The following is a 57,671-nucleotide window of genomic DNA, read 5'->3' as shown; positions in this document are numbered from 1 at the left end:
CTTATCTACAGACTTTAATGCTTTAATATTATCTATAGTTGTGTTTTCGGGGTTACCTCCAACAGTATTTTGAAAAACTGTGAAGTGAATGTTTTTTGATTCATTAAGATTTGATGATATCTTGAGTGACATATCCATCAAAGATTTAAAAGCAACAAATAACACCACACTTATTACTATAGAAAAAATAGTTAATCTATATCTTTTTCTATTTCGCTTAATATTTTTAGCTGCTAATGCTCCCTCAAACCCAAATATTTTTTGAATAACTTTATTCTTTCTTCTTTTTATTTTCTCCTTTGTTATAGATGTTCTACCACTTATAGCATTCAGTGGTGAAATTCTTCCTGCGAAGAATGCTGGCACTAGTGATGATAGGTATATTGCTATAAGACCTACTGCTGCGCTTATGCATAAAACCATAGGTGATATAGAAATTTTCATAAGTATAACTGAATCTGCTCCAATTAATTTAAATGCAATATTTATTCCATATATAATTATAATGCTGCATAGTAATCCTAATGGAATAGCTATTGCCGCGAGGATTGTTGCCTCTCTTAGGACAATTTTTCTAATTTGAATTGGAGTAGTTCCCACTGCTCTTAAAAGTCCAAACTGTTTAATCCTTTCCACAACACTTATTTGAAATGAATTATATATTACGGCTACAGTGGCTATTAAAACTATTCCAATTGTTATTGCTAAGGATACATATAATCCTTTAAGACCTGAACCAGAATCTCCTGCTCCCTGCATTTTTAGCAAATAACTGTTTTCCTCAACGGTATCTTTCTCACCTAACTTCTTTAATTCGCCTACGGCAGTTTTTAAGTTTGTTTTTGAGCTTATTTCTACAAGTAACTGTGCATTTTGTTTATCAATATTATTATTTTTAGATAAAATTACTCCATTCCCATTTATTTGATTTATTACACTATCCTTAAGTATTCCTACAAGAGTATACTCCTTATTACTAACTTTAATTTTATTCCCTACTTTAGCGTTTTTATCAATAGATGGTAATATCCACTTTTCCATTGCTACTTCATTTTCTTTTTCCGGCAATCTCCCTATCTTTGCTTTATATGGCAAAAGTTCTAAAGCCTTGTCTGTTGCTGTTATAATTTTACCAGCCAATTTATCCCCTAGCTTTGTTTTTTCGCTTTCATTATACAATCCACTTCTAGATACTTTAGGATTATTAATTATTTTAGATATTAACTTTTCATTGGTTTTTGTAAAAATTAAATGAGAAGAACCATACATATTTTTAGCATCCTGTATCTTCGTATCCTGAATTCCTTTAAGGAAAAGTCCTATTGTTGCTATAAGTGCAACTGCTAACATTATTCCAATAATCGTAAGTGTGGTTCTTTTTTTATTTTTCTTTAAATATTTCCCTGTGAGCTGTTTATAACTAGTTATCATCTCTTTCCCTCCTAGTTTACTTTTAAGTTTTTGTTCGAAGTTATTTCACCATCGTAAATGGTGATAACTCTATCTGCCATGTTTGCTATATTAACGTCATGGGTAATAAGTATTAATGTTTGGTTATATTTTTTAGTCGTAAATTTTAATAATTCCATAACATCTTTTGAATTCTTAGTATCAAGATTTCCTGTTGGTTCATCTGCAAGTATTATTGACGGCTTATTAAATACCGCTCTACCAATTGATATCCTTTGCTGTTGCCCCCCTGATAATTCTGATGGAAGATGATTTTTCCGCTTGCTAAGTCCTAATACTTTAATAAGCTCTTCTAAATAGATTTTATCCACCTTCTCATTATCAAGAAGTGCTGGAAGTGCTATATTTTCCTGTACATCTAAAATAGGTAGTAAGTTATAAAACTGAAATACAAAACCTATTTTTCTTCTTCTAAACACTGCAAGTTTTTCTTCCTTGTAATCGTAAATGCTTTCTCCATCAATAACTACATTGCCAGATGTTGGTCTATCTAGTCCTCCGAGCAAATGAAGAAGTGTACTTTTTCCAGAACCTGATGCTCCCACAATTGCTACAAACTCACCCTTATCAACTGATAAATTTATATTTTTAAGTGCATCCACCTTGTTTTCGCCTTTACCATAAGTTTTATTTAAATTTTCAACCTTTAAAATTTCCATTTATATCTCTCCTTTTCTCTTTTTCTCATCACGTTATACATATTATACCGCCATAACCATATTATACCGTGCTAACCGCTCATACTCCATATCTCTACACTTACAAATAAAAAAGGTTATCTTACAATTTTGTAAGATAACCTAATAAAGTAGCACTAAAAATGTGTTATAATTTTACCATGTATTTAAATCATAGGAAAACAATATGTATACAACTGAAAGTACAATTATCAGAGGAGATGATGAATTATAGATACGAATATACTAATAGCAATACTACTCTTAGTTCCAGCAGGTCTGTTTATATACTTTGATAAAAAGCTATTAATTAGCAGTAAAATACAAATAAAGTTTAAGATAAATAACTTTTTAGGACTATATCTTTTTATATTAATAACCTTGGTACTTAGCACATTTATAGTTGCAACCTTAGCAATGCTTTTTCATATATCTAGCACTTTTACATATGCGATTCAATCTATGCTAATTGGAGTTCTTTTAGGGTTATTCTCAAATATAAATAAAATATTTAGAAGAAAAAAAAGAATTTAGAAAAGTATTTTAAAACCACCTGGATAAATTTCATATTTATCCAGGTGGTTTTAATTATTTCCCCTATGATAGATCCAATTTTTTATCTATTAGATAGGTAGAGGTTATGAATAATCCTACAAAAGTAATTACCTGAAATATGGCACTCGCAATATTAATATTAAATGCTCCACTTGAAACCGTGAAATCAGAATTCAATATATTATTAGTCGTATTTATTGAAAAATTGCTCAAGTTAATTGTTTGAGGGAATTGCGTTGTAATTTTAGTTGACAGCCAGCCTATTGCTACTGATAGTATTATAAAATTTATAAAAGAGCCTATTTTACCTAGTTTTTTGCCTTTTAATGCTACTTTGCCAATAACCATACAGAAGTATATAACTGTTAGGGAATAAACAATGCGCCATATATATTGACTTATAGAAAATAATATTAGACCACTCTTAATATCTTTTAAAAAATTTAAATCCATTTCTTCAGGTATTGTCAAATAGAACATTAAAATGGATACAAAAGCAACAATGGATATTTGTATTAAAGCGGTTATCAGCCTGGATGCCATTATCGATACTCCAGATTGTGGAAGTGTAAATAATAGGTAGCCTGAGTCTCCGTGTAAGTATTTACTCATAATCTTTAACGAAGATATAAATATTACTATTATGGCGCCAATAATTAAGCATATAGATAACCCCATTACTGTATTACCGTCCCAGGTATCTTTCTTTGTCATAAGAAATAGGTTAGCAATTATAACAGATATACAAATTCCAATTATGGTTATAAAAGTTGATCTTAATTCATATTTTATAAGCTTAAACATTATTGAAATACCTCCCTATACAATTCATCGATTGACTTTTTCTTACTAGTTCGTAATTCTTCTGCATTACCTTGAAGCACTATCTCTCCATCAGATATAAATGCTACATCATCAAAAATCCGTTCTATATCATTTACAAGGTGTGTAGTAATTATCATAGAACTATTTTCACTAAAGTTATTAACTATAGCATTTAATATCTTTTCTCTAGTAGTAGGATCTACTCCCCCAAGTGGTTCGTCAAGTATATAAAGCTTTGCAGCTCTCGAAAGTACCAATGTAAGCTTTAACTTTTCTTTCATTCCTTTTGACAGGCTTTTCACAGCGCTATTTTCATCAAGGTTCATAAATACGAGCATTTCCTTTGCTTTTTTTTCATCAAAATCAGAATAAAAGTCCTTAAAATATTTCACTGTATCCTTTACCTTCATCCACTTTAGAAGATACTCATTGTCAGGCAAATATGAAACTATAGACTTTGTATAAACACCAGGCTTTTGACCATTTATGCGTATTTCTCCTTTCGATGGATGAAGTATTCCTGCTGCTATTTTTAAGAATGTAGTTTTACCACTACCATTAGGACCAAGAAGTCCTACAATTTTCCCTGGCATTATATCTAGGTCTACACCTCGCAAGGCTTTTTTAGTTAAATACGACTTGCATATTTTTTTTGATTTTAATATATTATTCATCTTGCATTACCTCCATAGTTTCCTTTGAAACAGATTTAATTATTTCATTAGTAGTAAATCCTAAGCTTTTCATTCTAAGTATAAAAGAATCTATAACTTCCTTTGCCATTTCATTTTTTAAATTATCCACCATATTTTCATTCTCCTCCACAAATGTTCCAGTTCCTCTTTGTGTATAAACAATTCCAAGTCTTTCGAGCTCTTGATAGGATCTTTGAAGCGTATTTGGATTCACATTTAAATTCATTGCCATTTCTCGTACTGAGGGCAGCTTATCCTTTGATTTTAGCTTTCCTGTAACAATATCCATTTTTATAAGGTCCATGATTTGTAGATATATAGGCATTTTATCATTAAATTCTAAATTCATTATTCCATCTCCTTTCAGAAAATACATCGATTTCCTAGTGACATATGTTAATAGTACACTGCAACATTAATCGTGTCAATATGAAAATATAGACCACCTAGATAAATTTTATATTTATCCAGGTGGTCTATATTTTATTTATAATATTATGCTACTATATCTCTTTTTATAAAAGCTGCGTATGCAATAACATTGAAAATTATAAAATAAGCTATCAGTACAGTAATTGAAAAGTTCATTGTCATTCCTTTAACCAATGGCTGTCCATCAATATATTGATTCAAATTCGTATTTGCAAATAGAATATATTTTGACCAATTAAATCTAGTGAGTAGCATTGTTACGGTATTCCCTACAGTTAAAAGAAAAACTCCAATACCTATGGCCATTGCACTATTACGGAAAACTGTAGAAATCATAAATGCTAAAGTAACCATCATAACTAAGCTTATACACTGAAGTCCATAAACCTCCACAATATGTGCTATCATATTAACTTCAGTAATTTTGCCAGCAACATTTGTAAGGAATGGTGTACCTGACCCTTTAAAGCTAAACAATGTTCCTCCAATAAGAAATGAAACTACTAAAAGCACTAAAAGCATGAAAAGAGTGTATCCTAAAACAGAAATATATTTTGAAAGTAGAATTTTCCACCGTTTTGAAGGTCTAATTAGTAATAGTTTAATTGTGCCTCCTGAAAACTCATTGGCTACTATTCCACCACCCATTATAATAGCAAAAAGAGAAATTAAAAATATTAGGCTACTTGCTCCTTCTACAAATCCCCATAACGATTTATCCTGTATAGGTTGTATGTCATTTTTAAGACGATATTCATTAGTTTGTAACTGCTTTGTAATTCCGTCCTTTTCCATTTTAGATATCCCTGGCCTAGCTAATGATTTTTTAATTTCCTGGTTTTGAATTGTTATGTCTGATTTCCAATCACTTTTAGGCGCTTGGGTACCTGTAAATCTAAATAAGAGCCCAACTGCTACTATAATAAGAACTAATATACCCATCATTATCCATGTGCTAACGCTATGAGCAAGTTTCATATTTTCATTACGAACTAGATTTATTATTTTACGCAATTCCATTACCCCCTGTCATTTCTAAGAATTTTTTCTCTAAGCTTTGTTGCACCTTACGAACACCGTAAATTTTAATTCCCTGCTGCACAAGCTTTTCAACTAACCCAGGAACATTTTCTATATTTTCCTTAATTTCAATTTCTTTTTCATTTATTTCTGGTTTATATTTACTACTAAGACTTTCTAAATATGCTTTTGCACTTTCAATCGGCGAAACATCTAGAGCTATAACTGAATCCGACTCATCCTCAAGCATTTCTTTCATATCCTGAATTCTAACCAATTTTCCATTTTGCAGAATTCCTACCCTATCGCACATAAGCTCCATTTCTGAAAGCAAGTGGCTTGATACTATTACTGCAACATTTTCTTCTCTTGCAAGTGTCCGTAAATGATTACGCAATTCATGAATACCAGCAGGATCTAATCCATTAGTAGGTTCATCTAATACCAATAACTTTGGAGAGTTAAGGAGCGCTTGTGCAACCCCTAGTCTTTGACGCATACCTAGTGAATATGTCTTTATTTTGTCATTTATTCTTTTTTCAAGACCCACAATTTTTATAACCTCATCAATACGTTCCTTCTTTAAGTCTGGATACATCCTCCAAAAATGAACAAGATTTTGATACCCAGTTAAATATTTATATAAATCTGGATTTTCAATAATTCCACCGACTTTAACAATGGCTTTTTCAAAATCCTTCTCAACATTTAATCCATCAATATACATTTCACCTTTAGTAATAGACATCAGTCCTAAAAGCATTTTAATAGTAGTAGTTTTACCTGCGCCATTTGGTCCGAGGAATCCAAACACCTCCCCTGAACGCACGTCAAAAGTAAGATCATCTATTATTACCTTTTTACCGATTTTTTTTGTAACATTCTTGATTTGTACTATAGTTTCCATGTTGAACCTCCTTATATGAGTTTTAAATTATTAAATCTTATGATAAATCTAATTTTTTATCTATTAGATAGGTAGTGCTAATGAATAATCCTACAAAAGTAATTATCTGAAATATGGTATCTGCAATATTAAGATTAAGTTCTCCACCTGAACCCATTAAATCAGAATTTAATATACTATTAGTCGTATTTATTGAAGATTTATTCAAGTTCAAGTTTTGAGGTAATAGCGTTGTAATTTTAGTTGACAGCCAGCCAATTGCTATTGATAATATTATAAAAATTATAAAAGAACCTATTTTACCTAGTTTTTTACCTCTTAAGGCTACTTTGCCAATAACCATACAAAAGTATATAAATGTTAATAAATAAACAATGCCCCATATATATTGAATTATAAAAAATAATACTATACTGAGCTTGAAATATTTAAAAAAACTTAAATCTATTTTGTCTATTGAAGTCAAATAGAGCATCAAAATGGATACAAACGCAACAATGGATATTTGAATTAAGGCACTTATCAGCCTTGAAGTCATTATCGCGCTCCCAGATTGCGGAAGTGTAAACAACAGGTAGCCTGAATCTCCATATAAGTATTTGCTCATAATTTTTAATGAAGATATAAATATTACTATCATGGCGCCAATAATTAAGCATGTAGATAATGCAGTTACTGTATTACCACCCCAGGTATCTTTCTTTGTCATAAGAAATAAGTTAGCAATTATAAGCGATATACATATTCCAATTATGGTTAAAAAAGTTGATCTTAATTCATATTTTATAAGCTTAAACATTACTTAAATACCTCCCTATACAATTCATCGATTGACTTTTTCTTACTAATTCGTAATTCTTCTGCGTTACCCTTAAGTACTATCTCTCCATCAGATATAAATACTACATCATCAAAAATTCGTTCTATATCATTTACAAGATGTGTAGTAATTATCATGGAACTATTTTCACTAAAGTTATTAACTATAGCATTTAATATCTGTTCTCTAGTAGTAGGGTCTACGCCACCAAGTGGTTCGTCAAGTATATAAAGCTTTGCGGATCTTGAGAGTACCAATGTAAGCTTTAACTTTTCCTTCATTCCCTTTGATAGGCTTTTCACAGTGCTATTTTCATCAAGTTTCATAAACTGGAGCATTTCCTTTGACTTTTTTTCATCAAAATCTGAATAAAAGTCCTTGAAATACTTCACCGCATCCTTTATTTTCATCCAATTTAGAAGATACTCATTATCAGGCAAATATGAAACTATGGACTTTGTATAAACACCAGGCTTTTGACCATCTATTAGTATTTTTCCTTTCGATGGATGCAGTATTCCAGCTGCTATTTTTAAAAATGTAGTTTTACCGCTACCATTAGGACCAAGAAGTCCTACAATTTTTCCTGGCATTATATCTAGGTCTACTCCCCGTAGGGCCTTTTTATTTAAATATGACTTACATATTTTTTCTGATTTTAATATACTATTCATCTTTTTTCACCTCCATAGTTTCCTTTGAAACAGATTTAATTATCTCCTTAGCAGTAAATCCTAAGCTTTTCATTCTAAGTATAAATAAATCTATAACTTCCTTTGCCATTTCCTTTTTTAAATCATCTACCATATTTTTTCCCTCCCCCACAAATGTTCCAGTGCCTCTTTGTGTATACACAATTCCAAGTCTTTCAAGCTCTTGATAAGATCTTTGAAGCGTATTTGGATTCACCTTCAAATTTGTTGCCATTTCTCGTACTGATGGTAATTTATCCTTTGATCTTAGCTTTCCTGTAACGATGTCCATTTTTATAAGATCCATAATTTGTAAATATATAGGCATTTTGTCATTAAATTTCAAATCCATGATTTCATCTCCTTTCTGAAAGTACATTAACGTCCTAGTGACATATGCTAATAGTACACTAGAACTTTAACGTTGTCAACATAGAATATGTATTTTAAATGTATAATGATACAATTTTACAAAAAAAAACCATCCGTATATGGATGGGTGTTGATTACTCAACTTTTTTTATTGTAGTGTACATGTAATAGTTCATGAACCTTGCCTTTTAACAATCCTGAATATAACGAATTCATCACTGGGTTGTCATCTGTACGACTTATACTATTCATTTTATCTGCTTTATATAATCCAGTACCACGCTTAGATTTCCCTTCTGCTTTTACGAATGGTTGTCCTGCGCCACTAACGCATCCACCGGGGCATGCCATAACTTCTACAAAATCATAATGAGCTTCACCGGATTTTATCTTCTTTATAACGTAATCTGCATTTTTGAGTCCACTTACTATGGCGAATTTTATTACGCGCTCATTTACATTAATACTGGCTTCTTTAACGCCTTCCATACCTCTAACACCATCAAAAGCAAGTGCACGTAATATTGCAATCGGTTGATCCCCTAAAACTTTACGTATAACAGCTTCACTAACACCACCCGTTACTCCAAATATAACCCCAGCTCCACTACTAATTTCAAATGGCATATCTAGTGCCTCAGGTTCTAATTCTGAGAACGCAATTCCTGATTCTTTTATCATATTAATAAGTTCTTGCGTCGTTACTACATAATCTACATTAGGAACACCATTCTTTTTAAATTCATCCCTATTTGCTTCGAATTTTTTTGATGAACAAGGCATAATTGCTACGCTCACAAGTTTTTTATCATCATCTTTGTAATGTTCCTTCAATACAGAAGCAAACATTTGCATAGGAGATTTACAAGTGGAAACATTTTTCATTAAATCTGGATAAGTATTTTGAACATAATTTACCCAGGCAGGGCAGCAAGATGAGAATAGAGGTAAGCTCTCATTATTTTTAAGTTTTGAAATAAATTCATTTGTTTCCTCTATAATTGTAAGGTCTGCCCCTACTGAGGTATCAAATACCTTATCAAATCCCATTTTTCTAAGGACAGTTACTATTTTTCCCATTGCATTTTTGCCATCTTCTTGTCCTAATTCCTTGCTCATAGATACCCTTACAGCAGGAGCAATTTGAACTACCACCTGTGTATTCTTATCACTAAGTTCCTTCCAAAGTTTATCTGTAGTACTCCTTACTACAATTGCACCAGTAGGACATACTGCTGCACACTGCCCGCAACCAACACAATTAGAGTCTCCTATAGGTTCATTAAATGCCGTTGAAACAGTCATTTTAGATCCTCTGCCAACAAAATCAATTGCTCCAACGTTTTGTACTTCTGCACACACTCTTACACAATCACCACATAAGATACACTTGCTTGGATTTCTTACTATGCATACAGATGAATTGTCTGGTTCAGGTTCTTTAGCAGTATTTTCAAATCTTACTTTCTTTATTCCGAAACGTTTTGCTAACTCCTGTAGCTTACATGAAGTATTTTTTTCACAGGTTGTACAATCTCTGCAGTGATTTGCAAGCAGTAACTCAAGAATATTCTTTCTATACTTTCTAAGTCTTGGCGTATTTGTATATATATCCATGCCAGCTTTAGGAGGAGTAGAGCATGCGGCCTCAATGCCTCCATGTTTGTTTTCAACCATACACATACGACAAGCTCCATAAACTGAAAGCTCTGAATAGAAGCATAATGTAGGTAATTCGATACCAGCTTTTCTAACTAGTTCAAGAATATTTTTTTCGCCCTTTATTTCTACAGGTACATTATCTATAGTCATAAACTGTCCATTCATTCTATTACTCCTCCTTTATAGCTTTAAATGCACAAGTATCAACACAACTACCACATCTTATGCACTTGTCTTTATCAATTGTAAATGTTCCTTTAATCTTACCTGAGATTGCTCCAACTGGACAAATTTTTGAACACTTTGAACATCCCTTGCAAATTTTTGAATCAATAAATATTGTCTTAAACTTCTGACATGTTTTAGATTGACATTTTTTATAAGTAATATGAGCTTCATACTCATCACGAAAATTCTTAATAGTACTGACAACTGGTAATGGCGCTGTCTTTCCAAGTCCACATAGTGATGTTGAAGATATGGTATCTGCAAGTTCTAAGAGCATATCTATATCTTCAAGCTTTCCTTTACCTGCAACTATTCCTTCAAGAATTTCAAGCATTCTTTTAGTACCTTCGCGGCAAGGAACACATTTGCCACAGGATTCATTTTTTGTAAAGTTCATAAAGAATCTTGCAATCTCAACCATACAAGTATCTTCATCCATAACTACAAGTCCACCCGACCCTATCATTGCCCCTGCTTTTTTAAGTGAGTCGAAATCTAGTGGCAAATCAAGATCATCTATTGTAAGACATCCACCAGATGGCCCGCCTATTTGTACAGCCTTAAACTTTTTGCCGTTTTTTATTCCTCCACCAATATCAAATATTATTTCTCTTAGAGTTGTGCCCATTGGCACCTCAATAAGTCCTGTGTTTTCAATATTTCCTGTTAAAGCAAACGCTTTTGTACCAGGACTATTTTTAGTTCCAATTGATTTATACCATTCTACGCCTTTATTAATTATTACAGGCACATTAGCAAAAGTTTCAACATTATTAAGAACTGTTGGCTTGCCAAAAAGTCCATTCTCAACAGTTCTTGGAGGTTTTACCCTTGGCATACCTCTTTTCCCTTCAATGGAAGCTGTTAGTGCACTTCCCTCACCACATACAAAAGCACCTGCACCTCTATTAATCTGGATATCAAAACTAAAATTTGTCCCAAGAATGTTTTCCCCAATAATTCCATATTCTTTTGCTTGTTTAATAGCACTCGAAAGTCTATCTACAGCAATAGGATATTCTGCACGAACATATAAAAAACCTTTTTGTGCACCACAAGCAACAGCGGCGATTATCATTCCTTCAATAACCCTATGAGGGTCTCCCTCCATTAGACTCCTATCCATGAATGCCCCTGGGTCACCCTCGTCACCGTTACATACAATATATTTTATCTTTTCCTTTTGGCGCTGTACCTGCCCCCATTTACTACCAGTAGGGAATCCACCGCCTCCACGGCCTCTTAAATTTGATTCATTTATTTGGTTAATAACCTCATCTGAATTCATATCAAATAGTACTTTTTCAAATGCAGAATATCCGCCTATAGCGATATATTCTGCTATTGAAGTTGCATCAATGTGTCCACAATGTTCAAGTGCAACTCTAGTTTGTTTTTTATAAAAAGAAATTTCATTCTGCTTCCTAAATATATGTCCATTTTTGGTATATACAAGTCTTTCAACACATTCATCTTTAACTATAGTTTTATCCACGATTTCTGCGCAATCTTCCATATTTACTTTTAAATATAAATATCCAAATGGTTCTATTCTTATAAGAGGACCCATTTCACAAAATCCATGACATCCGCTTTTTTTCACTCCAATAGTTTCCTCATGTGGCTCTTTCTCAAGGCTTACTTCACAATTTATGCCCTTTTCCTTTATAATCCTTATTAATTCATCATAAATATCTAGGGATCCACCTGCAACGCAGCCAGTACCAGCACATACAAGAATTTTCTTTTTTTCTTTTGTAAAACTATTTATATAAATATTTCTTGCATTAATTAGATCATTTCTATTATGAAGCATATTATTTTTCCTCCTTAAGAGTATTTAAAAGCTCCATTGCTTTTTCTGGGGTCATAGAACCATGTACTTTATCATTAATACTCATAGCTGGTGCAAGTCCACAAACACCTAGACAAGAAACTGTTTCTAAAGTAAATGTTAAATCATCTGTTGTAGTTTTAGTTTCCGAAAGTTTTAAATGTTCTCTTAGCTTTTCTAATATAGGAGCAGATTTTCTAACGTGACAAGCAGTACCATCACATATTTTTATTATAAACTTACCTTTAGGTTGTAAAGAAAAATTTTCATAAAAAGTTGCCACACTATATATTTTTGCTCTGCTCATACCAAGCTTTTCTGAAAGATACGAGAATACCTCCCTGGGTAAATACCTATAGCATTCTTGGGTGTCCTGCAATATTGCAATAATATTACTAGATTTAAATTTATGATTTTCTAATATAGTATCTAGCTTACTATAATCAAATATTGTATTCATTTTTCTCCCCCTTGTAAATTCAAAAATACAAATGTATTTTATAATATATCACCTTGGTAACTTTTGCTATAAAACTTCTAGCTATATATTTTAATATAAGAACATCAAACTTCGCATTTACCACTGGCTTTAAAACTAGCCAACTTTTCCAAATATAATAATATTTCATTTGCAACTATTGCAAGTCCTGCAGACATTATAGTTCCCCATAATATTTTAGGAAGGTAATTCATCCTAAGTCCATCAAACAAAATAACTCCTAACCCACCAGCGTTTATTACCGAGGCGATAGTCGCTATGGAAATGGTAGTTACAGTAGCAATTCTTATTCCCCCAATTATTATTGGAAGAGCTAACGGCATTTGTACTTTCAAAAATAACTGAAAAGGGTTAAAACCCATCCCTTTCCCGGCTTCTATAATGGATGAATCTATGGACTTAAATGCTGCGAATATATTTCTAACTAAAATATACTGATTATAAATTACTAAAACGAAAATCGCTGTTCCTTTTCCAAGGCCTAATAGAGGTATTAATAAAGCAAATAATGCTAGACTAGGCACAGAATAAATAACCCCTAAAGAGGATAAAACTACTACAGATAAAACTTTTGACCTTAAAATCAAAAGTGATAGAGGGATTGCAATCACGAGTGATATTGAAATACTTAGTGATACAATTTGAAGATGCTGTAGCAGCAAAGTTAACATATTATCATGATACTTATATAAATACTCTATCATGCACTATCCCCCCTGTTCACTGACTTATTTTTAATTGCTCAAGTGTTATTTTGCCAACAGCTTCATGATTATCCTTCTCAACAATCAAATGATCGATATTTTTTTTAAGAAAATATGCTAACAAATGTTGCAAATCCTCATTTTCATTAACTCTTGTGTCATCTTCCATTGTTTTTGAATCCAAAGGAATCATTACAGAACTCGCACGTACAAACTTAAGTTTTTGAATAACATTCTCTGAAGAGACCAAACGGGTAACAAATTCATTTTCTGGATGAAATAATATATTGTACGGTGTATCGAACTGTTGAATTTTTCCTTTATCCATGATTATTACTTTATCCCCCAATTTGAAAGCTTCATTAACATCATGAGTTACAAAGAGAATTGTCTTATTAAGCTTTTTTTGAATTCTTAGGAGTTCCTCTTGAAGATTTAGTCTAGTTATAGCATCTATCGCTCCAAAAGGCTCATCCATAAGCATTATTTCAGGATCAGCAGCCATAGCTCTTGCTATTCCAACCCTTTGCTGCTGGCCTCCTGATAATTGCCTTGGATATCTTTTTTTGAAATCCTTAGAAGGAATACTCACTAAATCCAACAATATATCAACTCTTTGCGCTATGTCTTTCTTTTTCCACCTTAAAATATTCGGAACTGTAGCAATATTTTCCTCCACAGTCATATGAGGAAATAGCCCAATTTGTTGAATGACATATCCAATTTTCTGCCTATGTTTTTCAGCGGGAATATTTTTAATGTTTTCTTTGAAAAATAATATTTCCCCTGAGGTTGATTCATATATTCTATTTATCATTTTCAAAAATGTAGTTTTACCTGAGCCCGAAGTTCCCAGTATTGTTATAAAACTACCTTCTTCAATACTGGCACTTACATCTGTTACAGCATATTGCTCTGAACCCTTAAATTTTTTGCTTACTTTTACAAATTCAATCGCTACCCTTTTCAAAAGATTTACCTCCTTCCGTGTATATCCATTTTCTATTTTGCTAATTCCTTTTCAAAAAAATTCTTAGCTACCTCTGAGTATTCTTTTTTATCTATGTCTACTTCTGAATTTAATTTTATTATTGACACGTTGTCAATTTTGCTTGTAACCTTATTTAAAATATCTTTTATTTGAGGATTCTTTTCAAGAAGGTCTTGCCTTATAACTGGGGCTATGTTGTACGGTGGCCATGCATTCTTATCATCTTCGAGAATCGCAAACTCAGTTTTACTTAATTGTCCTTCTGTTGTATATGCTACAGCAACATCTGCTTTATCATTATGAAGCACATCATATTTAATTCCATTATCATAGATCTTTTCATCTTTAAATTTAAAATCCCCATAAGCCATTGTCAAAGCTTGCAGTCCATCTAATCTTTCATCAAATTGACCTTGCGATGCAAACCTTATACTTCCTGCTCTTTTTTGAAGATCGGTTATAGTGTGTATATTATATTTATCAGAGGCCCTTTTGGAAATCACTAATCCCTGCCCATCATTTGCAGAAGATGGATCAAGCCAAATCAATTTAAATTTCTCCTTGTATTTCGTTGAAACCTCATTATAAACTTCCTTTGAATCAAACTTTGGCTGCTGCTTTAAAACAGATAATAATCCTGTACCAGTATACTCAGGGTAAACATCAATATCTCCATTTACAAGTGAAGTATGAACCACAGCACTACCAAGATTAAATTTTCTGTAAACTTTATAACCTTCTTTTTCTAAAGCAACTGCATATAATTCAGATAAAATTAAAGATTCTGTAAAATCTTTAGATCCAACTTTTATTGTAGGTTTACTTTTAGTTTGGGATGTATTTATATCCCCAGATGAAACACTCTTTTTAGAACAGCCAGTTAAAACTGAAACTGTAACCAAGGCTGTTAATACAGAAACTACGACTAAGCTTTTTAATCTCTTATTCATAACTACTCACTCTCCTACATAGTATTCTTTAGTCTCTTTGATACTTTGTTATACTTTGTTCTAACATAAATAACAATATTTCTGCGATTACCGAAAGCAGTGCAACTGTTGCTCCCCCTATTATTAATATTCTAAAATCATTCATACCAAGACCCGTGAAAATGAAATCTCCTAGTCCTCCAGCTCCTATATAAGATGCTAAAGTCGCACTAGCAATTACTTCAACCGCAGATGTTCTAACTCCCGTAATTATTAATGGAAGTGCTAATGGAATTTCAATTTTATAAAGCATTTTCTTGTAATCCATTCCCATACCTTCAGCACTTTCTAGAACAGATGCATCAATATTTTTTATCCCTAAATATGTATTTATAAGTATTGGTGGTATAGCTAAAATCACAAGTGCCAATAGTGCTGGCAAGTATCCAGTCCCAAGTATTGGCATAACTAGCACTAAGATTGCAAGGCTTGGAATAATCCTAAAAAGATTAAATATATTCATTATAGGCTGTGTTGCTTTTGTGAATTTAGCACATATAATTCCCAAAGGTACCGCTATTATTATACTTATTAAAACTGCTGTAACACTAATATTAATATGAATCCTCACTGCTTCATAGTATTTATCAATGTGGCTTAGTAAATAGTCCATAACCTCATTTAACATTTTCATCTACCCTTTCTAAAAAGTAATTTCTACTTATAACTTTATTTATTGAGAATGTCTTAAAAGTATACTAATACATATAATTGTATGAGCTAATGTACTAAAATAATTACACTTATCACAAAAAATTATAGCAGCCAATTTATATATAAAAAACTATAAACTGGCTGCTGATCAAATTATAATACATTTTCTATTTTTGTAATTCTGGTACAATATTAGGTGGTATTTCTCCTTGCAGTGCTTTAACAAGATTTTGCGCAGCCATCATAGCCATATCAAAACGGGTCTTTTGCGTTGCTGATCCTATGTGTGGAACCGTAACTACATTTGACATTTTAAGCAGTATATTTTCAGGATTAACTGGCTCTTTTTCATACACATCCATACCTGCGCCATAAATCTTTTTACTTTGAAGTGCTTCAATTAAGGCCTGTTCATTTACTGTTTGACCCCTAGAGGCATTGATAAATATAGCAGTATTCTTCATTATATTGAATTCCTCAAAATCTATAAGGTGGCGCGTTTCATCATTAAGTGGAGTCATTAATACAATGAAATCAGATTTAGCTAGAAGTGATTTAAAATCGCAATATTTAATGCCTAGTCTTTCTTCTACATCTTTTTTTCTGTTTCTGTTGTAGTAGCAAACTTCCATATCAAATCCAAGCTTTGCCCTTTTAGCTACTGCTTCTCCTATTCTACCCATACCAATTATGCCTACTGTTGAGTGGTGTACATCTGTTCCATAGAGTGTTTCGTTATCATCTCTAGTCCATTTACCTTCCTTTACATATCTGTCTAATTTTGCAATTCTCCTTGCACAAGATAACATCAGTCCAAATATTAAATCTGCAACAGTATAATCTAAAACACCTGGAGTATTCGTACCTATAATGTTCCTCTCTTTCATTACTTGTAAATCAAAGTTATTATATCCAACTGTAACATTGCTAATAGCTCTTAATTTAGGAGCCCTATTTAATAGTTCTTGGTTAATACAAAAATCGGATAATAATACACCGTCTTTATCAGAGAGTTTATCTAATAGTTCACTTCTTGAAATTTCTTTTTCTCCCTCCCATTTTTCATAATCACAAAATCGTGCAATATAATTTTCTACTTCTCTAGGTATACGCTGAGCAATGTATATTTTAGGTTTATTCATGATCTTCCTCCTTTAAATTATTATTAATAATAATTTTCACTATTCCTTTTTTTCTTTATTATACATAAAATTACCCTTCAATGTAGATTTTTTTTTATTTATCTACTCTATAATGTATCTTTAAAGAGGTAATATATTTTTATCTTTTTATTAGAGTGGTATAATGTTTCTAAAACATATTGCAAGAAATGCTATGAATGACAATAAATAAACGATACAAAATAATCTAGTATACCCAAGCAAAAATACTAGAATAAGAGTATAGAATGGTGGTAATAATATGAAGGATCCTTTTAATATTATATTTGATGAGGTCTCGGAAGGCCTCATAGTAGTCGACCCAAATGGAGTAATTAAATGTTATAACAGAATGGCTAAAGAGATCTTTGGAATTATATATAACCAGGGCATAGGGCATTCTGCTGGCAGTATCGTAGAAAATGATATTGTAATAATCGCTGATACAATGCTTGGTGAGGATGATGGGGGGCTAACTCTTGAAGACTTAAAAAATATAGGGGTATCCTCTCAAAAATTGAAACAAGGAGATGCCTTTGTTTCAATAGGTATTATGGGAGATAAATCATACAATGGTGTAATAGAATGCACTTCTTCTAGAGAAAGTACTTTGTATCTTGAAAACATATATTCTAAAAATAAACTAACTGCAGCTATTGATTTTTGTAACAGGGTGGCGATTATATCTATAAATGATATTAAATATACACTTAATTATACGAAGTCCATAGGACATATGGTAGTTTTATGCGGCAATACAGGTAAGGTAAAATTTTATCAGGCTAGAGGCTACACCAGTAGGCGAGATGATATAAAAAAGCTCCTTAATGGAACCATATTTGCTTCAAAGGGAGATTATAACTATACAATTGATGTGGTTGGACACAGTATTTTTGATGTTCACCCTAAAGAAACGAATATAAATATTGTAGATTTTGTAGAAGCCGCAAACGGTAAATATATTTCTTATACTAATCAGGTTAAGGACATAAATGGCCGGTCTACAAGATGCTCTTTAGTTCAGCTAAAAGATGATAACAAAATTATAGGTGCCTTATTAAAGGTTCAAGACATAACTGAGCTTGAAAATATAATTAAAGAAAGAGACTATGCCATAGCATCTCTTAATGATGCTGAAAATAAACTTAAAGATTATGACGAATTCAGAAGGATTATTGGACAAAGTGACAGCATAAAGGCTGTAAGAAAGCTTGCCAGAAAGGCATCAGAAATAGATTCTACAGTACTTCTGTTAGGCGATAGTGGTACAGGAAAGGGACTCGTAGCAGAGTGCATACATAAAGGTAGTAGAAGAACTAATAAGCCATTCATATATGTAAATTGCGCTTCTATACCCAAGGAATTAATAGAAAGTGAGCTCTTTGGATATGAAGGTGGCGCGTTCACCGGTTCAAAAAAAGAAGGTAAAAAGGGTCTATTTGAGGTTGCTCATGAGGGGACTATTTTTCTCGATGAAATAGGGGATATACCTTTATATATGCAAGCAAAGCTACTACACGTCTTGCAAAGCAAACGATTTAATAGAGTCGGTGGTACACACTACATAGAAGTTGACGTAAAAATTATAGCTGCAACTAATAAGGATTTAGATATAGCTGTCAATCAGGGAGAATTCAGAAGAGATTTATATTATAGGATTAACGTTTTCCCTATTTTTATACCGCCGTTAAGATTAAGAAAAGAAGATATTTATACGTTGATTATGTACTTAACTCCTAAGATTTGCAAAAGAGCGGGCTGCGAAGAGAAAAGAATATCGGCGGGTGTTATAAAAAAAATGCTTATGTACGATTGGCCAGGAAACGTCAGAGAGGTTGAAAATGTTCTTGAAAGAGCAATAAACGTATCTGATGAGCATACAATTTTTACGAAGGATATAAGCATCATAACCTCAGCGAAAGGCTCAGAAAGCTGTAGCTTTGGATATTCTCTCAAGGGTGCAATCGAAATTGCAGAGCGAAAAGCTATTGAAAATGCACTAAAAATCACAGCTGGAGATAAAACCGAAGCTATGAGGATACTTAACATAAGCAAATCAGGTTTTTACGAAAAACTTAAGAGGTATAATCTTCAAAATAAAATCAATGATTGATATGGATCATTGATTTTATTTTGAACAACATACTTATAAACAAATCAAGTCCAAAACTGTGGAATCAGTCCAAAATATTGGACTCATTCTGAAAATAACACTTTTCGGAGTTCACAAAAATTTAGAACAGATTTTTTTCCAATATTTTGGACGCATTAACAAACTAAATCTTTGATTTATATAACTTTCCTGTATTGGCATGATAATTGCTAATTTATAAATACAATAACACTTTAAATCGATAATAAAGTAATTTCACAAAATCAACCAGGAGGTGTTTTCATGAAAAGAAATTATATAAATGTAAATGAAAAAGGACATCTAGAGTTTTTTGGATGCGATACGGTAAAATTAGCAGGAGAATTCAAGACGCCTCTTTATGTTATGAGTGAAGACGGAATAAGACAGAGTTGTAAACAGGTGCGCGAGCATTTTATGGATAAATACCCCAATACGCTTGCTTTATATGCCAGCAAAGCTTTCAGCAACATTGCCATGTGCAAAATAATAAAAGAAGAAGGTCTTGGCATAGATGTTGTATCAGGCGGCGAATTATATACCGCATGTAAATCTGGCTTTCCAATGGAAAAAGTATATTTTCATGGCAACAATAAATCGCAAGAAGAGATTGAACTTGGTATAGATAATAATGTTGGCTGCTTTGTTATCGATAGCTTTCACGAAGTGAAACTTTTACAAAAAATAGCCCAAAAGAAAGGTGTTGTAGTAAGGGCTATTTTAAGAATATCCCCTGGCATTTCAGGTCACACACATGAATACATTTCTACTGGACAGTTAGATTCAAAGTTTGGCTTCCCTATACAGGGTAATGTTGCTTTTGAGGCTATAGAAATGGTAAGCAAATGTGAAAACATAAAATATAGCGGTATACATTGTCATATAGGTTCACAAATGTTTAACAAGGATGTTTATAAAGAAGCTGTTCATATAATGACAAAATTTATGCTTGATTTAAAGAACAACTTAGGCCTTAAAACAGAAGAGCTAAATATGGGCGGTGGCTTTGGAATCTACTATTCTAATGGCGATAAACCTCTTGAAATGAGTGAGTTTATAGAAGTAATAATGGGTAATATATATGGAGATTGCAAGAAATATTCATTAGAAACTCCTAGAGTTCTCATTGAACCAGGAAGATGGTTAGTCGGAGAAAACGGTATAACCCTTTATACAATAGGAGCTATAAAAGAAATTGAGGGAATAAGAAAATATGTTAGTGTAGATGGTGGTATGGCAGATAATCCAAGACCTGCCCTATATCAAGCTGAAAACGAAGCTATTGTTGCGAATAAGGCTGATAAAGAAAATGAAGACCTTGTAACTATTGCAGGAAGATGCTGTGAATCGGGTGATATGCTGATCCACGATATAAAGCTTCCTAAAATGGAAACAGGTGATATACTTGCAATGCTTACTACAGGAGCCTATAACTACTCGATGTCCAGTAATTACAATAGATTACCGAGACCAGCAGTGATAATGCTAAAGGCTGGTAATTCAAGGTTAGTTGTTAAAAGGGAAACCTATGAGGATATCGTAAGGAATGATTTAGACTAAAAAAGAAAAAAATATTTGTTATTTATTTTAGTAATATATCATTTCCAAAAATCAGTAATCCAAGCTTAATCCCCCCATAATAAAAATAAAAGGCATATCCCGTAGGACTGCCTTTTATTTCCTTTGTAATAATGATTACAAAGACTCTGCGTTAAATCATCTCCTGAAATGTCGTTAAACAGAAATTTTACCCATAGCTGCTGCTATTATCATAACAATCGCCACTATAACCATAACTATCATGGACAACTTTTCTTTCTGAGTAATAGCTTCTTTTTTTTCTTTTTTTGCTTTCAAATAAAAACCTAACCCTAATGCATAAATTACAACTGCTAAACCTAAATATCCAATTCCCACTGCATATATAACATAAATTGAATATATACCTGCAATTACTGCTATAATTTTTTCCTTAAGATGTCCACTTTCTTTATTATATACCTTAAATGCATACATAGAAGATAATAAGTATGGTATTAATATATTAGTAGTACACATATGTGTCACAACAAAATAAGCTTTTTGCAAGCCTGGTGAGAGCATAGCTAGCAACCCTATTTGTGTTGCTACCATTCCAAATAAAAGAGCATTTATAGGCACATTTTTATCATTGTTCTTTTTAAACCATTTAGGCATTAACCCATCCTGTTCTGCTGGAACATATAAAATTTCTGTGGTTATCAAAAGCCAGCAAAGTAAAGCACCCATAACAGAAATTAAAATTCCCACTTTAACTATAATAGCCCCTGCACTTCCCAATGCAGTCTGTGCTAAAACAGCTGCTAATGGAGTTTGTGCTGCAACTAAAGCCTTAGCTGGCAAAATACCCATTGACAATATAGATATTGATACATAAAGTATCGCTGTTATAACAAGTGAGATTATTGTTGCTTTTCCAACCACTATATGAGATTCTGCCCTTTGAGACAAAACTACTAAGCCTTCAACACCTACGAAGCACCATAAAATTGTTCCCATTGCGCCACTTATCTGTTTCCCTATACTAACGGTGTCTCCACTGACTGCTAAAACTGTCTTCCAATTTTCAACATTAAATGTACCTAGTTTAAAAGCTGAAAGGCCAAATACAATTACTAGAATTAGTGGTATAACTTTGCCAATTGTAACTACCAAATTGAGTATACCAGCTTGTCTAATTCCTCTTTTTATTACAAAATAGTATGACCACAAAACAATAGATGCAAGTAAAAATGCTAAAACACGAGGCATTGTGTATCCTTCTCCAATTAAGCTATTTATAGTCTTGAAAATTAAAACAATAAATGCAACATTGCCAAGGAATGAACTTGTAAAGTAACCCCAAGCTGAATTAAAACCTATAAAATCACCATATCCATCTTTAGCATAGGAATAAATTCCCCCGTGTAATTCAGGTTTTTTATTTGAAAGCAAGTAAAATACTAATCCTAGCATTACTACCCCAAAAACTCCAATACCCCATGAAATTAGGACTACCATTGGATTTGTTGTTGTTATTAAATCTGTAGGGCTATTAAAAATACCTGATGCAATCATAGTACCTATGCCTAAAGCAACAAGTAACCCTAGTCCTAATTTTTTATTATTTTCTTCCAATATAAAAAACCTCCTCTAATATCTTTTTACTTTAGTAAATTTCTAACGTCTGATAGTATTGCTCTTGGAACTGGTAAATCGAGCATTGTTTTGAGTCCTGGTTCTGCATTCATTACTAGTGGAATCATATTAACACATATAGCTATTGTAGCGATTCCTCCTGGTATTTCTGGTTTTATTTGAAGGTTCAAGTTTGGAACTCCGTTAATTGTAATATAATCTCCAGTATCAACATTCTCAAGTTCTGGTCTTATCTGCTGAGGATGTTCCATTGTAGCAAATACTTTATCTCCTAAATTTGCATATCCCAATTGGCTACATCCAGCAACCTCTCCAGCATTTACTGAGATAATATCTGTTTTACGTGGCACAGTTGTAACAATTGGTGATTTTTCTTGTCTAATATTATTGAACTTAATATTAAATGCTTCTTCAAACATACCAAATGATTGTAAAAATCCTACGTGCCCATCTACTGTATTGTCTTTAACACCCTGTATAAATGCTTCTGGTTTTAAGCCAATACCTTGCTCAACCATAACTGCCCTGCCAAAGCAAGCTAAGTCATTAACTCTAGTAGCCTTTATGCTATCAACTGTGTCAGAAACTCCTGTAAGCATTATTGCAACTAAATCCATTATAAATCCAGGATTTACTCCAGTTCCTAATATTGAAACCTTATTTTCTTTAGCAATTCTATCCATTTCATCTGATAATTCTGGGTCTAAAGCTCTTGGATAGGACATTTCCTCAGCTGTTGTTACAATATCCATGCCAGCAACTGCTGCCATTTTTATTAATGGAAATACAACTTTTGTAAATGAAGCTGTAGCCATAAGGCAAACCTCTGCAAAACCCTTCTTTATAACATCTCCAGCATTTTTTGTAACTATACATGAATTATCTTCATTTGCTGGAACACCTAACACTTCATAAAGTTTTTTGCCAACCTTACTCGGATCCATGTCAATAGCCCCTACGATAGTAAATCCTTTTTTGCTTAATACCATTCTAGCAATACCGCTTCCCATTGAACCTAATCCCCAAACTACAACTTTTATTTTATTTCTCATAATATTTTCCCCCTCATAATTTTATATTTTACTCTATATGTTAAACTGCGTCTTAATTAATTATTGTAATACTTCTCCACATATGGAGAGGTCATTGCTGCAAGCAAACATCCATAATCTATTTTAAAATCTACTATATCGCCAACTGTTAGTTCTTTTTTACTATCAGTTACATCTAAAATTAAATGGTCGCTACTTGCACCAAAAATGCTTATATCTGTGTCCAAAGGAATTAACCCTTCAACTCTTATATCTTGTCTTCCAATTGCTATAATAGCCCTTTTTCTTATTCCTTTATCTTCAAAGTGAGGTTTATTACCAAAAGCATCCATTCCTATAGTGCCTGTTGGTACTGTTGGTTTACTCTTTATTTCAACTACCTCCCCACTGAGTATAAAGGCATCTTCATAGCAATTAGGTACTGCGAGTCCAAAAGAAGTCTCCCTACCAAGAACTATTGCTTCTCCAATTCTAAGCTGATTTATTTCTTCTGGCATAGTATCATTAATAACCATATATAAACTACTAGAATTCCCCCCTGAAATTATAGGTAACCTTAAACTAAAGTTTTTTTCTATATCTAATTTTAACTTTATAAGCTTACCTAAGTTTTCTGTGTCAGGAATTACCCCACCATAACAAGTAACATTGGTTCCAAGTCCAATTAAATTAATATTATCTAATTTTACTATTTTACTCACAATGGAAGCTACGTCGTCAATCAATACTCCTTCTCTTAAATCCCCTAAATCTACCATTAGTATAACGTTGTGCATCTTATTTAAATCTTTTGCAGCTGCTCCTAGCTTCCTAATTGTGTCGATCTCTGAATTTAAGCTGCAATCGCTATACTTCACAACTTCATAGACTTCGCTTATCATTGGAATTCTAAGCATCATCTTTTTACAATTTAAATCCTTTAGTTTTTTTAGATTTAAGATTCTAGAATCAGCAACCTCAGTCACCCCAGCTCGTAGTATAGCTTCTACAATAGGCTTTTGTGCACAAAATACTTTAGTTACGGATGTAACATCTATATGCTTTTTATTACACATTGCTAGGATTGTTTTTACATTGTGTGTTAATTTTTTCAAGTTCACTTCCACACAAGGATAATTTTTTTTCATATAGATACTCCCCTTTTCAAATGTCGTTAATTCCCATATCCTTTGTTATACCTAAACTTTGAGTTAATAACGCTATTGCCACTTCTTTATTTTCTCTACTTAAAACCCCTGCACAAGCCATAATATAGTTTTTATCTAGAAGCACTTTAGCACCTTTTTTAGGTAGCATTGTAACTTCGTCTTTTAAGTGTCTTATTTCTAGTAGCAAAGCTTCTCCACTCGGAAGCCTTGTAAGCGCCCCTCCGGTACCTATTATATATTTAACCTCAGATAAATCCTTACCATAAGCCACAAAACCACTTTCACCATCATATTTTCTTTTTATAAATCCTACATGCCTATCTATTGCAACGGATATAGCTTTCTTCGCTAGCAGGCTGCTTGCATTTATATCATCCATATCTTCCGGTATAGGTTTTATGTGCAACTTTATATATTCCTTAGTATATTCACCTAAATCCCTAACGTCAAGTAAATCTATTACATTTTTGCTGTTAATAAAAACTCCAAGGTCTCCTTCTACAGTTCTTTTAGCCTTTGGTTCAGGATTTATTAGCATATCTAAAACTATTCTACTTCCTTCTGTAACAGAGTGCACATCCGTGGTAGCCCCTCCTACATCAAAAACTACTAAGTCCCCTATCATATCATATAAAAGTTTTGAGCTCTCCATAACTGCTCCTGGAGTTGGCATTATGCTTCCATTCACCATTTCTTTTATTTTATTCATTCCAGGTGCTTTTACAATATTCTTCTCAAAGGCTTCTTGTATTATTTTCCTTGCAGGCTCCACATTTAACTCATCTATACTTGGATAAACGTTGTCAATTAAATAAAGTTCTTGCCCTTCAAATATCTCTTTTATTTCTTCCCTATTTTCAATATTTCCACAATATACAATGGGTTTGTTATATTTTTCTTGGCTTATAATTTCTGCATTATAAAGAGAGGTTTCCCTTTCACCATAGTCAGTGCCTCCAGCAATCATTATCATATTAGGATTTATATCATGTATTCTCTTTAGATCACTTTTTCGCATCTTCCCAGCAGTAACCATTTTTATGATACCACCAGCACCAAGAGCTGCTTCTCTAGCAGCCTTAACAGTCATTTGCTGCATAAGTCCGTGAACAGTTATTCTAAGTCCCCCTGCAGCACTAGACGTCGCTAACATCTTTTTCCATGTAATTGATTCTCCAATTTGATTTTCAATATCTTTAACAGCATTTTTTAATCCTATAGTTACATCACCATCTATTACTGTTGTACAGCTATTACCTTGAAAAGGTATATCTACAATAACCTGTCCCTTATCATCATAGTATACATTAAAAGCAGTAACCAGGGTAGTGGTGCTACCTATTTCAGCAACAAGATAATTTACCTTCACAAGCAATCGCTCCTTTTATTCTTCTTCTTCATTATCAGGCAAACCCATTAACCTTTTGATTATGAAGGATGCAACAGCTGTACCATTTGATCCACGTCCAAATCCAACATCCATACCGTTTGCTTTAGCTATTTCATCAGTTACTTGTGTACCACCGGAAACAAGTATAATCTTATCTCTTACTCCTTTTTCGATGCAAAGATCACTAAGTTTTTTCATGTTCTTTGTATGAACATCGTTATGGCTAATTATTGTACTACACAATATAGCTTGAGCTTTTGACTCTATAGCTGCATCTACTAGTTTTTCTATTGGACATGAAGTTCCAAGGAAAATTGCTTCTATACCAAATCTTTCAACTCCGCCATGTTTAATATCAATAACTTCGCGAACTCCAACAGAGTGTTCATCTTCACCTACTGTGGCTGCAACAACCTTAAGTGGATGTCCTTTTACATAATCTTTCATTTGTTGATCTGTTAGTGACTTTCTTCTCTTTGGAAGAACTAACTCATCACGTTTTACAGGTGTAAAATCACATACGCCTTTTATTTCCACAAGAGTTCCCTCAGCTTTTTGTAACACTTGTTTATGAATAATTTCTACATTTTTCAAATTCATTCGCGTGCCCATTTCAAGTGCTGCTGCTTCACTAATTTGTTCATTTTCCGGGATACATAAAGTGATTTTTACATACCCGTCTTTAGCCCATTGGACTTCTGGAATTACAGTACCATCTTCTTTAACTTCTTCCATTCTCTTAAATACATTGTCATTATCATCCAATTCATCGATATATTGAATTTTGGAATGGTTACATAATGTACATTCATCTATTGCATCGCAAGGTCTTTTATATTCTTTTGGAACATTATTGTATCCAAAATGGCCACAAACTGGTGCAAAATAATCTGATTCTCTTTTTACAATTGTTCCGACAGCATCTCCGCCCGCAATCTTTCTTGCAATACCATCATCATTTCTTTCTGGATATTGACCAGAATCAATAAAGAATCCTGAATCAACAGCTTTAAAGTATCCACCAACTTCAAGTATTTCCTCAAAGAACAAAATAGCTCTTTCTTGAATTTCTCTTGCCTTTTCTGGTAAATATCCTGTTTTCTTAAGCTCTATCATGTCCATTAATCCATCCATACCTATAAATGCCTGTTTAGCTGTGTTTATAGCATGAATATTATTATAATGCCAAGGAACATTACGTCCTTCATCTGGAGTTATTGTACTTTGAATGTCTGCTGATGTTAGTTCTGATATTAAAAGATTCAAAGTATGTCCAACTGTAGCTTCTCTTTCACAAGACTCTATATACTTAGTATTCATTTGAGCTCTCATTTTGTATCTTTTGAAAAACTCACGAAGTGCTACTGCATAAGGCAGATCATATCTCATACAAGGAGCTGGCGCAGATGTTGGGGGTACAGTTGATAAAGAAATGTTTTCTGGTTTCATTCCAACGAGTTCTGAAAAACAAGAATTTATAGCATGTTGTACCATAAGTTCTGGCATTACCTTATATCCCTTCATAGCTGTTGCGTTTGCATTATGTGCACCATCTATTTGAAGCATTCCTGCATGAGCCATTATACCCTTTGCAACTGCAGCATCAACGAAAGATCTAACCATATTAATATTTCTATAAAGTACATTGTATTGTGGATCTTGATGAGCTCCATTAACGCCTTCTTCTGCGAACATAACCGCTACATCAGGACCGGCAACGCCCGATACATAGGAATGGAAATTAATTTTTCTTCCTACTTCTTCTTCTATTAAATCTATAGCTTTTCTTGTTGCTCTAATTTCTTTTCTAGTTATTGGTACCCCCCCAAACCCTTCTGGGCTTCCTTCTAATAATCCATCAAAGTGACTTTGACCCATTGTCCTTATAACCATTAAATGATCCGCACCATGCCATGCTGCCATTCTCATTCTTCTTATATCATCTTCAAATCTTCCTGAAGCAATTTCTGTCGTAATAACTGCTCTTGGTTGCGGATCTATATTTTCAAAGCTTCTTGCTGCTGGAAGAGGTTGACTCTTCTTTAAAGGTGCTGATATTTCATGATATGTGAATTCTCCAACCTTTCCAGTTTCATTTTCTTCTCTCCAGTGCCATCCTCTCCATTTTGGTTCATACTTATCTAAGTCTTTTAATATTTCTTCTACATTAAGCTTTTCATTTTCTTGTAATTTTTCTTGCATTAGTTCTCACTTCCCTTCATTTTTTCAGATACAATATCCCACCCTATTCCTTTAGAGAGTTCTGCTCCTGCTTTAAGATAGTCCATATTTTTAAGCTTTGCATAAGTTAAAATTACATTTCCTATACCTTTTCCAATCAAATTCCATTTTGCTGCATAAGAAATTATAGGCTGAGCTTGCATACTAGAAAATCCCATTCTAAGTACTACAGAACGTTCAATAGCTGGTGATGTATGCGTATACGCTAAATCCACCATTGGTTTTACAACTTGATTAGTAAGGCTCCAAAATCTTTCATATAACTGATCATTAGTCAAACCTTTCAAATGTTCTCTTCTTTTTTCAAAATCATCTTCTCTTTTCATAAATTAAACTCCCCCTAACATATTTCAAGATTATGTTTTGCAAGATTATGACATTTCTACATTATGCTGTTTTAATATTTCTACTATTTCTTCTTTAGACATTTTTGTTTCTAAAGACAAAAACTCAATATCAACCTGCTGCACTCTATTCTCAATCAATTTCTTAATAACATTTTTCATGTAGGAATTCTTCAACCCTTCCATGTCTATATCTGTGACTGTTACTATTGATGGATGAGACGGAATTACTATATTCTCGCCAGGTACTTGCTGGCTAGGATTACCCACATAAACTTTAATCCCATTTTCTTTAGCAAAATTAAGCTGAGGCAATAAATGTTTTCCAGCTCCCGTATATTCAGTTTCTTGGACAACGATTACGGCATCATCATCGTATTCCTGAGCAATTGCAAAAGCTGCTACTAGGGATACATTTCCTGCTGGACCTCTTTCTAAGCCTTCAAGCTGAGCTAATATTTCAGTCATCCAAAATACTTCACCTTGAGTAGTTGTTACATATCTATCTAAATACCTTAATGGTCTAGCCGCGCTCCTAGGTACATCTGATCTATCTGGATAAGTCATAAATGGAATTCCAAATCCTGTATGGCCTGTGGTAAACGATTTCTTGTTAAAGTCTATATCAGATGCCATATGCAATCCAGAAAGGTCAACCGATGCCCCTATTATCTTTGTTTCCACTGCACCTGCCCTAATAAGTCCTCTTGCAGTACCAGTAACATTTCCACCACCTGCATGAGTTATAATAACTGCATCAGGATCTTTTCCTAATTTTTCTCTACACTGCTCAGCTATTTCATATCCTAAAGTTTCAATTCCTGCTACACCGTACGAGGAATATAATGAAGCATTGTAATAACCTGTATCTTCAAGTATCTTTAGATAAGTATAAAATAATTCAGGACCTACGGAAAGTCTAACAACTTCTGATCCAAACCCCTCACACTTTCTTCCTTTTTCTAATATTTCTGGTTGTCCTATTTTTCTTGAATCATAACATTCATTTGCTATTATACATTTAAGGCCTCTAATATTTGCTTGAGATGCAACCGCTGCTCCATAATTACCTGACGTAGCTGCCCCTACGCCTTTGTACCCTCTCTTCATTGCATCAAATACAGATATGCATGCTCTTCTATCTTTAAAACTTCCGGATGGGTTGCAGCTTTCATCCTTTACAAATATTCTAGCCGCACGTCCAGTCTTAGAAACCTTTCTTGCTAATTTTGTTATATTTCTTAGTTCAAGAAGTGGAGTATTTCCTACCCCTACATCATTTTGAATTTCTTTAACTTCTGCAAATGAGTATTCAACATCTCTCATCAAAGCTTCATAATCAAATGAAAGCTTACCAGTTTCGTATTTACTATAATCTATTCCTATAGATTTAAGAATTATTTCATTCTTTCGGGCCATAAGCTCATCATATTTATTCATACTTTATAACCTCCTCTTAAATTATCACCTACTGTGCTATTATTTCCCTAGCTTGTCTTCCTATATTACTTATTTCTTCAACATACTTACCATAGGTGTGGTAATATCCTGGCTCTATTTCAACAACTTTACCTTTAGCAATTCTGCCTACATTAGTTTCAACTTGCACTTCATCTCCTAATTCACAATCACTAAGGCACTTCCCTCTTATCCAACATTTAAGAGGAGTTTTCTTTGTCTCATCTGGTATATTTAAAGCTCTGTCTTCTGGCATTAAAACGATTTCTTCTACTTCAACCCAGATGCCTTTTTTTATCATAATTTATACCTCCCAAATTTAATATTTATTAAAGCACTTTATTGATATACTCACTTTAATATACAGCAATTACCATGCCAAGTAAAAAACACATGCTTTTAAGCCATCGCTCAAATACATGTGTTTTGAATTCGCAAAATATTCTGCATCTTTTTTTATAATTGAGAATTAAGACTAGTAATTTTAGGTAACCTCAGTGTTTCTTGGGATTAGCTATATGTGCAAATTATTTTGCATGCATAGCAAAAAATTTTGCTATTTTAATATTTTTCTGTTATTTTATGTATCTTTATTTTATATTGAAGATTTTGTCTTGAAATATTAAGGTCTCTAGCAGTCTTACTAACATTATAATTATTTTTTTTCAACATTTTTTTTATTAAGTTTTTTTCAATATTACTCATATAACTTTCTAAATCAAAGCTCTCATATGTATTTGATGTAATGTCATGAACATTTCCACATTTTTCATATGTTATTATAGAATCAAAATAGTTTTCTGTTAAAGTCGAATTATTGTCCGCCATATTCATTGCAGCTTCAATAACATTTGTTAATTCACGAATATTTCCCGGCCAATTATATTCTTGGAGTTTTCTCATCATATCTTCATCGATACCCCTTATATTCTTACATAGAATTTTATTATATTTTTCGATTATTTTGTCTACGAATATAGTAATATCCTCTTTTCTTTCTCTTAATGGGGGTATATTTATTCTCATTACACCTACCCTATAATAAAAATCTTTCCTCAATTTACCACTCTCAATAAGTTTCTCTGGTTCCTCATTTAACGTAGCTATTATTCTAACGTCAATATATATGCTTTTGGTACTTCCCACAGGCCTTATATAACCATCTTGAAGTACTCTTAAAAGTTTAGATTGAAGATACGGTTCTAAAGAATTAACCTCATCTAATAAAAGAGTTCCATGATTTGCCTCTTCAAATAATCCCTTTTTATTCTCTGCCCCTGTAAACCCTCCTTTTTCTGTACCAAAAAGCATTCCCTCTAGTAATAGGGCAGGAATAGCTGCACAATTTATAGGTATAAAAGGCTTATCTTTTCTTAATCCATCATAATGAATACTTTGAGAAAAAACTTCTTTTCCTGATCCAGTTTCTCCATATAATAGTACAGATGAACTTGACATGCTAGCTTTTTTAGCTTTTTCTATAACACTTTTCATAGCAGGATTGTCACCATATATATCACTAAAAGTAAAATGTCTATGAATTTTTTTATTTAAATTTTGCAGTTTACAAACGTTTTCAGTTAGTTCTTTTAGCTGAGTCATGTCTTTAGCTATTTCAATCACTGCTACAACTTTATTATTTAATGTTACTGGCACAGTAGTATTTATAGTAGTGACTTTTTTCTTATATCCATTACCATAATGTTGTATTAAATCCACAATTTTTTTACCGGTTTTTAATACGCTCATAAGTGTAGATTCATCATCTTTTACATCCACTAGATACTCATTAACCTTTTTCCCTATTACTTCTTTACTATCTACACCTTCTACTTTTCCCATGGCACTATTATAATATATAGTTTTACCCTCACAATTTATTACTTGAATTCCTTCCTCCAAATTTTCTAATAGACATTCTAATACCTTGTCTGCGTTTAGAAATTTACTATCCATACTTTATCTTTAGTGAGATCTTGTATAAAAGGTACACAAACCCACTAAATACTCACTTCCTTTCTATATCTGATGTATAGCATGTTAATAGTAGACAATTAAAGTTCATCTACTTTCTAATTATGAAAAAAGTTTACACCCATGGATAAATCAAGTATTTAATTTTATAATATTTTTTATAGTTACCATATTTTTTACATTAAATCTATTAATTATTATTTATATTATATCATACAAAAATTGTATTGAGAATTTTACATTTAAAATTAGCTAAAGCCATGATTGATCTTTTCAGATTATATTGGAGTTTTAACAAAGTTAACAAAAGCATTCGCAGTGACTGATTCAGAATTATTATCTGAATTTGGTTGGAATATATGGGATAACGACAGATATTTAGGAAAGGGACTGTTAGAAGTAGGTAATATGAGAAATATAATAAATATGAAGCTAAATATGGTGATTTATGCGCAAGCAGTAAGCATAGTAAAATTAGAGGATAAATGGCATCCCCATCCAAATAAGACTCTAATCTATTTAGTCTTCTAAGACAGGAAATCCAACTTATTAGACACTTATAATTTTAAGACTTTGTAGCATATTATCAATTCTTTTTTAGGTCAAAATGCGAATTAAACTTTCCTTAACACAGGTAATCTTCTAGTATGATATTTAATTACCCCCAGATTAAAAATAAGCCCCTGATTTAGAAGTGTACTCCTAAATCTAGGGCTTATGTCTTTCATATTGTTTACACTAATATATTTCTAACATATTAATTATTTACCAGACTGTTTTTCCATGTCCAGCTGAAAACTGTGACGCTCCATCTCTTTATCCTTTTGACGTTTCCAAGCGTGGAGAACTAGCGCTATGGTAACAACTCCATAGGATATAAACATACGGAAGTATTCCCCAATCATGGCCGATCCAGTAATATATTTACCTGCCATTGGCATGACTATAAACATTAAATGAAATAGCGCAGTACCAACAATGGCATTTGGGATAGAAGCTTTAGTAACCGTTGCACCACCAACTAAAAGTGACGCAGCTGCAAAAAGGGCTGCTTGATCCGCTCCATTATAGGTATTCATAGTCCCTATATTTTGCAAATAAATTATTTGTCCAAAGAAAGCAAGAACTGTTGAAATTACGATGGACTGAATACGTGTCTTATCAACATCAATTCCCGCAGTATCAGCTACATTCATGTCAAGTCCTACAGCTCTCATATCCTGACCCATTTTTGTTTTTTTAAACCAAACAGTGAAGACACAAATCAAACCTATAATCAAAAAGGTTCCAACTGGAATACTTATATTACCTATTTTTATTAAAATTAGGGTGTCAAATCCTTTAGCTACATTCAAGTTCAAAGCATTACGTACACCATATCCTTTAGAAAGGAGCATTGAACTAGTCTTAAATGGTATTATAGATCCGCACAGGTATAAAAGGAAAAATTGATAGATACCTGCGATAAAAAGACCTAGAACCATGGAAGTAATCATCTCACGTCCTTTAGCCCTATTTAGTACAAGGCCACAAAAATATCCCAGGCCTATAGCTATAGGAGCTGCAACAATTGCCGCAAGTAGTAGTCCAGGAGCTCCTGTAATACCCCAGTCAGTGATAAATATCAATCCAATTTGGCCTGCCATAGCACCTAAAATCATCCCAAAGTTGATACCCATTCCCGCCATAATAGGAAGCAGCAGTGATAATACTAGGAAAGAGTTTCTTGCGAGCCTCGTTATAATCTGATCCACCAAATAACTTCCAGAATACTGTGAAAGCGGTATTGCTATTATGCTGATGATTAAAAACATTAACGGCACAACACTGCCCGTAAGTAATGGGCCTATTTTTTTCTTATCAAATTTCATGACCTACCTCCCTTTCCGCGTCAGTGCATATACAATCAATCCGTTAGAAACTATTATTCGGATGATTTCAGACATATCAATATTTATGGCGCTGTTTATCACTGACGGCGTCATTGTCAAAATACCTTGAAACAAAAATGTTCCAATAACTACATTGGCAATTGTTGCTTTATTAACGCAGGCGCCTCCAAGTAGAACAGCTGCCACCGATGGAAATACAAATGCTAAGGGAGAGTTGAACATTTGAACAAAACCAAAGCTTTGCTGAAAAACAATCATACCAACTGCCGCTAGCATTGTTGACAGCATTACTGATACTACTCTCATTTTATTAATATTAATTCCTGACGCCCTTGCATAATCCGGATTAGAGCCCACCGCTGTAATAGCTGTACCAATCTTTGTTTTAAAAAATCCCCAAACTATCAAACACATAAGAATAAAAAATAAAATCATTCCTGTAGGGATAATTAGATATTTTGAAACAGGAATTTTTAAGATATCACTAAGTACATGTATCCAGTACTCTTCAAGACTAATTGTGACCCTAAGCCCCTCACCTTTGAACCCCATAACACTTGCTGGATTTTTAAAGGGAAGTTTGAGCCATAATATATTCATTAAAAAGACGAACGAGAAACCCACATATGTGGCTATAATCATTTCATCGCCTTTAACTCGATTTAGAAGCAATCCATAAAGAAAACCCAAAACTGCGGCCATAGCAAGTCCTACTAGAAAGGCTACTCCGATTCCTGCCATACCTGTAAGATTAAGCTCTAGGCTCACCACGGCCCCCATCATTCCTGATATAAGGCCTACTGGAACACCAAAGTTCAGGCCACATCCTGATTGAATCATAGGCACCATAGAAAGTACCATAATACCACTCATACCAAAACGCACAATAACATCATTTAAAGATGCATCAACCTTTACCCCGAAAATAGGAGCGACAATAAATAATGCTAAAAGGAACATGGCAATGATGATGCGAGCCCATCCAAAGTTTTTGATGAATTTATTTATCTGAGCCATGTTTTTTCACCCTCTTCGTTTATCTTAAATTCTCCCGCCATTAATAACCCAAAATCAACTACAGGAGCATCTGGTGGCAGAATACCAAATATTTTCCCTTCACAAACAATAGCTATCCTATCACTAATAGATTTAAGTTCTTCCAGTTCTGAGGATATTATAACTATAGTTGTGTTGTTTTCTTCGTTATATTTTCTTAATGCATCTAAAACCAATTTTTTTGCTCCAACATCTATACCGCGGGTAGGCTCAGAGACAAAAAGTAACTTTGGCTTCATAGCAAATGCCTTTGCAAGGCAAACTTTTTGTTGATTTCCACCTGAGAGATTACGCACTGGCTGACGCTGGCTAGTGCACCGAATTTCTAGTGACTTTATGTATTCCAGCGCACATGCTTTCATAGCTTTCTCATCACGCCACTTAATCGCCCCACCTAAATAACTTTTAAGAAATTTGTTTTGTACTTGCATGGCATTAAAAGCAATATTCCAGTCAATAGGTTCATCTAAAAGTAATCCAACACCTCTACGGTCCTCAGATACAAATGCTATGCCACTTTGTAGCGCATTTAATGTATTGTTTAAACGGAGTGGTTTATCCTCAAAGAAAATCTCCCCGCCTGACATAAAAAGTCCCATAATTCCATTAGGGATTCCAAGCTTACCTTGCCCTGCAAGACCACCAATACCTAAAATTTCACCTCTACGAACCTTTAATGAAACATTTTTAATTGTTTCACCAGGCATGTCCACCCAGAGATTTCGAGTTTCGAAAATTATATCCTTTTCGTCAATTTTTACTACTGGCCTTATATATTTAGCTTCTGCATCAACATCTCTACCTACCATCCATTCCGCAATTTGTCTTACATCCACATTCTCTGCTGGTGTCTCTACAACAACTAACCCATCCCTGAGTACAACAATAGTATCGCAAATGGCTGTTATTTCATGAAGTCTGTGAGATATAAACACAATGGAAATACCAACATCTGCAAGAAGCCTCATAGATTTCAATAGAACCTCAGCTTCAGATTCTGTAAGTACTGCAGTTGGCTCATCCAAAACAATAAGTTTAACCCCACTTCTGTTAATTTCACGTGCTATTTCTATAAATTGCTTATGCCCAACTGGCATTTCAGATACCAGTGTTTCTGTATCCAGCCGAACCCCTAATGTATCTATGGCCTTTTGAGCGCTCTTTCGAATTTCTGGTAAGTCTATAGTTTCCATACGTTTACCTAGGACCTTTGAAATCAAGCTTTTCTTGGTCTTTTCCATGTTAAGAAGTACATTCTCTCCTACCGTAAATCCAGGAATTAGTGAAAATTCTTGGTGTACCATTCCTATTCCTGCTTTTAAAGCATCCACAGGGCTCTTGAATTTGATTTTTTCTCCATTTAAATAAACAGAACCTTCATAACCGCCAGTTTCAGAAATCACCTTCATACCAAATAAGATATTCATCAATGTAGATTTGCCCGCTCCATTCTCTCCGACAAGTCCCAATATCTTTCCTTTTTCAAGTGTGAAACTTATATCTTTAAGCACTCTGTTTCCGTCATATTCTTTGCCAACGCCTTCTACCTTAAGTAGTACATTTTCTGTAGACAATAAATTCACCTCTATCCCAACATAAGGAAAATTACTTTGCACACATATGCAAGCAAAGCAATTCACACTTATTTGGTTATAATAATAATAATAATACACTGAGAATAGTCTATATAGACCGCTTCCTAAATGTTCAATATTTTTTAGCTTATTTTGTAAGCTTATATTGTGCTGGTACAACTTCTTTACTGTTACCTAGGTATCCTTTTCCAAATACATAAGTGTCTTGATAAATCATTACGTGGTTAGAAATCTCGTTTCCACTAACTCTATCTGTATACAGTGAACCATTCCACTCAGCGCCTGGTGTATATGCACCAAATGCCTTTATTACATCAGAAAGATTGCCCTTTTGCATTGTGCCTTCTACCACGTTCTTGCCATATTCTACTAAACCTTCACTAGCTGTGTATCCATAAGAAAATGCCCATGTACCCATTCTTTCAGAACCACCTTTAGCAACTACAGTTTCTTCAACTTTTTTAAGGATAGCAGGCCAATCTCCAGCTTCTTCTTTTAAATCAATACCGAATGCACCCGGATACCCCATTACTGGTGAAGGAAGATCTGGTTCAACAAATATCGCCCCCAGTTCTGCAACACGTTTTAGAAGTGGCTCTGTTTGAGCATCATTTGTGCAGAAAAATGCTGTATCTTCTCCATATTTTTCAACCCATGCAGGCATTTTTTCAAGAATAAATTGTTGTGCTCCTGGAACTCCAACGTCACTGGTAGGGTCTGGAGCTGTTTCAAATACGAATTTAATTCCTAAGTCTTTACAAGCTTGTTCCATAATATTTTTTCTGAGTGAAAGAAGTTCTATACTCATATGTCTAGGGAAAGAAATGTGCACGAAAGTTTTTGCGCCCATCTTTTTCGCAGCGAGTATCATAAGGTATCCACGGCTTACGTTATCAGGATCCACAACTAAATCCGCAGCTTCTTCAATCATAGCACTATCTTCTTGAGAAGAATTAGCTAACAATAATATATCAGGTCTTTTTTCACGAATCTGCTTAAATGCTGCAACAGTACCTGGAACTGCTTGATTTACTACTATTACTTTCATGTCTGCATCATCTGCAAGACCAGTAATTGTTCCAATAGTAGTTTCTAGTTCTTGCGTAAAATTATCTGGATAAGTAACATGCTTTATCATTCCGCCGGAAGCAGCATCGCCATACTTTTTAATCATTGCTTCGGCACCACGCAACTCATCCTCACCTTGTGATACAGTACCCGTAACAATACCAATGTGCATCTTTTTCGCCTCATCTCCAGCAGGTGTTTTTTTTGCGCACCCTACCACACCTAATGTTAGAACTAAACTTAAACCAATTGCTAATGATCTTTTTAACATTATAAGTCCCCCTTTTTTCATTTTTCAGAGTAATTCTCATTTATAATACAAAAATCCTAAGTATAATAGCTCCCAATATGCGCAAGTCTAAACCCATATTATTTAACTATTTACTTTTCTTGGATTATTAAACGCTTCTGTTAATCGACCCTATAATGACCATAAAATTCTAACTTTATGCAATTAATTCCTTTTCAATAAAGAAATCAGCACCTCTGTTATTAAACAGAAGTGCTGATTTTTCTTAAAATCACTTGCTAAATTGAAAATCTTTCAAAATTAATCTAAGAACAATGTTGTGAGGATCTCAAGTGACACAAAAGACAGCTACCAAAACTACCATCAATGTATGCCTTATCACCTACCTTGGCTTTTACAAGACTATTAGTAAAGTCACCAAGTTGATAAATGTTTACCCTAAGAGCTGCCTACTATTGCAGATTATTTTAAGTATAAATAGACATCCCATACATTTTAATTTTCAAATAAGTTCGAAACTTAAAATGTATGGGAATAATATTAATTTATTAATAAAGCTTTGTATTATTAGAGCTGCACATTTTTATGAAATATTTATGAACTTCTAAGCTATCAGTAAGTTCCGGATGGAAAGACGTAGCAAACATATTATTTTGTTTTGCTGCTACAATTTTCCCATCAAGAGTACATATTATTTTAACATCGCTCGAAACTTCTGTAATTAATGGACCTCGAATAAAAACTAGTGGCAATGGCTCACTTGAAATCTTATCGATTACAACACTCCTTTTAAAGCTATCGATTTGGCTTCCGTAGGCATTTCTTTTTACTTTTATATCCATAATTTTAAGATATTCATTGTCTGTTCCCTCAATGTATTTAGCAAGTAGTATCATACCAGCACAAGTTCCCCACACAGGTAATCCTGAGAGTATTTTTTCTCTTAAAGGCATAATCATATTTCTTTCCTTTAAAATTTTCCCTATCGTTGTACTTTCCCCACCTGGTAAAATGATCCCTTGTATATCTTTGATATCCTCAATTTTCTTAATCTCTGCAGCTTCATGACCAAGCTTATTAATATGATTTATATGTTCTATTACACCACCCTGAAGTGATAAAACTCCAATTCTCAATTTTACCATCCTCTTTCTGAAAACTTCTCTTTAATCTCACTTATTTCTAGGCCACTCATTGCTTCTCCAAGGTTTTCAGAAACTTCTGCTATAACTTTTGGATCATTATAGTATGTAGTTGCTAAAACTATAGCTTTTGCTACAGCCTGTGGATTTTCCGCTTTAAATATTGCTGAACCAACAAAAACTCCTTCTGCCCCAAGTTGCATCATGAGTGCTGCATCAGCTGGCGTTGCTATTCCACCTGCAGCGAAATTTACTACTGGAAGTTTACCATTTTCCCATACATATTCAATTAAATTAATTGGGGCACCAAAGTCTTTAGCAATTGTCATTAGCTCTTCTTTTGGAGCATTTTTCACTTTTCTAATTTCATCCATTATACATCTCATGTGCCTGACAGCTTCTACTACATTTCCTGTGCCTGCTTCACCTTTTGTTCTTATCATTGCAGCACCTTCTCCAATCCTTCTTAGTGCCTCTCCTAAATTTCTTGCTCCACAAACATAAGGAACTTTAAAATTCCATTTATTTATATGATACTGCTCATCTGCTGGAGTCAAAACTTCACTTTCATCTATAAAATCTACCCCTATTTCCTGCAAAATTTGTGCCTCAACAAAATGTCCTATCCTACCTTTAGCCATTACTGGAATAGAAACGGCTGCCTTTATTTCTTTAATCATTCTAGGGTCAGACATTCTAGCCACACCACCCTCTTTTCTAATATCTGATGGTACTCTCTCTAGTGCCATTACCGCACAAGCCCCTGCCTTTTCTGCAATTATTGCCTGTTCCACATTCACAACGTCCATTATTACTCCGCCCTTTAACATTTGAGCTAAATTTTTATTAATTTCATATCTTTCCATAGAATAACCTCCCAAAAATTTATTTAATAGTAAAAGTATACCATATGCATATAGCATATGATAGTGTATGGATACACTTATAGTCTAAGCGGTAAATAAAAAAAGCTTTACATTAAACTATTTTACTAATGGCAAATAATCATTAAATAAATTAAACAAGGGGAGCTCATATTATGAGTTGTAGTGTTGGTCCAGTATAAATTCACTTTACTATCAAAATGTTGAAATAGATAAAAATATAGTTACCATCCCGGCAATAAACTTCCACTTATATACAAATAGAATACAATGGACAAAGGTATTTTAGGGTTGGTATTTCTGCGAATATTGATACGGCTTCACTAAATGCTTTATTTAGTGATATTAATAGAAGAAGCTAATTGCCCCGTACCTGGCGCACTAATAGAAGGAGCTTAACCATTTTCGGTCAAGCTCCTTTTATTAGTGTCTTCACTTGTTATATTATAAGCTGACTGACAATCACCTTATAATATATTTCACCAAAATAAAAACCACTAAGTTAAACTTAGTGGTTTTTTCTTACCTGGCGACAACCTACTCTTCCACAAGGTCACCCCTGCAGTACCATCGGCGCATTGAAGCTTAACCTTCGTGTTCGGTATGGGAACGGGTGTTACCTTCATGCCATAATCACCAGATTGAGAATATAAATATTCTCTGAAAATTGCACAGTGAATTAGTCTTTTCGCTCACGCTCAAAGCCTCGCTTCTTTCTTACGAAAGAAGTATTTCGCATTACTTTTAATTATATATTTAGGTCAAGCCCTCGACTTATTAGTATTAGTCAGCTGAACATGTTACCATGCTTACACCTCTAACCTATCAACCTGGTGGTCTTCCAGGAGTCTTACTAACATCGCACTTACGTGCGAGTTATGGGAAATCTCATCTCAGGGTGGGCTTCACGCTTAGATGCTTTCAGCGTTTATCCCTTCCAAACATAGCTACCCAGCGATGCCACTGGCGTGACAACTGGTGCACCAGAGGTTTGTCCATCCCGGTCCTCTCGTACTAAGGACAGCTCCCTTCAAATTTCCTACGCCCGCGACGGATAGGGACCGAACTGTCTCACGACGTTCTGAACCCAGCTCGCGTGCCGCTTTAATGGGCGAACAGCCCAACCCTTGGGACCTACTTCAGCCCCAGGATGCGACGAGCCGACATCGAGGTGCCAAACCTCCCCGTCGATGTGGACTCTTGGGGGAGATCAGCCTGTTATCCCCGAGGTAGCTTTTATCCGTTGAGCGATGGCCCTCCCACGAGGTACCACCGGATCACTAAGCCCGACTTTCGTCCCTGCTCCACTTGTAAGTGTCGCAGTCAGGCTCCCTTCTGCCTTTGCACTCTTCGCGCGATTTCCAACCGCGCTGAGGGAACCTTTGGGCGCCTCCGTTACTTTTTTGGAGGCGACCGCCCCAGTCAAACTGCCCACCTAACAATGTCCTGTGACCAGATTCATGGCCTCCAGTTAGAACCTCAGTACTGTCAGGGTGGTATCCCAAGGATGACTCCACACAGGCTGACGCCCATGTTTCTCAGTCTCCCACCTATCCTGTACAGACAATACCGAAATTCAATGCTAAGCTACAGTAAAGCTCTACGGGGTCTTTCCGTCCAATCGCGGGTAGCAAGCATCTTCACTTGCACTACAATTTCGCCGGATGTGTTGTTGAGACAGTGCCCAAATCATTACGCCATTCGTGCGGGTCGGAACTTACCCGACAAGGAATTTCGCTACCTTAGGACCGTTATAGTTACGGCCGCCGTTTACTGGGGCTTAAGTTCATACCTTCGCTTGCGCTAAGTAATCCCCTTAACCTTCCAGCACCGGGCAGGCGTCAGCCCCTATACATCAGCTTTCGCTTTAGCAGAGACCTGTGTTTTTGCTAAACAGTTGCTTGGGCCTATTCTCTGCGACCTACTTACGTAGGCACCCCTTCTCCCGAAGTTACGGGGTCAATTTGCCGAGTTCCTTAACAACAATTCTTCCGATGGTCTTAGGATTCTCTCCTCACCTACCTGTGTCGGTTTGCGGTACGGGCACCAATATCCTCGATAGAGACTTTTCTTGGCAGCGTGGAATCAGATACTTCGGGAATAAATTCCCTTCCCCATCACATCTCAGCGTTAAGAGCAAACGGATTTGCCTGCTTGCTCCGCCTAAATGCTTAGACACACATCCAATAGTGTGCACATCTTATCCTCCTGCGTCATCCCATTTCTAATAACGTCCATTGGTGGTATCGGAATATCAACCGATTGTCCATCACCTACGCCTTTCGGCCTCGGCTTAGGTCCCGACTAACCCTGAGAGGACGAGCCTTCCTCAGGAAACCTTAGGTTTTCGACCGTTAAGATTCTCACTTAACTCTCGCTACTCATGCCAACATTCTCACTTCTGTACCGTCCACCACTCCTTACGGTATGACTTCAGCCAGTACAGAAAGCTCCTCTACCGCGTACACAATTGTGTACACCCATAGCTTCGGTGGTAAGTTTTAGCCCCGGACATCTTCGGCGCAGGATCTCTTGACTAGTGAGCTATTACGCACTCTTTAAATGAGTGGCTGCTTCTGAGCCAACATCCTAGTTGTCTTAGAAATCCCACATCCTTTTCCACTTAACTTACACTTTGGGACCTTAGCTGATGGTCTGGGCTGTTTCCCTTTTGACTACGGATCTTATCATTCGCAGTCTGACTGCCGAAATAAAAGTATATGGCATTCGGAGTTTGATAGGGTTCAGTAACTGTTGTCAGCCCCTAGCCCATTCAGTGCTCTACCTCCATTACTCAATTAATCGACGCTAGCCCTAAAGCTATTTCGAGGAGAACCAGCTATCTCCGAGTTCGATTGGAATTTCTCCGCTATCCACAGCTCATCCCATGGTTTTTCAACACCAACGTGGTTCGGACCTCCACGGAATTTTACTTCCGCTTCATCCTGGCCATGGATAGGTCACCCGGTTTCGGGTCTACGACATGCAACTATGCGCCCTATTCAGACTTGGTTTCCCTTCGGCTCCGTACCTTAAGTACTTAACCTTGCTACATATCGTAACTCGTTGGCTCGTTCTACAAAAAGCACGCCGTCACACATATAAAGTGCTTCGACCGGTTGTAGGCACACGGTTTCAGGTTCTATTTCACTCCCCTTCCGGGGTTCTTTTCACCTTTCCCTCACGGTACTTCTTCACTATCGGTCACTAGGTAGTATTTAGCCTTGGGAGGTGGTCCTCCCAGCTTCCCACAAGGTTTCACGTGTCTCGTGGTACTCTGGATTAGATCTGACTGTTCTTCCTTTTCATTTACAGGCCTATTACCTTCTGCGGAGCAGCTTTCCAGCTATCTTCAATTAAGGAATTGCAGTATTTATGATCTATCCTCAACCCCCAGATCAAAGACCTGGGTTTGGGCTCTTTCCCTTTCGCTCGCCGCTACTTAGGAAATCGATGTTTCTTTCTCTTCCTCCGGGTACTTAGATGTTTCAGTTCCCCGGGTCTACCTCTGCATACCTATTTATTCAGTATGCAGTACATAGTTGTTACTATGTGGGTTCCCCCATTCGGAAATCTTTGGATCACAGGCTATTTGCGCCTACCCAAAGCTTATCGCAGCTTAACGCGTCCTTCTTCGGCTCCTAGTGCCAAGGCATTCGCCATGCGCCCTTTGTAGCTTGACCTTGATTCTGTCTATTTACATAGACGGTTATATTAATTTTGCGAAATTGTATTAAATTAATTTATAAACTACTTGCGTAGTTTTAATTTTTTTAAAACAACTTTTTTCACTGTGCAATTTTCAAAGAACATTTTAAGAAAAACTATTCATTATCTAACTCCTAAGAGTTAGATAAAATTAGTCTCTCAAAATTAAACAGAGAACTAGGTACGATTAATTACAATAGATATTTTTGAAGAACAAATTAATATTCTTCTATTGCATCGACCGAAGTCAATACATCTACTCCCTAGAAAGGAGGTGATCCAGCCGCAGGTTCTCCTACGGCTACCTTGTTACGACTTCACCCCAATCATCAATCCCACCTTCGGCCGCTGGCTCCTTACGGTTACCTCACGGACTTCGGGTGTTACCAACTCTCATGGTGTGACGGGCGGTGTGTACAAGGCCCGGGAACGTATTCACCGCGACATGCTGATTCGCGATTACTAGCAACTCCGGCTTCATGTAGGCGAGTTGCAGCCTACAATCCGAACTGGGATGAGTTTTTGAGTTTGGCTCCACCTTGCGGTCTTGCATCTCTTTGTACTCACCATTGTAGCACGTGTGTAGCCCTAGACATAAGGGGCATGATGATTTGACGTCATCCCCACCTTCCTCCCGGTTAACCCGGGCAGTCTCACTAGAGTGCTCAACTTAATGGTAGCAACTAATGATAAGGGTTGCGCTCGTTGCGGGACTTAACCCAACATCTCACGACACGAGCTGACGACAACCATGCACCACCTGTCACCCTGTCCCGAAGGACTTCGCCCATCTCTGGGTTATGCAGGGGATGTCAAGTCTAGGTAAGGTTCTTCGCGTTGCTTCGAATTAAACCACATGCTCCGCTGCTTGTGCGGGCCCCCGTCAATTCCTTTGAGTTTTAATCTTGCGATCGTACTCCCCAGGCGGAATACTTAATGTGTTAACGGCGGCACCGAGGTTCGACCCCCGACACCTAGTATTCATCGTTTACGGCGTGGACTACCAGGGTATCTAATCCTGTTTGCTCCCCACGCTTTCATGCCTCAGCGTCAGTTACAGTCCAGTAAGTCGCCTTCGCCACTGGTGTTCTTCCTAATCTCTACGCATTTCACCGCTACACTAGGAATTCCACTTACCTCTCCTGCACTCTAGACACCCAGTTTCAAATGCAGCACCCAAGTTAAGCTCGGGTATTTCACATCTGACTTAAATGTCCGCCTACGCATCCTTTACGCCCAGTAAATCCGGACAACGCTTGCCACCTACGTATTACCGCGGCTGCTGGCACGTAGTTAGCCGTGGCTTCCTCCTCTGGTACCGTCATTATCGTCCCAGAAGACAGAACTTTACAACCCGAAGGCCTTCATCATTCACGCGGCGTTGCTGCGTCAGGGTTTCCCCCATTGCGCAATATTCCCCACTGCTGCCTCCCGTAGGAGTCTGGACCGTGTCTCAGTTCCAATGTGGCCGATCACCCTCTCAGGTCGGCTACGCATCGTCGCCTTGGTGAGCCGTTACCTCACCAACTAGCTAATGCGCCGCGGGTCCATCTCAAAGTGGAATTTTCCGAAGAAAAATCCTTTGATGTTTCGATCATGCGACCAAAACATATTATGCGGTATTAATCTCCCTTTCGGGAGGCTATTCCCCTCTTTGAGGCAGGTTACCCACGTGTTACTCACCCGTCCGCCGCTAATCCACCCCGAAAGGTTTCATCGCTCGACTTGCATGTGTTAGGCACGCCGCCAGCGTTCGTCCTGAGCCAGGATCAAACTCTCAATTTAAAAGTTTACACTTTTTTAGTTGAAATGATTAATCTGCGACAACTGTTAAGTTGTTACGCAAGCTCATTACATACTTTTAGTCTTACGACTAAATTTTACTTTATACTAAAGTAATTAACTGGTTTAACGAAATATTATTTCGCTATCTTTACCTATTTCTCTGTTTAATTTTCAAAGACCAATTCGCTTTGTCATCATGTGACGACTTCTACTATATTACTAGGTATTTCTTGTTTTGTCAACATTTTTTTAATTTATTTTCATTTGAAAACATACTAAATAGTTATCAACAGTTAGCTTATCGTGCCACTCGTTTGTGACGACAAGGAGTATTCTATCATATAAATAAGGTCATAATTTCACAATATAGGTACTCTAGCTAGATTATATTCATTTTTCTACATGTAAGTCTAAATAATTCAATATTTCGCATCCAGATACACATGGCTAAGTATTATCAATACATTTCAAAATCAACTCTATTAGTATCAATATATAATATCTTACCGTTTTATATATTGATAACACATTTTTTATTTCTTTTAACAAGATGCATTTATAATAGACACATATAATGTAGAAAGTTAACATATACGCTTTTACTATATATGTAGTTTATTTTTACACAAATGTTAATATAAACACTTCTAAGTCTTAGACTATGGCTTGAAACCGTATCCTTGTTATTAATTGCTTTTGGTAATTTTTTTATTATCTATAAGTCTATTGATTTCTTCTCCAATATGGTATAGCGTAGAGAAGTAGGTAAGAGTTTGATTTAAAATATTTTTTGTTCATTTTATTAGCATCTTTTTATATAAAGTTTATCGCAAAACTATTATAAAATGGATGCTTTTATTTTATAGATATTTTTCTCTATAATACTCAGTAAAATCGGGATTTATTACCCTAGTTAAGGGCTAGTAACCCGGATTCTAATCAAACAAAATTTAGGGAGTGTACAATATGTTTTTAATACCAAGTCCAAAACAATTAGAACTAAATAAAGGTACATTGCAACTTAGACGTGATACGGAGATAGTCTTAGATTACCAATGTGATTTTGATGACTTAAATGCCGCGATTGTATTACAAGATGAAATTCAGCAACAATTAGGCTTCAAATTAGTAATAAATAAGGCCTTTGATTGCCATAATGATAAAACCGTAATTAGATTTAAAAAAGTATCAGGTCCAAAAGAGGCTTACACCTTAATTATTGGTGGAACCTGCATCGAAATATGTGCTGCTACTTCCATAGGCATATTTTATGGAGTACAGACATTTAGACAAATTATTAGGCAAAATGGAACTTTACTTCCAAATCTCAAAATTGAAGACGAGCCATATTTTACTAACCGTGGGTTCTATCATGATGTTACAAGAGGCAAGGTACCAACACTTGAAATGCTTATGGAACTAGTTGACAGGGCAGCTTTTTATAAAATTAATCAGTTGCAATTGTATATAGAACATACTTTTGCATTTAAAGGCATGAGTGAAATATGGATGGACAAAGATCCACTAACAGCGGAGGAAATATTAATACTTGACCAATATTGCAAAAAAAGGCATGTTGAATTAATCCCATCCTTGTCTACCTTCGGGCATATGTATGAGGTGCTTAGGTCAAAGTCCTTCAATGAATTGTGTGAGCTAGAAAACAGTGAGGGAGGCGAGTACTCTTTTGGTCATAGAATGGTTTCACACACACTGGATGCAACTAATGAAGGTAGCATAAAACTAGTTGAAGAAATGCTAATGCAATATATACCGCTATTTAGCTCAGACACATTCAATATATGCTGTGATGAAACCTTTGATTTAGGAAAGGGTAAAAGTAAAGCCAAAGCCGATGAAGTTGGGGTTGGAATGTTGTATGTTGAATTTTTGAACAAAGTAATAGATATAGTCAAGAAAAAAGGCAAGAAGGTTATGTTCTGGGGGGATGTGATTTTACATCATCCTGAACTTTTAAATAATATAAGTAAGGATGCCATATGTCTTAATTGGGACTATAACGAAAATGCCAAAGAGGATGGCACAAAAGCAATAACTGAGTCAGGTATGGAGCAGTACGTGTGCCCAGGTGTATGGGGATGGAATCAACTAGTGAACAAAGTCGATAAGGGTTTTGAGAATATTAAAAGAATGGTAGCCTATGGTGTTAAATATGGTGCAACAGGCGTTCTCAATACTGACTGGGGAGATTTTGGTCATATAAATTTTTTAAGTAGCTCAATTCCAGGCATGGCATACGGAGCGTCCTTATCATGGAACCCAGATGGCGAGAAAGAGTTTGAAAATGTATTTAAAGCGTTGTCCTTAATAGAGTATGGTGATGACTCACTTGAACTCGTGTCTCTACTTAATAAATTATCCAAGGAGCAGATCGTAGGCTGGTATGAACTAGTCGAATGGAAAGAAAATCATAGTAAAAATTCAGATATTAAAGAAAGTTTCAGCGAGCTTGATTGGAAAAAGATTTTAGCTGGTTATGACATAGCTTGTGAAATAGAAAATAAGTTTACTACATTGTCTAAAAAAGTGTGCATAAACACCTTTGATCTGCAAGAATTTATTGTTTCAGCAAGGGCAATACAACTTGTGAATAGCTTTTTCCTAAATCTTTTGAAGAATGAGTATTCTAAAAATGATGTAGATACAGTATTTAGTCCAATGGATCTCGCAGAAAATCTCGAAGTATGGTTCTGTGATTATGCAAAAATCTGGAGGGCACGAAATAAGGAAAGTGAACTATATAGAATTAGAGAAATCATAGTTTATACTTGTAGATACTTAAGGGGAATATGCTTGGTAGCTTGCTAATAAGGTAGCTTGCTAATAAGGTAGCTTGCTAATAAGTTATGTTATCTATAAAAAAATTAAGGTATTTCTTTGGTTTATCTTAACATAAAAATAATCCTCCCAAATTGGGAGGATTATTTTTATGTTTCAGACTGTTTACAAACAACTGACTCTAATATAATAGCTACATTATTTTTTAACACCAATCTATATCGCTATCATTATAATAAACCCTTAACCAGTCGCCATTTATTAAATTAACTTTAATTTCTATATCTTTCCCAGGCTCATTGTATTCTTGAAAACCCATAATACAATCTTTTGATTCTTTACTTTTTAGTTCTAAATAATCTTGAAATAATATTTCATGTTTATACATTTTTACTACCTTCCTTTAACCACTTGGTATTTAATTTTGCCACCTGATAATCTTTAATATTTATTTTTGTAATTATATCCAGTTTTGTTTACATTAATCATTATACACCATACGACAATTTGCAACAAAAATAAACTAGCTTAGCCTCAGATAGTCATAAATATTTCTATAAAACGAAAAAAGTCTAACAATTACACTATGCCAATTTTCTCCTTGCTAAAAAATAGAGACTGCCAACATAGTTGTCAATCTCTGCACACTATACATTTTTTTGATATTTAGCTACATACTCGTAAGATAAGAAATACTCTTTCATATCTTTACCAACAATACCACAAATATTATTTAATAGCTGATCATCTTCCGGTGTTAATTCAGTACGATAATGAAATATATATGGATTACTATACCCACACTCATCGAATATTTTGCATATATCTGTTAAAGTAAAAAACTTATTATTATTTCTATTTAAAATAGAATTTCCGCTGTACATAAAGCTTCCTCTTAATAACTCTTTTATAACTGAATGATGCATTAAGTTAGGAATAGTCGCAATTATATATCCCCCAGGCTTCAAAAATTTTTTTATTTCATTTAGTAATGTCCAAGGGTCTTTACTTAGTTGAAGTCTATTGCCAAGAATTATATAATCAAAAAAATTTGTCTTGTCTTTTTTAAAGTTCATGCTATAATTTTCTTCAAAATCATCAGTTATTAACTCTAGAATTTTTCCACCTAGCCTCGCTACATGCTCATTTGTCTCTATACCATATATATCAGCGTTAGGGTACATATATTTCAACTTAAGTAGTGTAGCACCTAGCCCACAGTCAAACTCAAGAATATTTAGACCATTTTCTTTTGGCTCATCTATACGCTGTATTATGTCAAATTTTAATGTGCTGCCTACGTTAGAGTTAAACCCCCACTTATCCTCAATTTTTTTACGATTTGTCGTTAGTACATTATTAAATTCAGTATAATCTTTATTAAAAGATGAACTGCCAAAATGGTGTATGAAGCTGTCATTACAAAGCATCATCTTATATCCCGATTCTATAATTCTCATGCATAAATCATCATCTTCAAAATTTCCAGGTGAAAATTGCTCATCCATAACGCCAATCTTGTTAAGAACATCTCTCCTTATAAGCATGCAAAATGCCACAAGCCTTACTTTCCCCTCCCATTTCTCGGGGTTTGAAACATTATTAGCCTCAGCGAATGGAATCATATCTTTAACATCACTATAAGGCACACTTACAGACTGATAATTAGAACAATTATTAGTTATAGATGAAGTTGCTCCAACTTTATCATCACTGTAAAGACATATTTTAAGATTATCAAGCCACCTTGGAGTAACTACCGTATCATTATTCAAAAACAAAATATCATTTTCTTTGCCTGATGCAGCTATTCCAATATTACAGCCCTTTGGAAAACCTACATTTTCATCATTTAAAATAGATTTTATATCCTTCTGGTCTTTAAGCCATTCTCTTGTCCCATCAGTAGAATTATTATCTACAACAATTATTTCGTAGGTATTCTCTTTAGTGTATTTCCTTATGCTATCAACGCATTTGTGATTGTAAATAAGATTGTTGTAAGTTAAAATTATTATTGAAGTTTTCCTATTCTCAATCATTACTTTATCCCTTCCTCGATCACTTAGTCACAGCAAATTATGCTTCAATTACATATTACGCTTATTATTAAAAAGTGTACCTATCCTATTTATAAATGCATTCTAATGGCCTTAAAAATGATTTTCATAACCTTAGTTACATTTTATAATTTATTTTTAAATATGCTCCCTATTCCAACCCACAGCATATTATATACTGTAAATTTGTTTTAGGAGGCTTATATCTTATATGGTAACTATTAGTTTATGTATGATTGTAAAAAATGAGGAAGATGTTTTAGGTAGGTGTCTTGACTGTATTAAGGATATTGTTGACGAAATAATAATAGTTGACACTGGCTCCACAGATAACACAAAAAAAATTGCACAAGAATATACAGATGATTTTTTTAATTTCCAGTGGATTGATGATTTCTCTGCTGCTAGAAATTTTTCTTTTTCTAAAGCAAAAATGGATTATATTCTTTGGCTAGACGCTGATGATATCATTCTCGAAGAAGATATAAAAAAATTTAAACAACTTAAGCAAAGCTTAACTCTAGATGTAGATAATGTTATGATGATGTATAACGTAGGCTTTGATGAAAATGGAACAGTTACCTTATCATATTTTAGAGAACGCTTGTCAAAAAGAATAAATAATTGTAAATGGACAGAACCTGTTCATGAATGCCTAGTAATGGGAGGAAATATTATAAACGCCGATGTTTGCATAACACATAGAAAAGAACATGCCGCAGTACAAGGTAGAAATATATCTATTTATAAAAAATTGCTGTCAGATGGGCAATCTTTAACACCAAGAGGACTCTTCTATTATTCCAGGGAATTACATCAAAATGGATTTTTTGAAGAAGCAATAAAATATTTCAATGAATTTTTAGACACAGAAAAGGGCTGGGTAGAGGATAATATAAGTGCCTGCTTTGATCTTTCTAACTGTTATAACATTATAGGTGATAAAAAAGCCATGCTAAAAATACTACTTAGAAGCTTTGAATATGATACTCCAAGAGCTGAAATATGCTGTACTATAGGAACCTACTATTTTGAGATTTCCGATTATAACAAGGCTATTTTTTGGTATAAGCTCGCATCAGAACTTAATAAGCCAGTTAATAGTTGGGGCTTTATATCTCATGATTATTGGGGATATATACCCAATTTACAACTATGTGTTTGTTATGACAGGTTAGGAAGTAGAGCAGAGTCAATTAAATATAATAATAAAGCGGCTGAATATAAGCCTGATTCTCCAGCGGTACTTTCAAATAGAGATTATTTTGAAAGTACTGCTATATAAATTATTACCTTTAAAATATATCCCAAAATTGAGGTAACATTATATGATATGCTCCCCTTATGGTAGACAGTTAAAATAATAAAACTGTTTACTATAAGGAGGGCTATTTTTTTATGGGAAGAAAATCAACTATATCAGACCAACAAAAAATTAAGGCTGTAACATCATATTTAAATGGAAAAGCTAGTATGTTAAGTTTATGCAACAAACTTCAAGTACATAAGAGTTCTTTTCAAAAATGGGTAATACGATATAAATCAGAAGGTGAAGCTGGGTTAAAACATTCTAGCAAAAATACTTCTTATACTGCCAAAATCAAGATTAACATTGTAAAAGAATATCTTGATGGGCATGGCTCACTGAATGATTTATGCATTAAGTATCATATTTCGTCAAATACAGTTTTATGCAATTGGATAAAGAAGTATAATGGTCATGAAAACATAAAATCTTCTGGAACAGGAGGAAAAATAATCATGACCAAAGGACGCAAAACTTCTTATATTGAACGCATTGAAATCATAAAGTACTGTATTGAAAACAATAACAGTTATAATAAAACTGTTGAAAAATATAAGGTATCTTATCCTCAGATTTATACCTGGATGAAGAAGTATAATCAGTTTGGTATTGAAGGGCTTTTGGACCGACGTGGAAAGCCAAAGGCTGAAGAGTTAATGACAGAAGATGAAAAGCTAAAAGCTCAATACAAGCTTTTAGAAGCACAAAATAGAAGATTACGGATGGAGAATGCTCTTCTAAAAAAAATCCAAGAGATAGAAAGAAGGCGATATTAAGCGAAGCTAGATACGAAGATACTTATCTTGCAATCCAAGAATTATCTAACAAAGATAAATTTCCTATAACTGAGTTGTGCATTATAGGCGGCGTTAGCCATTCTGCATATTATAAATGGCTACACAGAGAAAAAAGTAACCGAGTATTGAAAAACGAAGAATTATTAAAGCTTATTTGTGAGTTATATGAGGAAAAAGACGGTATCTTAGGCTATCGCCAGATGACGATTAAAATCCGTAGAGAATATAATAAAAAAGTTAATTATAAACGAATTTATCGTCTGATGCAGATATTAGGATTAAAATCCGTATGCAGAAAAAAAAGATATAATTATATTAAGTCAACTCCTGAAGTTACTGCAGAAAATATTTTGGATAGAAATTTTAAAGCAGAACAAGTCAATAAAAAATGGCTTACAGATGTAACCGAGTTTAAATATGGGAGAAGTGGACAAAAGGCTTATCTAAGTGCAATATTTGATTTAGGTGATAGAAGTATTGTTTCATATGTCATTGGTCATTCTAATAATAACCAATTGGTTTATCAAACCTTTAATCTTGCTGTTAAAGTATACCCTGATGCTAAACCAATATTTCATAGTGACCGAGGTTTCCAGTATACTTCAAAAATATTTAAAGAAAAACTAAAAAAAGCTGGAATGATACAGAGCATGTCGAGGGTTGGGCATTGTATTGATAATGGTCCAATGGAAGGATTTTGGGGAATCTTAAAAACAGAAATGTATTATCTTCATAAATTTGAAGACTATGAAAGCTTAAAGAAATCGATTAAACGTTTAAAGTGCATGACACCAATGGAATATCAGCGATATCTATTAGGTAATGCAGCATAAATAAAGCGCCTACCAAATGATAGACGCCTTACATAAAATCTTTAATTATTTCCACTGTCTACTTGACAGGGGGCAGTTCAATATGGGTTCCCTTTATCAAAATTATTTTATAGTTCTGGCAACAATTCTATAATTCAAGAAGATAATAAAATAAGTAACATCAGTTATGTCCCTATCGGCACTGGCACATTTATAAAGGGTAATAGTTGGCTTAATATTTGTTCAAATGAGAATAATATTATGCCTAAAAGTGTTATAGGAGATGGGTTACGTTAAAAATTTAGCACAAAAAAAATCTTAACTATTCAGAAAAGATTCTTTTTATATTCATAATCCTATTTAATTATTCTAAAATGAAATTCGGCAATTTTTTACTTGTTATTTTATTTCGGATGCCTCAACCTTATATTTTGGAATCTTTTATAACTGTCTTCAGCACCTTTGAAGATTCCAAAAGTTTATCTGTTTCATCCTCATTGAGTTTGACTTGTAGTATTTTTTTTACCCCTTCTCTACCTAAAATTGTTGGAACTCCCATATAAATGTCCTGGATTCCATATTCACCCTTTAGCAGAGATGATACTGTAAGAATAGAGTTCTCATTGCTTAATATTGCTTCAACTATTCTTTTTATGGCTAGGGCAACAGCATAATATGTTGCACCCTTTTTTTTAATAATAGTATAGGCTGCTTCTTTTACTTCCTTATATATATCAAACTTCATCTCTCCACCACATTTTTTAGGACACATATCACAGTACTCATCAACATTCATACCCGCAATACTAGTTAAACTCCAAGTAGCAATTTCTGAATCCCCATGTTAACCCATTATATAGGTATGTATATTTCTAGCGTCAATTTCAAAATGCTGACTAAGCAGGTATTTAAATCTCGAAGTATCAAGAACCGTCCCCGACCCAATTACTCTGTTGCTTGGAAATCCTGAAAGCTTATAGGTTATATAAGTCAATACATCCACGGGGTTTGACACTACCAATAATATAGAATTGGGACTGAATTTTACAACTTCCGGAACTATACTTTGAAATATTTTTAAATTTTTCGAAATACAGGTAAGCCTTGTTTCTCCTGGCTTTTGACCAATTCCAGCTGTAATAATTACTATATCTGAATCCTTTGTGTCTGAATACTCTCCAGACGTTATTTCAATAGGCCTTACGAAGGAAGCTCCATGTGATAAATCCATTGCCTCGCCCTCAGCTTTTTCCTTATTTATATCTACAATTACAATTTCAGATGCTAATCCTCCAGTCATTAAAGCAAATGCCGTAGTAGAACCTACAAAACCTGCTCCAATTATAGATATTTTATTTCCTCTTGTCCTCATACAAAAACTTCCTTTCTTTGTTACCATTATATACTATATAATAATTAATAGCTAATAATATTGTTTCTGAAATGGACACCGATTAAGTAAGTAATAATGCTTTAATAAATATCGCCGTTTGATGCCCTCCCTTTAAATTAAAATTTATAAATAAAAAGACCTTCAACACAATGAAATTCTATCCTGCTTAAAATCTTCTTTAGCATAAATGATTATACTAAAAAAGACCTTACATGCAACGATAAAACCATTGTGTTAAAAGTCTAACTTGAATGAACTCAGCCACCATAAAGCCAGACCAAAAGGTCGGTATGTTGACTTTATCACCAATATAGGCAGCTACTCCCTTTTAACATTTAGTTTATATTTTTTTACTATGCTATTAATGTATCATAAAATTCACACACGAAATACAAATTTTTTATTTTAAGTAAAATTATTACACAGCAAAGCATTTATTTAAAAATATTACTATTATTAAATAAAGCATTAAAAATACTATTGATCATACCCTATACTTTTCATAATAATTAAAGCCGTATCTTCTATAGCTCTTTTAGTAACATCAATTGTTAAACACCTTGTTTTTTTCATTATTTTTTCAGCATAATCTAACTCATCTAATATTCTTGAATCATTAGCATATTGAAAGTTAGCATTAAGCCCATTGAATTTACCAATTCTATTTTTTCTTATTTCAATAAGCTCAAAAGGATTTATTTTAAGCCCTATGATCTTCCTTCCAGGAATGTTATATAGTTCTTCTGGAACAGGAACTTCAGGTACTAACGGTATATTTATAGCTTTAATTCCTTTATTAGCTAAATACATACACAATGGGGTTTTTGAAGTTCTTGAAACACCAATAAGCACTACGTCCGCATGTTTTATCCCATCATAATCCCTGCTATCATCATATTGCATAGCAAACTCCATAGCTTCTATTCTTTTATAATAATCCTTATCCATTTTCCATATTGCTCCTGGAATGTATTCTGGCTGTTTATTTAATAACTTAGAAGCTAGTCCTATCCCTGGTCCTAAAACATTCGATACAAATATTCCTTTTTCTACACATCTTTGTACTAAAAATTCTTTTACATCTACCATAATAATGGTCGAAATAATCATTACTTTTGAATCCCTATCTATTTTGCTAATAAAATAATTAACATCCTCAGCTGTTTTAATATGTGGTGTTTTTTTCACTATTACACTATCTGGAAACTGACTCGCTACTGATTTAGCCACAAGTTCCGCTGTTTCTCCTATTGAATCCGATACCGCATATATTGTTAACATTTTTTCATCTCATCTACTCTCTTTTTATAAATTTTTTTCAGCACTCTAGCTTATCGTCTCTTAATATAAAAAATAAATTAAAATTATATTTTTAAAACAAATTAAAGAATGTTGAATTTAAATTAGATTGATTAAGCTATCATTATGTTATCCATATTAATCGATATAATTTAAATTAAATTATCTTTTTTTAATAAATTAAATAATGTTGAATTTAAATTAAATTGGTTCATTAAAATATTAACTTCAGATAATGCTTTCTCTTTTTTATCCTTAGATATATTAGCTTTTGAAGCTCTAATTAATATGTTTTTAGGAGAGTGTGATATATCTATAAATTCTAGAAGCTGACTTTTATATCCGACGCTTTCTAAAAGATTTGCTCTTACTGAATCTGTCATAAGTGCCGAAACCCTTTCTTGTACTATTCCATACTTTGTTAGTATCGATAATGACTCTGTTTTAATTTGGCTATTGAATTCATGTTGGCAGCAAGGAACAGAGAAAATCATATTACTATTCCACTTTATCGCATTATATAAAGCATAATCAGTAGCTGTATCGCACGCATGTAATGTAATTACCATATCAACTTTATTATCATATTTAAATCCATTTATATCCCCTAGCTCAAAATGTAAGTTTTCATAATTGTATCTTTTAGATATGTCATTACATTCTTTAATTACATCCTCCTTAAGATCAAGTCCTATCATTTTCACATTGATTTTTTTGATTTCAACAAAGTAATAATATAATACAAATGTTAAGTAAGATTTTCCACATCCAAAATCTAATATAGTAAGTTCTTTAAAATCATTCTTCTTAATTTCATCATCAATAATTTCAACAAACTTATTTATTTGCTTATACTTATCATATTTTGAATTAACAACCCTGCCTTCTTTTGTAAAAATGCCTAAATCTATAAGAGGCTCTATTATCATACCCTCTTTAAGAATATAATTTTTTTCTTTGTTATGTCCTTTATTAGCAATTTTTACATTATCACTTTTTTTCTTCCCTAAATGAATTTTACCTTTTTTAGATATTTTCAAATCAAATGTAATTGTATTTGACCAAGCATCTACTTGTTTATAACTCGCTGATACATATTCTAGTATTTTTTCTCCTAAAACATCTATAGTAATATTCTCATGGAAAGCTTGCTTATCGGTGTTTTTTTCTATTTGATAATATTGCTTTACATCATCTTCTTTCAATACGAATGTTATTTTATTATACTGTACATCTTTATTCATTTTATTACTAATAACTAATTTTAAAATATCTTGCTTTAATATTTCATTAATCGCGCTTCTTAACTCTTCCATGTCAACACACCTTATAATTTATTTTAAAACTACTTTTCTATCTAATAATATCATTATATACCAAGTTAATTAATTCTAACACTTTTAAAAATAATTCCAATAAAATTTATGATATGAAAAATCTTGCTTCCCTAATATTTATAAAGAATTTTTTTTATAATATATAAAAACAGACCATATACTAAAATATACACCGTATATGGCCTGTTCAATAACCGATTTAAAATATGCTATTAGAATTCCCTACTAATCCTTATTCCAACACTCAGTATTGGTAAGTCCATCAATAGAATCCGCATGAAATACTGGATCTTTGCCTTGTTTAATCTGAATTGCATAATCCTTAATTACCTTTGGAAGCACCTTACTTAATTTGAAAATAACAACAAGATTTATGAGTGCCATTGC

At 34.1% G+C, this 57,671-nt stretch carries 46 protein-coding genes, 3 rRNA genes and 1 pseudogene (2 of these 50 running past the window's edge); 8 read left to right on the top strand and 42 right to left on the bottom strand.

What is annotated here, in order from left to right; all coding sequences use genetic code 11:
* The 18 genes from ACWJJ2_RS19075 to ACWJJ2_RS18990 form a co-directional block, all read right to left on the bottom strand.
* Nucleotides 1-1,431 carry the 5' portion of an ABC transporter permease gene (locus ACWJJ2_RS19075; protein ID WP_462953685.1) on the bottom strand. It extends 1,068 nt beyond the left edge of the window, so the window shows 1,431 of its 2,499 coding nt (coding positions 1-1,431); the start codon lies at nt 1,429-1,431; its stop codon lies beyond the left edge, outside the window.
* Nucleotides 1,432-1,442: 11 nt separating this feature from the next.
* The gene (locus ACWJJ2_RS19070) at nt 1,443-2,129 is read right to left on the bottom strand and encodes an ABC transporter ATP-binding protein (RefSeq protein WP_216301643.1); all 687 of its coding nucleotides are present in this window, start codon (nt 2,127-2,129) and stop codon (nt 1,443-1,445) included.
* A 615-nt stretch (nt 2,130-2,744) separates the two neighbouring features.
* Nucleotides 2,745-3,506 carry a hypothetical protein gene (locus ACWJJ2_RS19065; RefSeq protein WP_462953684.1) on the bottom strand — a complete coding sequence of 254 codons (762 nt, stop codon included), beginning with the start codon at nt 3,504-3,506 and terminating at the stop codon, nt 2,745-2,747.
* Nucleotides 3,506-4,201, bottom strand: a complete 696-nt coding sequence (locus tag ACWJJ2_RS19060; RefSeq protein WP_216301640.1) for an ABC transporter ATP-binding protein — start codon at nt 4,199-4,201, stop codon at nt 3,506-3,508. Before ACWJJ2_RS19060 ends, ACWJJ2_RS19065 begins: the two co-directional genes overlap by 1 nt.
* A complete protein-coding gene (locus tag ACWJJ2_RS19055; RefSeq protein ID WP_216301639.1) occupies nt 4,194-4,571 on the bottom strand; it encodes a GntR family transcriptional regulator in 378 nt (125 codons plus the stop codon). The genes ACWJJ2_RS19060 and ACWJJ2_RS19055 overlap by 8 nt, the downstream gene beginning before the upstream one ends.
* Nucleotides 4,572-4,717: 146 nt before the next feature.
* The gene (locus ACWJJ2_RS19050; RefSeq protein WP_220286691.1) at nt 4,718-5,668 is read right to left on the bottom strand and encodes an ABC transporter permease; all 951 of its coding nucleotides are present in this window, start codon (nt 5,666-5,668) and stop codon (nt 4,718-4,720) included.
* On the bottom strand, nt 5,661-6,581 hold the full coding sequence (locus ACWJJ2_RS19045; protein ID WP_216301637.1) for an ABC transporter ATP-binding protein: 921 nt from the start codon (nt 6,579-6,581) through the stop codon (nt 5,661-5,663). The genes ACWJJ2_RS19050 and ACWJJ2_RS19045 overlap by 8 nt, the downstream gene beginning before the upstream one ends.
* A 37-nt stretch (nt 6,582-6,618) precedes the next feature.
* On the bottom strand, nt 6,619-7,380 hold the full coding sequence (locus ACWJJ2_RS19040; RefSeq protein ID WP_462953683.1) for a hypothetical protein: 762 nt from the start codon (nt 7,378-7,380) through the stop codon (nt 6,619-6,621).
* Nucleotides 7,380-8,075, bottom strand: coding sequence for an ABC transporter ATP-binding protein (locus tag ACWJJ2_RS19035; RefSeq protein ID WP_462953682.1), 696 nt, complete (start codon nt 8,073-8,075; stop codon nt 7,380-7,382). Before ACWJJ2_RS19035 ends, ACWJJ2_RS19040 begins: the two co-directional genes overlap by 1 nt.
* Nucleotides 8,068-8,445: a GntR family transcriptional regulator gene (locus ACWJJ2_RS19030; RefSeq protein WP_462953681.1), complete on the bottom strand. Its 378-nt coding sequence runs from the start codon at nt 8,443-8,445 to the stop codon at nt 8,068-8,070. The genes ACWJJ2_RS19035 and ACWJJ2_RS19030 overlap by 8 nt, the downstream gene beginning before the upstream one ends.
* A gap of 158 nt (nt 8,446-8,603) precedes the next feature.
* A complete protein-coding gene (locus tag ACWJJ2_RS19025; RefSeq protein WP_462953680.1) occupies nt 8,604-10,292 on the bottom strand; it encodes a [FeFe] hydrogenase, group A in 1,689 nt (562 codons plus the stop codon).
* A 4-nt stretch (nt 10,293-10,296) separates the two neighbouring features.
* A complete protein-coding gene (gene nuoF, locus ACWJJ2_RS19020; protein WP_462953679.1) occupies nt 10,297-12,171 on the bottom strand; it encodes an NADH-quinone oxidoreductase subunit NuoF in 1,875 nt (624 codons plus the stop codon).
* Nucleotide 12,172: 1 nt separating this feature from the next.
* Nucleotides 12,173-12,649: a complex I 24 kDa subunit family protein gene (locus tag ACWJJ2_RS19015; RefSeq protein WP_462953678.1), complete on the bottom strand. Its 477-nt coding sequence runs from the start codon at nt 12,647-12,649 to the stop codon at nt 12,173-12,175.
* 104 nt (nt 12,650-12,753) lie between these two features.
* Nucleotides 12,754-13,392 (bottom strand): ABC transporter permease, encoded by a 639-nt coding sequence (locus ACWJJ2_RS19010; RefSeq protein ID WP_165413177.1) that lies wholly within the window; start codon nt 13,390-13,392, stop codon nt 12,754-12,756.
* Nucleotides 13,393-13,408: 16 nt separating this feature from the next.
* Complete coding sequence (locus tag ACWJJ2_RS19005) at nt 13,409-14,362, bottom strand: ABC transporter ATP-binding protein (protein WP_220286687.1); 954 nt, start codon at nt 14,360-14,362, stop codon at nt 13,409-13,411.
* Nucleotides 14,363-14,394: 32 nt separating this feature from the next.
* Nucleotides 14,395-15,333, bottom strand: a complete 939-nt coding sequence (locus ACWJJ2_RS19000) for a glycine betaine ABC transporter substrate-binding protein (RefSeq protein ID WP_462953677.1) — start codon at nt 15,331-15,333, stop codon at nt 14,395-14,397.
* Nucleotides 15,334-15,361: 28 nt separating this feature from the next.
* On the bottom strand, nt 15,362-16,006 hold the full coding sequence (locus tag ACWJJ2_RS18995; protein ID WP_462953676.1) for an ABC transporter permease: 645 nt from the start codon (nt 16,004-16,006) through the stop codon (nt 15,362-15,364).
* A 187-nt stretch (nt 16,007-16,193) separates the two neighbouring features.
* Nucleotides 16,194-17,168: a 2-hydroxyacid dehydrogenase gene (locus ACWJJ2_RS18990; RefSeq protein ID WP_462953675.1), complete on the bottom strand. Its 975-nt coding sequence runs from the start codon at nt 17,166-17,168 to the stop codon at nt 16,194-16,196.
* 280 nt (nt 17,169-17,448) lie between these two features.
* Between ACWJJ2_RS18990 and ACWJJ2_RS18985 the strand changes: the two genes are divergently transcribed.
* Together ACWJJ2_RS18985 and lysA are read left to right on the top strand one after the other, a co-directional pair.
* On the top strand, nt 17,449-19,299 hold the full coding sequence (locus ACWJJ2_RS18985) for a sigma-54 interaction domain-containing protein (protein WP_462952846.1): 1,851 nt from the start codon (nt 17,449-17,451) through the stop codon (nt 19,297-19,299).
* Nucleotides 19,300-19,581: 282 nt separating this feature from the next.
* Nucleotides 19,582-20,877 (top strand): diaminopimelate decarboxylase, encoded by a 1,296-nt coding sequence (gene lysA / locus ACWJJ2_RS18980; protein ID WP_220286683.1) that lies wholly within the window; start codon nt 19,582-19,584, stop codon nt 20,875-20,877.
* Nucleotides 20,878-21,051: 174 nt separating this feature from the next.
* Here lysA and ACWJJ2_RS18975 read toward each other — a convergent pair whose 3' ends face one another.
* The 9 genes from ACWJJ2_RS18975 to ACWJJ2_RS18935 form a co-directional block, all read right to left on the bottom strand.
* On the bottom strand, nt 21,052-22,473 hold the full coding sequence (locus tag ACWJJ2_RS18975; protein ID WP_220286682.1) for an amino acid permease: 1,422 nt from the start codon (nt 22,471-22,473) through the stop codon (nt 21,052-21,054).
* A 26-nt stretch (nt 22,474-22,499) separates the two neighbouring features.
* Nucleotides 22,500-23,546 (bottom strand): 2,4-diaminopentanoate dehydrogenase, encoded by a 1,047-nt coding sequence (gene ord / locus ACWJJ2_RS18970; RefSeq protein ID WP_165413169.1) that lies wholly within the window; start codon nt 23,544-23,546, stop codon nt 22,500-22,502.
* A 56-nt stretch (nt 23,547-23,602) separates the two neighbouring features.
* The gene (gene orr / locus ACWJJ2_RS18965) at nt 23,603-24,673 is read right to left on the bottom strand and encodes an ornithine racemase Orr (RefSeq protein ID WP_220286681.1); all 1,071 of its coding nucleotides are present in this window, start codon (nt 24,671-24,673) and stop codon (nt 23,603-23,605) included.
* Nucleotides 24,674-24,689: 16 nt separating this feature from the next.
* A complete protein-coding gene (locus tag ACWJJ2_RS18960; RefSeq protein WP_462953674.1) occupies nt 24,690-26,063 on the bottom strand; it encodes a GlmL-related ornithine degradation protein in 1,374 nt (457 codons plus the stop codon).
* Between the two features lie 15 nt (nt 26,064-26,078).
* On the bottom strand, nt 26,079-28,286 hold the full coding sequence (gene oraE, locus ACWJJ2_RS18955) for a D-ornithine 4,5-aminomutase subunit OraE (RefSeq protein ID WP_216301621.1): 2,208 nt from the start codon (nt 28,284-28,286) through the stop codon (nt 26,079-26,081).
* Nucleotides 28,286-28,651, bottom strand: coding sequence for an ornithine aminomutase subunit alpha (locus tag ACWJJ2_RS18950; RefSeq protein WP_165413165.1), 366 nt, complete (start codon nt 28,649-28,651; stop codon nt 28,286-28,288). The genes oraE and ACWJJ2_RS18950 overlap by 1 nt, the downstream gene beginning before the upstream one ends.
* Nucleotides 28,652-28,696: 45 nt before the next feature.
* Nucleotides 28,697-30,109, bottom strand: a complete 1,413-nt coding sequence (gene ortB / locus ACWJJ2_RS18945; protein WP_216301620.1) for a 2-amino-4-oxopentanoate thiolase subunit OrtB — start codon at nt 30,107-30,109, stop codon at nt 28,697-28,699.
* A gap of 28 nt (nt 30,110-30,137) precedes the next feature.
* Complete coding sequence (gene ortA / locus ACWJJ2_RS18940) at nt 30,138-30,428, bottom strand: 2-amino-4-oxopentanoate thiolase subunit OrtA (RefSeq protein ID WP_165413163.1); 291 nt, start codon at nt 30,426-30,428, stop codon at nt 30,138-30,140.
* Between the two features lie 260 nt (nt 30,429-30,688).
* The gene (locus ACWJJ2_RS18935) at nt 30,689-32,083 is read right to left on the bottom strand and encodes a sigma-54 interaction domain-containing protein (RefSeq protein WP_462953673.1); all 1,395 of its coding nucleotides are present in this window, start codon (nt 32,081-32,083) and stop codon (nt 30,689-30,691) included.
* Between the two features lie 282 nt (nt 32,084-32,365).
* Here ACWJJ2_RS18935 and ACWJJ2_RS18930 point away from each other — a divergent pair, with 282 nt between their 5' ends.
* On the top strand, nt 32,366-32,632 hold the full coding sequence (locus tag ACWJJ2_RS18930; protein ID WP_462953672.1) for a hypothetical protein: 267 nt from the start codon (nt 32,366-32,368) through the stop codon (nt 32,630-32,632).
* Nucleotides 32,633-32,862: 230 nt separating this feature from the next.
* Here ACWJJ2_RS18930 and ACWJJ2_RS18925 read toward each other — a convergent pair whose 3' ends face one another.
* The 6 genes from ACWJJ2_RS18925 to pdxS all read right to left on the bottom strand — a co-directional run bounded on the left by ACWJJ2_RS18925 (nt 32,863) and on the right by pdxS (nt 39,970).
* Nucleotides 32,863-33,972: an ABC transporter permease subunit gene (locus ACWJJ2_RS18925; RefSeq protein ID WP_462953671.1), complete on the bottom strand. Its 1,110-nt coding sequence runs from the start codon at nt 33,970-33,972 to the stop codon at nt 32,863-32,865.
* A gap of 3 nt (nt 33,973-33,975) precedes the next feature.
* Complete coding sequence (locus tag ACWJJ2_RS18920) at nt 33,976-35,010, bottom strand: ABC transporter permease subunit (protein ID WP_216301617.1); 1,035 nt, start codon at nt 35,008-35,010, stop codon at nt 33,976-33,978.
* The gene (locus tag ACWJJ2_RS18915; RefSeq protein ID WP_462953670.1) at nt 34,998-36,665 is read right to left on the bottom strand and encodes a sugar ABC transporter ATP-binding protein; all 1,668 of its coding nucleotides are present in this window, start codon (nt 36,663-36,665) and stop codon (nt 34,998-35,000) included. Before ACWJJ2_RS18915 ends, ACWJJ2_RS18920 begins: the two co-directional genes overlap by 13 nt.
* Before the next feature lie 106 nt (nt 36,666-36,771).
* On the bottom strand, nt 36,772-37,983 hold the full coding sequence (locus ACWJJ2_RS18910; protein ID WP_258280642.1) for a DUF3798 domain-containing protein: 1,212 nt from the start codon (nt 37,981-37,983) through the stop codon (nt 36,772-36,774).
* Between the two features lie 527 nt (nt 37,984-38,510).
* Nucleotides 38,511-39,098 carry a pyridoxal 5'-phosphate synthase glutaminase subunit PdxT gene (pdxT, locus tag ACWJJ2_RS18905; RefSeq protein WP_216301615.1) on the bottom strand — a complete coding sequence of 196 codons (588 nt, stop codon included), beginning with the start codon at nt 39,096-39,098 and terminating at the stop codon, nt 38,511-38,513.
* Between the two features lie 2 nt (nt 39,099-39,100).
* The gene (pdxS, locus tag ACWJJ2_RS18900) at nt 39,101-39,970 is read right to left on the bottom strand and encodes a pyridoxal 5'-phosphate synthase lyase subunit PdxS (protein WP_216301614.1); all 870 of its coding nucleotides are present in this window, start codon (nt 39,968-39,970) and stop codon (nt 39,101-39,103) included.
* A gap of 272 nt (nt 39,971-40,242) precedes the next feature.
* On the opposite strand from pdxS, the gene ACWJJ2_RS18895 reads away from it, so the two are divergent.
* Nucleotides 40,243-40,350, top strand: a complete 108-nt coding sequence (locus ACWJJ2_RS18895; RefSeq protein ID WP_216301808.1) for a hypothetical protein — start codon at nt 40,243-40,245, stop codon at nt 40,348-40,350.
* A 162-nt stretch (nt 40,351-40,512) separates the two neighbouring features.
* Here the strand turns inward: ACWJJ2_RS18895 and rrf are convergent.
* The 3 genes from rrf to ACWJJ2_RS18880 all read right to left on the bottom strand — a co-directional run bounded on the left by rrf (nt 40,513) and on the right by ACWJJ2_RS18880 (nt 45,481).
* Nucleotides 40,513-40,629, bottom strand: a 5S ribosomal RNA gene (gene rrf, locus ACWJJ2_RS18890).
* Between the two features lie 116 nt (nt 40,630-40,745).
* Nucleotides 40,746-43,671: ribosomal RNA gene (locus ACWJJ2_RS18885) — 23S ribosomal RNA — on the bottom strand.
* Nucleotides 43,672-43,963: 292 nt separating this feature from the next.
* A 16S ribosomal RNA gene (locus ACWJJ2_RS18880) occupies nt 43,964-45,481 on the bottom strand.
* Together the 16S, 23S and 5S rRNA genes form the textbook arrangement of a ribosomal RNA operon.
* A gap of 966 nt (nt 45,482-46,447) precedes the next feature.
* On the opposite strand from ACWJJ2_RS18880, the gene ACWJJ2_RS18875 reads away from it, so the two are divergent.
* Nucleotides 46,448-48,310, top strand: a complete 1,863-nt coding sequence (locus ACWJJ2_RS18875; RefSeq protein WP_462953669.1) for a beta-N-acetylhexosaminidase — start codon at nt 46,448-46,450, stop codon at nt 48,308-48,310.
* Nucleotides 48,311-48,485: 175 nt separating this feature from the next.
* On the opposite strand, the gene ACWJJ2_RS18870 is transcribed toward ACWJJ2_RS18875, so the two are convergent.
* Both ACWJJ2_RS18870 and ACWJJ2_RS18865 read right to left on the bottom strand, forming a co-directional pair.
* Entirely contained in the window at nt 48,486-48,668 is a 183-nt protein-coding gene (locus tag ACWJJ2_RS18870) for a hypothetical protein (protein ID WP_165414411.1), read from the bottom strand.
* A gap of 259 nt (nt 48,669-48,927) precedes the next feature.
* A complete protein-coding gene (locus ACWJJ2_RS18865) occupies nt 48,928-50,322 on the bottom strand; it encodes a glycosyltransferase (protein WP_462952837.1) in 1,395 nt (464 codons plus the stop codon).
* Nucleotides 50,323-50,551: 229 nt separating this feature from the next.
* Between ACWJJ2_RS18865 and ACWJJ2_RS18860 the strand changes: the two genes are divergently transcribed.
* The 3 genes from ACWJJ2_RS18860 (at nt 50,552) to ACWJJ2_RS18850 (ending at nt 53,276) form a co-directional block, all read left to right on the top strand.
* A complete protein-coding gene (locus tag ACWJJ2_RS18860) occupies nt 50,552-51,625 on the top strand; it encodes a tetratricopeptide repeat-containing glycosyltransferase family 2 protein (protein WP_216304472.1) in 1,074 nt (357 codons plus the stop codon).
* A 113-nt stretch (nt 51,626-51,738) separates the two neighbouring features.
* Nucleotides 51,739-52,422, top strand: a complete 684-nt coding sequence (locus ACWJJ2_RS18855; protein WP_258280590.1) for a helix-turn-helix domain-containing protein — start codon at nt 51,739-51,741, stop codon at nt 52,420-52,422.
* 74 nt (nt 52,423-52,496) lie between these two features.
* The gene (locus ACWJJ2_RS18850; RefSeq protein WP_462953668.1) at nt 52,497-53,276 is read left to right on the top strand and encodes an IS3 family transposase; all 780 of its coding nucleotides are present in this window, start codon (nt 52,497-52,499) and stop codon (nt 53,274-53,276) included.
* Between the two features lie 403 nt (nt 53,277-53,679).
* Here ACWJJ2_RS18850 and ACWJJ2_RS18845 read toward each other — a convergent pair.
* The 4 genes and pseudogenes from ACWJJ2_RS18845 to ACWJJ2_RS18830 all read right to left on the bottom strand — a co-directional run.
* Nucleotides 53,680-54,627: pseudogene (locus ACWJJ2_RS18845) on the bottom strand (L-lactate dehydrogenase).
* A 498-nt stretch (nt 54,628-55,125) separates the two neighbouring features.
* Nucleotides 55,126-55,929 (bottom strand): pyruvate, water dikinase regulatory protein, encoded by an 804-nt coding sequence (locus tag ACWJJ2_RS18840; protein WP_165414415.1) that lies wholly within the window; start codon nt 55,927-55,929, stop codon nt 55,126-55,128.
* Nucleotides 55,930-56,099: 170 nt separating this feature from the next.
* The gene (locus tag ACWJJ2_RS18835) at nt 56,100-57,263 is read right to left on the bottom strand and encodes a class I SAM-dependent methyltransferase (RefSeq protein WP_462953667.1); all 1,164 of its coding nucleotides are present in this window, start codon (nt 57,261-57,263) and stop codon (nt 56,100-56,102) included.
* 246 nt (nt 57,264-57,509) lie between these two features.
* Nucleotides 57,510-57,671: the 3' end of an alanine/glycine:cation symporter family protein gene (locus ACWJJ2_RS18830; RefSeq protein ID WP_462952834.1), read on the bottom strand. 1,248 nt of this gene lie beyond the right edge of the window; 162 of the gene's 1,410 nt are visible here — the last part of the coding sequence; its start codon lies beyond the right edge, outside the window — the gene reads right to left on this strand; it ends in the stop codon at nt 57,510-57,512.

It is taken from the genome of Clostridium sp. CM039, assembly GCF_055081075.1.
The sequence above is the reverse complement of the archived record's forward strand: the minus strand, read 5'-3'. Positions and strand labels throughout refer to the sequence as shown.

Excerpts from the sequence above, each read along its gene's own strand:
- ACWJJ2_RS19070 (WP_216301643.1), bottom strand. The coding sequence starts at position 2,129 with ATGGAAATTTTAAAGGTTGAAAATTTAAATAAAACTTATGGTAAAGGC.
- ACWJJ2_RS19065 (WP_462953684.1), bottom strand. The coding sequence starts at position 3,506 with ATGTTTAAGCTTATAAAATATGAATTAAGATCAACTTTTATAACCATA.
- ACWJJ2_RS19060 (WP_216301640.1), bottom strand. The coding sequence starts at position 4,201 with ATGAATAATATATTAAAATCAAAAAAAATATGCAAGTCGTATTTAACT.
- ACWJJ2_RS19055 (WP_216301639.1), bottom strand. The coding sequence starts at position 4,571 with ATGAATTTAGAATTTAATGATAAAATGCCTATATATCTACAAATCATG.
- ACWJJ2_RS19045 (WP_216301637.1), bottom strand. The coding sequence starts at position 6,581 with ATGGAAACTATAGTACAAATCAAGAATGTTACAAAAAAAATCGGTAAA.
- ACWJJ2_RS19040 (WP_462953683.1), bottom strand. The coding sequence starts at position 7,380 with ATGTTTAAGCTTATAAAATATGAATTAAGATCAACTTTTTTAACCATA.
- ACWJJ2_RS19035 (WP_462953682.1), bottom strand. The coding sequence starts at position 8,075 with ATGAATAGTATATTAAAATCAGAAAAAATATGTAAGTCATATTTAAAT.
- ACWJJ2_RS19030 (WP_462953681.1), bottom strand. The coding sequence starts at position 8,445 with ATGGATTTGAAATTTAATGACAAAATGCCTATATATTTACAAATTATG.
- ACWJJ2_RS19025 (WP_462953680.1), bottom strand. The coding sequence starts at position 10,292 with ATGAATGGACAGTTTATGACTATAGATAATGTACCTGTAGAAATAAAG.
- nuoF (WP_462953679.1), bottom strand. The coding sequence starts at position 12,171 with ATGCTTCATAATAGAAATGATCTAATTAATGCAAGAAATATTTATATA.
- ACWJJ2_RS19015 (WP_462953678.1), bottom strand. The coding sequence starts at position 12,649 with ATGAATACAATATTTGATTATAGTAAGCTAGATACTATATTAGAAAAT.
- ACWJJ2_RS19010 (WP_165413177.1), bottom strand. The coding sequence starts at position 13,392 with ATGATAGAGTATTTATATAAGTATCATGATAATATGTTAACTTTGCTG.
- ACWJJ2_RS19000 (WP_462953677.1), bottom strand. The coding sequence starts at position 15,333 with ATGAATAAGAGATTAAAAAGCTTAGTCGTAGTTTCTGTATTAACAGCC.
- ACWJJ2_RS18995 (WP_462953676.1), bottom strand. The coding sequence starts at position 16,006 with ATGAAAATGTTAAATGAGGTTATGGACTATTTACTAAGCCACATTGAT.
- ACWJJ2_RS18990 (WP_462953675.1), bottom strand. The coding sequence starts at position 17,168 with ATGAATAAACCTAAAATATACATTGCTCAGCGTATACCTAGAGAAGTA.
- ACWJJ2_RS18985 (WP_462952846.1), top strand. The coding sequence starts at position 17,449 with ATGAAGGATCCTTTTAATATTATATTTGATGAGGTCTCGGAAGGCCTC.
- lysA (WP_220286683.1), top strand. The coding sequence starts at position 19,582 with ATGAAAAGAAATTATATAAATGTAAATGAAAAAGGACATCTAGAGTTT.
- ord (WP_165413169.1), bottom strand. The coding sequence starts at position 23,546 with ATGAGAAATAAAATAAAAGTTGTAGTTTGGGGATTAGGTTCAATGGGA.
- orr (WP_220286681.1), bottom strand. The coding sequence starts at position 24,673 with ATGAAAAAAAATTATCCTTGTGTGGAAGTGAACTTGAAAAAATTAACA.
- oraE (WP_216301621.1), bottom strand. The coding sequence starts at position 28,286 with ATGCAAGAAAAATTACAAGAAAATGAAAAGCTTAATGTAGAAGAAATA.
- ACWJJ2_RS18950 (WP_165413165.1), bottom strand. The coding sequence starts at position 28,651 with ATGAAAAGAGAAGATGATTTTGAAAAAAGAAGAGAACATTTGAAAGGT.
- ortB (WP_216301620.1), bottom strand. The coding sequence starts at position 30,109 with ATGAATAAATATGATGAGCTTATGGCCCGAAAGAATGAAATAATTCTT.
- ortA (WP_165413163.1), bottom strand. The coding sequence starts at position 30,428 with ATGATAAAAAAAGGCATCTGGGTTGAAGTAGAAGAAATCGTTTTAATG.
- ACWJJ2_RS18935 (WP_462953673.1), bottom strand. The coding sequence starts at position 32,083 with ATGGATAGTAAATTTCTAAACGCAGACAAGGTATTAGAATGTCTATTA.
- ACWJJ2_RS18925 (WP_462953671.1), bottom strand. The coding sequence starts at position 33,972 with ATGAAATTTGATAAGAAAAAAATAGGCCCATTACTTACGGGCAGTGTT.
- ACWJJ2_RS18920 (WP_216301617.1), bottom strand. The coding sequence starts at position 35,010 with ATGGCTCAGATAAATAAATTCATCAAAAACTTTGGATGGGCTCGCATC.
- ACWJJ2_RS18910 (WP_258280642.1), bottom strand. The coding sequence starts at position 37,983 with ATGTTAAAAAGATCATTAGCAATTGGTTTAAGTTTAGTTCTAACATTA.
- pdxS (WP_216301614.1), bottom strand. The coding sequence starts at position 39,970 with ATGGAAAGATATGAAATTAATAAAAATTTAGCTCAAATGTTAAAGGGC.
- ACWJJ2_RS18875 (WP_462953669.1), top strand. The coding sequence starts at position 46,448 with ATGTTTTTAATACCAAGTCCAAAACAATTAGAACTAAATAAAGGTACA.
- ACWJJ2_RS18870 (WP_165414411.1), bottom strand. The coding sequence starts at position 48,668 with ATGTATAAACATGAAATATTATTTCAAGATTATTTAGAACTAAAAAGT.
- ACWJJ2_RS18865 (WP_462952837.1), bottom strand. The coding sequence starts at position 50,322 with ATGATTGAGAATAGGAAAACTTCAATAATAATTTTAACTTACAACAAT.
- ACWJJ2_RS18860 (WP_216304472.1), top strand. The coding sequence starts at position 50,552 with ATGGTAACTATTAGTTTATGTATGATTGTAAAAAATGAGGAAGATGTT.
- ACWJJ2_RS18855 (WP_258280590.1), top strand. The coding sequence starts at position 51,739 with ATGGGAAGAAAATCAACTATATCAGACCAACAAAAAATTAAGGCTGTA.
- ACWJJ2_RS18840 (WP_165414415.1), bottom strand. The coding sequence starts at position 55,929 with ATGTTAACAATATATGCGGTATCGGATTCAATAGGAGAAACAGCGGAA.
- ACWJJ2_RS18835 (WP_462953667.1), bottom strand. The coding sequence starts at position 57,263 with ATGGAAGAGTTAAGAAGCGCGATTAATGAAATATTAAAGCAAGATATT.